59 protein-coding genes, 2 tRNA genes and 1 pseudogene (1 of these 62 only partly in view) are annotated in these 55073 nt (G+C 63.7%); 27 read left to right on the forward strand and 35 right to left on the reverse strand.

Going from position 1 to position 55073, the window contains the following annotated elements; all coding sequences use genetic code 11:
- Window positions 1-77 precede the first annotated feature (77 nt).
- Entirely contained in the window at window positions 78-440 is a 363-nt protein-coding gene (locus ACX3O0_RS12505; RefSeq protein ID WP_459089340.1) for a hypothetical protein, read from the forward strand.
- A gap of 109 nt (window positions 441-549) precedes the next feature.
- Here ACX3O0_RS12505 and ACX3O0_RS12510 read toward each other — a convergent pair whose 3' ends face one another.
- The 4 genes from ACX3O0_RS12510 to rpmB all read right to left on the reverse strand — a co-directional run bounded on the left by ACX3O0_RS12510 (window position 550) and on the right by rpmB (window position 1659).
- Window positions 550-822 (reverse strand): HU family DNA-binding protein, encoded by a 273-nt coding sequence (locus ACX3O0_RS12510; protein ID WP_459089342.1) that lies wholly within the window; start codon window positions 820-822, stop codon window positions 550-552.
- A gap of 125 nt (window positions 823-947) precedes the next feature.
- On the reverse strand, window positions 948-1253 hold the full coding sequence (gene rpsN, locus ACX3O0_RS12515; RefSeq protein ID WP_459089344.1) for a 30S ribosomal protein S14: 306 nt from the start codon (window positions 1251-1253) through the stop codon (window positions 948-950).
- 2 nt (window positions 1254-1255) lie between these two features.
- Window positions 1256-1423, reverse strand: coding sequence for a 50S ribosomal protein L33 (rpmG, locus tag ACX3O0_RS12520; RefSeq protein WP_108518565.1), 168 nt, complete (start codon window positions 1421-1423; stop codon window positions 1256-1258).
- Window positions 1423-1659, reverse strand: a complete 237-nt coding sequence (gene rpmB, locus ACX3O0_RS12525; protein ID WP_459089347.1) for a 50S ribosomal protein L28 — start codon at window positions 1657-1659, stop codon at window positions 1423-1425. The genes rpmG and rpmB overlap by 1 nt, the downstream gene beginning before the upstream one ends.
- A gap of 210 nt (window positions 1660-1869) precedes the next feature.
- On the opposite strand from rpmB, the gene ACX3O0_RS12530 reads away from it, so the two are divergent.
- A complete protein-coding gene (locus ACX3O0_RS12530; protein WP_459107937.1) occupies window positions 1870-2967 on the forward strand; it encodes an LLM class F420-dependent oxidoreductase in 1098 nt (365 codons plus the stop codon).
- Window positions 2968-2973: 6 nt separating this feature from the next.
- On the opposite strand, the gene ACX3O0_RS12535 is transcribed toward ACX3O0_RS12530, so the two are convergent.
- The 8 genes from ACX3O0_RS12535 to ACX3O0_RS12570 form a co-directional block, all read right to left on the reverse strand.
- A complete protein-coding gene (locus tag ACX3O0_RS12535; protein ID WP_459107938.1) occupies window positions 2974-3354 on the reverse strand; it encodes a Fur family transcriptional regulator in 381 nt (126 codons plus the stop codon).
- Window positions 3351-4232 (reverse strand): metal ABC transporter permease, encoded by an 882-nt coding sequence (locus ACX3O0_RS12540; protein WP_459089353.1) that lies wholly within the window; start codon window positions 4230-4232, stop codon window positions 3351-3353. Before ACX3O0_RS12540 ends, ACX3O0_RS12535 begins: the two co-directional genes overlap by 4 nt.
- Window positions 4229-5056, reverse strand: a complete 828-nt coding sequence (locus ACX3O0_RS12545; protein WP_459108478.1) for a metal ABC transporter ATP-binding protein — start codon at window positions 5054-5056, stop codon at window positions 4229-4231. The genes ACX3O0_RS12540 and ACX3O0_RS12545 overlap by 4 nt, the downstream gene beginning before the upstream one ends.
- Before the next feature lie 19 nt (window positions 5057-5075).
- Window positions 5076-6035: a metal ABC transporter solute-binding protein, Zn/Mn family gene (locus ACX3O0_RS12550; RefSeq protein WP_459107939.1), complete on the reverse strand. Its 960-nt coding sequence runs from the start codon at window positions 6033-6035 to the stop codon at window positions 5076-5078.
- 76 nt (window positions 6036-6111) lie between these two features.
- Window positions 6112-7422, reverse strand: a complete 1311-nt coding sequence (locus ACX3O0_RS12555) for a dihydrolipoamide acetyltransferase family protein (protein ID WP_459107940.1) — start codon at window positions 7420-7422, stop codon at window positions 6112-6114.
- A gap of 12 nt (window positions 7423-7434) precedes the next feature.
- Entirely contained in the window at window positions 7435-8397 is a 963-nt protein-coding gene (locus tag ACX3O0_RS12560; protein WP_459108479.1) for an alpha-ketoacid dehydrogenase subunit beta, read from the reverse strand.
- 23 nt (window positions 8398-8420) lie between these two features.
- Entirely contained in the window at window positions 8421-9560 is a 1140-nt protein-coding gene (locus ACX3O0_RS12565) for a thiamine pyrophosphate-dependent dehydrogenase E1 component subunit alpha (protein WP_459107941.1), read from the reverse strand.
- Window positions 9561-9660: 100 nt separating this feature from the next.
- The gene (locus ACX3O0_RS12570; protein ID WP_459108480.1) at window positions 9661-10728 is read right to left on the reverse strand and encodes a histidinol-phosphate transaminase; all 1068 of its coding nucleotides are present in this window, start codon (window positions 10726-10728) and stop codon (window positions 9661-9663) included.
- Between the two features lie 92 nt (window positions 10729-10820).
- Between ACX3O0_RS12570 and ACX3O0_RS12575 the strand changes: the two genes are divergently transcribed.
- Complete coding sequence (locus tag ACX3O0_RS12575; protein ID WP_459089367.1) at window positions 10821-11225, forward strand: phage holin family protein; 405 nt, start codon at window positions 10821-10823, stop codon at window positions 11223-11225.
- Between the two features lie 14 nt (window positions 11226-11239).
- Here ACX3O0_RS12575 and ACX3O0_RS12580 read toward each other — a convergent pair whose 3' ends face one another.
- Together ACX3O0_RS12580 and ACX3O0_RS12585 are read right to left on the reverse strand one after the other, a co-directional pair.
- Window positions 11240-12649, reverse strand: coding sequence for a hypothetical protein (locus ACX3O0_RS12580; protein WP_459107942.1), 1410 nt, complete (start codon window positions 12647-12649; stop codon window positions 11240-11242).
- Window positions 12642-12893, reverse strand: a complete 252-nt coding sequence (locus ACX3O0_RS12585) for a hypothetical protein (protein ID WP_459107943.1) — start codon at window positions 12891-12893, stop codon at window positions 12642-12644. The genes ACX3O0_RS12580 and ACX3O0_RS12585 overlap by 8 nt, the downstream gene beginning before the upstream one ends.
- Before the next feature lie 141 nt (window positions 12894-13034).
- Here ACX3O0_RS12585 and ACX3O0_RS12590 point away from each other — a divergent pair, with 141 nt between their 5' ends.
- The gene (locus ACX3O0_RS12590; protein ID WP_459089373.1) at window positions 13035-13556 is read left to right on the forward strand and encodes a low molecular weight protein-tyrosine-phosphatase; all 522 of its coding nucleotides are present in this window, start codon (window positions 13035-13037) and stop codon (window positions 13554-13556) included.
- Window positions 13553-14935: an adenylosuccinate lyase gene (purB, locus tag ACX3O0_RS12595; RefSeq protein WP_459107944.1), complete on the forward strand. Its 1383-nt coding sequence runs from the start codon at window positions 13553-13555 to the stop codon at window positions 14933-14935. Before ACX3O0_RS12590 ends, purB begins: the two co-directional genes overlap by 4 nt.
- Before the next feature lie 12 nt (window positions 14936-14947).
- Here purB and ACX3O0_RS12600 read toward each other — a convergent pair whose 3' ends face one another.
- The 3 genes from ACX3O0_RS12600 to ACX3O0_RS12610 form a co-directional block, all read right to left on the reverse strand.
- Complete coding sequence (locus ACX3O0_RS12600; RefSeq protein WP_459089377.1) at window positions 14948-15217, reverse strand: hypothetical protein; 270 nt, start codon at window positions 15215-15217, stop codon at window positions 14948-14950.
- The gene (locus ACX3O0_RS12605) at window positions 15214-15867 is read right to left on the reverse strand and encodes a DUF308 domain-containing protein (RefSeq protein WP_459089379.1); all 654 of its coding nucleotides are present in this window, start codon (window positions 15865-15867) and stop codon (window positions 15214-15216) included. Before ACX3O0_RS12605 ends, ACX3O0_RS12600 begins: the two co-directional genes overlap by 4 nt.
- Window positions 15868-16016: 149 nt before the next feature.
- Window positions 16017-16646, reverse strand: coding sequence for a uracil-DNA glycosylase (locus ACX3O0_RS12610; protein WP_459089381.1), 630 nt, complete (start codon window positions 16644-16646; stop codon window positions 16017-16019).
- A 226-nt stretch (window positions 16647-16872) separates the two neighbouring features.
- Between ACX3O0_RS12610 and ACX3O0_RS12615 the strand changes: the two genes are divergently transcribed.
- On the forward strand, window positions 16873-17439 hold the full coding sequence (locus ACX3O0_RS12615) for a hypothetical protein (protein ID WP_459107945.1): 567 nt from the start codon (window positions 16873-16875) through the stop codon (window positions 17437-17439).
- A gap of 115 nt (window positions 17440-17554) precedes the next feature.
- Here the strand turns inward: ACX3O0_RS12615 and ACX3O0_RS12620 are convergent, their stop codons facing one another.
- From ACX3O0_RS12620 to rpsF, 6 genes and pseudogenes are all read right to left on the reverse strand, one after another.
- On the reverse strand, window positions 17555-18217 hold the full coding sequence (locus tag ACX3O0_RS12620; RefSeq protein WP_459107946.1) for a hypothetical protein: 663 nt from the start codon (window positions 18215-18217) through the stop codon (window positions 17555-17557).
- Window positions 18218-18522: 305 nt separating this feature from the next.
- Window positions 18523-19896: a replicative DNA helicase gene (dnaB, locus tag ACX3O0_RS12625; protein ID WP_459089387.1), complete on the reverse strand. Its 1374-nt coding sequence runs from the start codon at window positions 19894-19896 to the stop codon at window positions 18523-18525.
- Between the two features lie 529 nt (window positions 19897-20425).
- Window positions 20426-20878, reverse strand: a complete 453-nt coding sequence (gene rplI, locus ACX3O0_RS12630) for a 50S ribosomal protein L9 (RefSeq protein ID WP_459089389.1) — start codon at window positions 20876-20878, stop codon at window positions 20426-20428.
- Window positions 20879-20889: 11 nt separating this feature from the next.
- The gene (gene rpsR, locus ACX3O0_RS12635) at window positions 20890-21153 is read right to left on the reverse strand and encodes a 30S ribosomal protein S18 (RefSeq protein WP_141881228.1); all 264 of its coding nucleotides are present in this window, start codon (window positions 21151-21153) and stop codon (window positions 20890-20892) included.
- A gap of 29 nt (window positions 21154-21182) precedes the next feature.
- Window positions 21183-21677 (reverse strand): single-stranded DNA-binding protein, encoded by a 495-nt coding sequence (locus ACX3O0_RS12640; RefSeq protein ID WP_459089391.1) that lies wholly within the window; start codon window positions 21675-21677, stop codon window positions 21183-21185.
- Between the two features lie 87 nt (window positions 21678-21764).
- Window positions 21765-22127, reverse strand: a pseudogene (gene rpsF, locus ACX3O0_RS12645) (30S ribosomal protein S6); the annotation flags it as partial.
- A gap of 177 nt (window positions 22128-22304) precedes the next feature.
- Here rpsF and ACX3O0_RS12650 point away from each other — a divergent pair.
- Window positions 22305-23375 (forward strand): inositol-3-phosphate synthase, encoded by a 1071-nt coding sequence (locus tag ACX3O0_RS12650; RefSeq protein WP_459089393.1) that lies wholly within the window; start codon window positions 22305-22307, stop codon window positions 23373-23375.
- Here the strand turns inward: ACX3O0_RS12650 and ACX3O0_RS12655 are convergent.
- The gene (locus tag ACX3O0_RS12655) at window positions 23368-24798 is read right to left on the reverse strand and encodes a CCA tRNA nucleotidyltransferase (protein ID WP_459089395.1); all 1431 of its coding nucleotides are present in this window, start codon (window positions 24796-24798) and stop codon (window positions 23368-23370) included. The two genes, ACX3O0_RS12650 and ACX3O0_RS12655, sit on opposite strands and share 8 nt — an antisense overlap.
- A gap of 106 nt (window positions 24799-24904) precedes the next feature.
- On the opposite strand from ACX3O0_RS12655, the gene ACX3O0_RS12660 reads away from it, so the two are divergent.
- From ACX3O0_RS12660 to ACX3O0_RS12685, 6 genes are all read left to right on the forward strand, one after another.
- Entirely contained in the window at window positions 24905-26575 is a 1671-nt protein-coding gene (locus ACX3O0_RS12660; RefSeq protein ID WP_459089397.1) for a DUF6049 family protein, read from the forward strand.
- Window positions 26568-28217, forward strand: coding sequence for a murein biosynthesis integral membrane protein MurJ (murJ, locus tag ACX3O0_RS12665; protein WP_459089399.1), 1650 nt, complete (start codon window positions 26568-26570; stop codon window positions 28215-28217). Before ACX3O0_RS12660 ends, murJ begins: the two co-directional genes overlap by 8 nt.
- Before the next feature lie 84 nt (window positions 28218-28301).
- The gene (trxB, locus tag ACX3O0_RS12670; protein WP_459089401.1) at window positions 28302-29249 is read left to right on the forward strand and encodes a thioredoxin-disulfide reductase; all 948 of its coding nucleotides are present in this window, start codon (window positions 28302-28304) and stop codon (window positions 29247-29249) included.
- A 32-nt stretch (window positions 29250-29281) separates the two neighbouring features.
- The gene (trxA, locus tag ACX3O0_RS12675) at window positions 29282-29608 is read left to right on the forward strand and encodes a thioredoxin (RefSeq protein WP_459089403.1); all 327 of its coding nucleotides are present in this window, start codon (window positions 29282-29284) and stop codon (window positions 29606-29608) included.
- Window positions 29609-29708: 100 nt separating this feature from the next.
- The gene (locus ACX3O0_RS12680) at window positions 29709-31019 is read left to right on the forward strand and encodes an aminotransferase-like domain-containing protein (protein ID WP_459107947.1); all 1311 of its coding nucleotides are present in this window, start codon (window positions 29709-29711) and stop codon (window positions 31017-31019) included.
- Window positions 31020-31069: 50 nt separating this feature from the next.
- Window positions 31070-32026, forward strand: coding sequence for a D-alanine--D-alanine ligase family protein (locus tag ACX3O0_RS12685; RefSeq protein WP_459107948.1), 957 nt, complete (start codon window positions 31070-31072; stop codon window positions 32024-32026).
- A 46-nt stretch (window positions 32027-32072) separates the two neighbouring features.
- Here ACX3O0_RS12685 and ACX3O0_RS12690 read toward each other — a convergent pair whose 3' ends face one another.
- The 8 genes from ACX3O0_RS12690 to rpmH all read right to left on the reverse strand — a co-directional run bounded on the left by ACX3O0_RS12690 (window position 32073) and on the right by rpmH (window position 37524).
- Window positions 32073-33032 (reverse strand): ParB/RepB/Spo0J family partition protein, encoded by a 960-nt coding sequence (locus ACX3O0_RS12690; RefSeq protein WP_459089409.1) that lies wholly within the window; start codon window positions 33030-33032, stop codon window positions 32073-32075.
- A complete protein-coding gene (locus ACX3O0_RS12695) occupies window positions 33032-34015 on the reverse strand; it encodes a ParA family protein (protein ID WP_459107949.1) in 984 nt (327 codons plus the stop codon). The genes ACX3O0_RS12690 and ACX3O0_RS12695 overlap by 1 nt, the downstream gene beginning before the upstream one ends.
- Window positions 34016-34116: 101 nt before the next feature.
- A complete protein-coding gene (gene rsmG / locus ACX3O0_RS12700; RefSeq protein WP_459107950.1) occupies window positions 34117-34749 on the reverse strand; it encodes a 16S rRNA (guanine(527)-N(7))-methyltransferase RsmG in 633 nt (210 codons plus the stop codon).
- A 368-nt stretch (window positions 34750-35117) separates the two neighbouring features.
- Entirely contained in the window at window positions 35118-35684 is a 567-nt protein-coding gene (locus ACX3O0_RS12705; protein ID WP_459089415.1) for a Jag family protein, read from the reverse strand.
- 7 nt (window positions 35685-35691) lie between these two features.
- Window positions 35692-36648, reverse strand: a complete 957-nt coding sequence (yidC, locus tag ACX3O0_RS12710) for a membrane protein insertase YidC (protein WP_459107951.1) — start codon at window positions 36646-36648, stop codon at window positions 35692-35694.
- 9 nt (window positions 36649-36657) lie between these two features.
- A complete protein-coding gene (gene yidD / locus ACX3O0_RS12715) occupies window positions 36658-37035 on the reverse strand; it encodes a membrane protein insertion efficiency factor YidD (protein ID WP_459107952.1) in 378 nt (125 codons plus the stop codon).
- On the reverse strand, window positions 37032-37448 hold the full coding sequence (gene rnpA / locus ACX3O0_RS12720; RefSeq protein WP_459107953.1) for a ribonuclease P protein component: 417 nt from the start codon (window positions 37446-37448) through the stop codon (window positions 37032-37034). The genes yidD and rnpA overlap by 4 nt, the downstream gene beginning before the upstream one ends.
- Window positions 37387-37524 carry a 50S ribosomal protein L34 gene (gene rpmH, locus ACX3O0_RS12725; protein WP_459089423.1) on the reverse strand — a complete coding sequence of 46 codons (138 nt, stop codon included), beginning with the start codon at window positions 37522-37524 and terminating at the stop codon, window positions 37387-37389. The genes rnpA and rpmH overlap by 62 nt, the downstream gene beginning before the upstream one ends.
- Window positions 37525-37814: 290 nt before the next feature.
- Here rpmH and dnaA point away from each other — a divergent pair, with 290 nt between their 5' ends.
- The 10 genes from dnaA to ACX3O0_RS12775 all read left to right on the forward strand — a co-directional run bounded on the left by dnaA (window position 37815) and on the right by ACX3O0_RS12775 (window position 48971).
- Window positions 37815-39224 carry a chromosomal replication initiator protein DnaA gene (gene dnaA / locus ACX3O0_RS12730; RefSeq protein ID WP_459089425.1) on the forward strand — a complete coding sequence of 470 codons (1410 nt, stop codon included), beginning with the start codon at window positions 37815-37817 and terminating at the stop codon, window positions 39222-39224.
- A 362-nt stretch (window positions 39225-39586) separates the two neighbouring features.
- A complete protein-coding gene (dnaN, locus tag ACX3O0_RS12735; protein ID WP_459107954.1) occupies window positions 39587-40735 on the forward strand; it encodes a DNA polymerase III subunit beta in 1149 nt (382 codons plus the stop codon).
- Between the two features lie 85 nt (window positions 40736-40820).
- Window positions 40821-41711, forward strand: coding sequence for a phosphogluconate dehydrogenase (NAD(+)-dependent, decarboxylating) (gene gnd, locus ACX3O0_RS12740; protein ID WP_459107955.1), 891 nt, complete (start codon window positions 40821-40823; stop codon window positions 41709-41711).
- Window positions 41712-41717: 6 nt separating this feature from the next.
- A complete protein-coding gene (recF, locus tag ACX3O0_RS12745) occupies window positions 41718-42884 on the forward strand; it encodes a DNA replication/repair protein RecF (protein WP_459089431.1) in 1167 nt (388 codons plus the stop codon).
- Complete coding sequence (locus ACX3O0_RS12750; protein ID WP_459089433.1) at window positions 42881-43387, forward strand: DUF721 domain-containing protein; 507 nt, start codon at window positions 42881-42883, stop codon at window positions 43385-43387. The genes recF and ACX3O0_RS12750 overlap by 4 nt, the downstream gene beginning before the upstream one ends.
- A 167-nt stretch (window positions 43388-43554) precedes the next feature.
- Window positions 43555-45573 carry a DNA topoisomerase (ATP-hydrolyzing) subunit B gene (gene gyrB / locus ACX3O0_RS12755; RefSeq protein ID WP_459089435.1) on the forward strand — a complete coding sequence of 673 codons (2019 nt, stop codon included), beginning with the start codon at window positions 43555-43557 and terminating at the stop codon, window positions 45571-45573.
- 120 nt (window positions 45574-45693) lie between these two features.
- Window positions 45694-48279: a DNA gyrase subunit A gene (gene gyrA, locus ACX3O0_RS12760; RefSeq protein ID WP_459107956.1), complete on the forward strand. Its 2586-nt coding sequence runs from the start codon at window positions 45694-45696 to the stop codon at window positions 48277-48279.
- On the forward strand, window positions 48272-48679 hold the full coding sequence (locus ACX3O0_RS12765; RefSeq protein WP_459089439.1) for a DUF3566 domain-containing protein: 408 nt from the start codon (window positions 48272-48274) through the stop codon (window positions 48677-48679). The genes gyrA and ACX3O0_RS12765 overlap by 8 nt, the downstream gene beginning before the upstream one ends.
- A 131-nt stretch (window positions 48680-48810) precedes the next feature.
- Window positions 48811-48884 (forward strand) — tRNA-Ile (locus ACX3O0_RS12770).
- 14 nt (window positions 48885-48898) lie between these two features.
- A tRNA-Ala gene (locus tag ACX3O0_RS12775) sits at window positions 48899-48971 on the forward strand.
- 53 nt (window positions 48972-49024) lie between these two features.
- On the opposite strand, the gene ACX3O0_RS12780 is transcribed toward ACX3O0_RS12775, so the two are convergent.
- Window positions 49025-50293, reverse strand: coding sequence for an MFS transporter (locus ACX3O0_RS12780; protein ID WP_459107957.1), 1269 nt, complete (start codon window positions 50291-50293; stop codon window positions 49025-49027).
- A gap of 294 nt (window positions 50294-50587) precedes the next feature.
- Between ACX3O0_RS12780 and nhaA the strand changes: the two genes are divergently transcribed.
- Window positions 50588-51910, forward strand: a complete 1323-nt coding sequence (nhaA, locus tag ACX3O0_RS12785) for a Na+/H+ antiporter NhaA (RefSeq protein WP_459107958.1) — start codon at window positions 50588-50590, stop codon at window positions 51908-51910.
- A 4-nt stretch (window positions 51911-51914) separates the two neighbouring features.
- On the opposite strand, the gene ACX3O0_RS12790 is transcribed toward nhaA, so the two are convergent.
- Window positions 51915-52499 (reverse strand): hypothetical protein, encoded by a 585-nt coding sequence (locus tag ACX3O0_RS12790; RefSeq protein ID WP_459089445.1) that lies wholly within the window; start codon window positions 52497-52499, stop codon window positions 51915-51917.
- 117 nt (window positions 52500-52616) lie between these two features.
- Here ACX3O0_RS12790 and ACX3O0_RS12795 point away from each other — a divergent pair, with 117 nt between their 5' ends.
- Both ACX3O0_RS12795 and ACX3O0_RS12800 read left to right on the forward strand, forming a co-directional pair.
- The gene (locus tag ACX3O0_RS12795) at window positions 52617-53156 is read left to right on the forward strand and encodes a peptidylprolyl isomerase (RefSeq protein WP_459089447.1); all 540 of its coding nucleotides are present in this window, start codon (window positions 52617-52619) and stop codon (window positions 53154-53156) included.
- A gap of 15 nt (window positions 53157-53171) precedes the next feature.
- Entirely contained in the window at window positions 53172-54044 is an 873-nt protein-coding gene (locus ACX3O0_RS12800) for a rhomboid family intramembrane serine protease (protein ID WP_459089449.1), read from the forward strand.
- Between the two features lie 90 nt (window positions 54045-54134).
- Here the strand turns inward: ACX3O0_RS12800 and ACX3O0_RS12805 are convergent, their stop codons facing one another.
- Entirely contained in the window at window positions 54135-54380 is a 246-nt protein-coding gene (locus ACX3O0_RS12805) for a cell division protein CrgA (protein ID WP_459089451.1), read from the reverse strand.
- Between the two features lie 79 nt (window positions 54381-54459).
- Here ACX3O0_RS12805 and ACX3O0_RS12810 point away from each other — a divergent pair, with 79 nt between their 5' ends.
- Window positions 54460-55073 carry the 5' portion of a class E sortase gene (locus ACX3O0_RS12810; RefSeq protein WP_459107959.1) on the forward strand. The gene runs 154 nt beyond the window's last position, so the window shows 614 of its 768 coding nt (coding positions 1-614); it begins with the start codon at window positions 54460-54462; the stop codon falls past the right edge of the window.

Genomic DNA, 55073 nt, shown 5'->3' on the forward strand with positions numbered 1-55073 from the left:
CAACAGGAGTAGGCGTTCCATTTCCCTCAGCATCCGCACCCCCACATTGGGTTTCTTGATGGTCAAGGAGAGTCATCATGGTCGACGCAATTTCTTGTGGCGTGTTGTCGAACGAGGCGCCGCCGTCGGGTTCGGGAACGAGCGCGGAGGACATCCTCATCGAACCGCTCACCTCTGATCGGTGGCGGATCTGCGACAGGCGAGTGTCCGAGCACGACGCACGCGGTCTTCTCGGCTACATCGAGAAGAAGAATGATCAATTTGAAGTCATGCAGCTCGATCATGGGTTCGCCTGGTTCTACTTCGATTCACTCATCGCGGCGACGGACCACTTCACGCGCGCACGTCCCGAGGCGGTCGCGCTCGAGGACCACGTCTTGTCGTGGATGAGTGCGGAACCGCCGACCAGGGTCAGGTCTCGGTCAGCGGCTCGGTCTTGAGGCCGATCACCTTGTGCGTTTCGTCGCAGAACGGCTTGATCCTCAACCTGCGGTTAAGCACCAGAAGGGGTGCAGACCGATGTGGTCCGCACCCCTCCCGAGAACGTACTTACTTGGCTGCAGCCTTCAGCTTGCTGCCAGCGCTGACCTTGACACCGTAGCCGGCAGCGATCTGGATTGCCTCGCCGGTGGCGGGGTTGCGACCTGCGCGCGCGGCGCGGTGGGTGCGCTCAACCGAGAGCCATCCGGGGATGGTGACCTTCGTGCCCTTGCCCACCTCGGTGGCCAGGGTGCTGAAGAGAGAATCAAGCACTCCGTTAACAGCGGCCTGGCTCTGGCCAGACGATGCGGCGACAGCCGCGACAAGCTCGGTACGGTTCATTCGAAGTCCTCCTCGGACATTTGACACATTCACACCTGCTGGTTGTTCCAGCATGAGCGTTTGGTTCAGTTCAGCATTGAATTTTTCTAGGGAACCTTATCGGAAACCCCGTCATTGCAACGAATTTACCAGCTTGACTTGGTAATTCCGGGCAATTCTCCCCGGTGAGCCATATCGCGGAAGCGAACACGCGAAACACCGAACTGCTTGAGGAAGCCTCGTGGGCGACCGTCGATGGCGTCGCGGCCGCGAACGCGCACCGGTGAAGCGTTGCGCGGCAGCTTCTGCAGGCCGAGACGGGCCTCTTCGCGCTGCTCGTCGGTCGACGCCGGGTCGACCAGGGCCTTCTTCAGCTCAAGGCGCTTCGCCGCGTAGCGGGCGACGATCACCTTGCGCTGCTCGTTCTTGGCAATCATGCTCTTCTTCGCCATGGTTAGCGCTCCTCGCGGAATTCGACGTGCTGGCGGATGACGGGGTCATACTTCTTCAACACGAGACGGTCTGGGTTGTTGCGGCGGTTCTTGCGGGTCACGTAGGTGTACCCGGTGCCGGCGGTCGAGCGGAGCTTGATGATCGGACGGACGTCCTGCTGCTTGGCCATTAGATCTTCTCCCCACGGGCGAGCAGGTCTTTGACAACCGACTCGATGCCACGAGCGTCAATCGTCTTGATTCCCTTGACGCTGAGCGTCAGGGTCACGTTGCGACGGAGCGACGGCACGTAGTACGTCTTCTTCTGGACATTCGGGTCGAAACGGCGCTTGGTGCGACGGTGCGAGTGCGAAATGTTGTGCCCGAAGCCTGGAACGGCCCCGGTCACCTGGCAGGTTGCTGCCATGTGATTCTCTCTTTCATGAATACCGTAGGACGATCTGCCCTACCCAAGATCTCTTGTCGGCACACACAACTCCCGTGCATTTCTGGTGGGAGTTTGCATACAGGCGCACGGAGATACCGCACGCAACGTTCCACTTTATGCGATCCGCAAGGCTACGGCAACCGCGGCTACGCTGACACCGGCACTGCTCGGGCGATAGGGAGGCAGCGGATGCGCATCGGTTACGCGACCGGCTACTGGAAGCAGGGCCCACCAGCGGGTGCATTGAAGGCAATCCGCACCGCGGAGCGTCTCGGTTACGAGTCCGTGTGGACTGCGGAAGCCTACGGTTCGGACGCCTTCACGCCGCTGGCCTGGTGGGGTTCCCGCACGCGGAGGATCAAGCTCGGCACCGGAATCGCGCAGCTCTCCGCCCGAACGCCCGCCGCAACCGCCATGGCTGCCATCAGTCTCGACCACCTCTCTGGCGGACGCGCAATCCTCGGGCTCGGAGCATCCGGGCCCCAGGTCGTCGAGGGCTGGTACGGCCAGCCGTACCCGAAGCCGCTCGCCCGAACCCGCGAGTACGTGGCGATCGTTCGCGACATCCTGGCCCGCGAGTCGGCGGTGACGGCGCCCGGACCGCACTATCCGTTGCCATACCAGGGGGCGGATGCCACGGGGCTGGGCAAGCCGCTGCGGTCGACCGTGCATCCGCTTCGCACGAACCTCCCCATCTACCTCGCCGCGGAAGGCCCGAAGAATGTCGCCCTCGCTGCGGAGATTGCGGACGGGTGGCTGCCGTTCCTGTTCTCACCTCGTGCCAATGCCGAATTTGCCGGATACCTGGCCGACGGCTTCTCCCGACGCGATGCGGCACTGTCGCCGACATCCGCTTTCGAAATCGCCGTGCAGCTCGCGGTCATCCCGCACCCCGACGTGGAGGCGGCCGCCGACCTGGTGCGGCCGGTCATCGCCCTGTACGTGGGCGGCATGGGGGCGAAGGGTGCCAACTTCCACCGCAACGTGATCGACCGGCTCGGCTACTCCGATGCCTGCGACCGCATCCAGGAGCTCTACCTGGCCGGCAGGAAGAAGGAGGCGATCGCCGCGGTGCCCACTCGCTTGGTGGAGGAAGTCGCGTTGATCGGACCACCCGAGAAGATCCGCGACGAGTTGCAGGCGTGGGAGGAGTCCGTGGTGACCACCTTGCTGGTGCAGGGTCCGGCGTACGCGCTGCGCACCATCCACGACGTGGTGACCGGCGGCTCACTCACCCGGGCGAAACTCGGCGCGCTGGCATTCGCCTACGCGTCCCGCCGCCGCTGACGCAGCTCAGCGTGCAGAGCAATCTGCGCACAGGCCGAACACGTCGACCACGTGCTCCGGCTCAGTGAACCCGTTCTCGGCGGCGACGGCGCGCGCCCACTGCTCGACGGCATCCGCCTTGATCTCCACGGCTTTGCCGCAGTTGCGGCAGATCAGGTGGTGATGGTGCCCCGACGTACAGGCCCGGTACAGGCTCTCGCCCTCCTGCTGCAAGGAGTCGGCCAGGCCCTTCGCGGCGAGATCGGCAAGCGCGCGGTACACGGTGGCCAGCCCGATCGGCGAACCGTTCTCCCGCAGTGTCAGGTGCAGTGACTGGGCGCTCACGAAACCGTCCTCGTGCTCGAGGGCTTCGCGGACGGCTTCCCGCTGCCAGGTGTTCCTTTTCATGGGACCACCACCGGAGCCGGCCGCGCGATACGAACCTGGCTTCCCCTGCGGTTCCACTCGATGAGACGGCAGACCAGGTAGATGAGGAACGAGATGGTGGTCACGAACGGGCTGATCGGCAGGCCGCCTCCCAGCGAGAGCAGGATGCCGCCGACCACCGAGACGACGGCGAACGTCACACTCAACAGCGGCGTCAACAGCGGCGACGACGTCACCCTCATGGCGGCTGCCGCGGGCGTCACCAGCAGTGCGAGCACCAGGAGAGCGCCGATGATCTGGATCGAGATCGCCGTGGCCAGGCCGAGCAGCACCATGAAAGCCAGCGAGATGGCGGTGACCGGAAGCCCCTTGGCCTGGGCGACATCCGGGTCGATGCTGGAGAACGTCAGCGGGCGCCACATGACCAACAACCCGACGATAACGATCACCGACACGATGACGAGCAGGGTGAGTTGTGGGTTGTCGACCGACACGATCTGCCCGGTCAGCAGCCCGAACTTGTTGGCACTACGACCCTTGTAGAGGGCGAGGAACAGGATGCCGAGGCCCAGCCCGAATGGCATCAGCACGCCGATGATCGAGTTGCGGTCCCTCGCCCTGGCGCCGAGAATCCCGATCAGCAGGGCGGCCAGCAGCGAGCCGACGATCGACCCTGCCACCACATTGACCCCGAAGAGGAGGGCGGCGGCGGCACCGGCGAACGACAGCTCGCTCACCCCGTGAACCGCGAACGGGAGGTCGCGGCTCATCACGAATGGCCCGATCAGGCCGCCGACGACACCGAGGATGGCTCCGGCGATGATCGAGTTGCGCACCAGGTAGAGCAACTCGCCGTAGTTGTCGAAGTTGAAGAGGGTCGACCAGAAATCAGGGCTCACAGCTGCGGCCTCCTCTCGTCGAGGTGGTGCTCGAGGTGGTCGTGTACGCCGTAGCCTTCCGGCGCACCGAGCACTGCGATCCGGCCACGGCTGCGGATCACCTCGACCGGGGTGTCGTACATGTATGACAGCACCTCGGAGCGCAGCACCTCATCCGGTGTCCCCACCTGGAATCGGCCGCCGGCCAGGTACAACACGCGGTCCACCATCCCGAGGATCGGGTTGACGTCGTGGGTGACGAAGATCACCGCGGAGCCACGCGCCTTGGCCTGTTCGTCGATCAACTCGCTGATCACCCGCTGGTGGTGCAGGTCGAGGGAGGACAGGGGCTCGTCGCACAGCATCAGGGCGGGATTACCGATAATCGACTGCGCTACACGGATTCGCTGTTGCTCGCCGCCGGAGAGGGTGCCGACCGGAACATCCGCGTAGCTGCTCGCACCGACGGCGTCCAGGACCTCGTCCACCTGTCGCCGTGCCGCGCGCGACCAGCGGGGCAGTCCCCACCGGTGCCCGTCGAGCCCGAACGCCACCAGGTCGCGCGCACGAACCGGTGTGTCGTCGTCGAGAACCTTCTGCTGGGGGATGTAGCCGAGACGCCGGTGGCCGTTCGAGACCGGCTCGTCGAAGAGGCTGATCGTGCCTGAGGTGAGCCGCTGCTGCCCGAGGACGGTCTTCACCAGGCTCGTCTTGCCTGACCCGTTCGGTCCGAGCACGGCGATGAACTCGCCCGGCCGGATCTCGAGGTTGAGGTTGCTCCAGAGCTCCCGCTCACCGAAGCGAAGGGTGGCGGCGCGGAGCCTGAGTACGGCCTCGCTCACTATGCCCTCCTCCATCCGCTCATTACGACGTGCCCAGCGCGGACTCCAGCGAGTCGAGGTTGCCGTTCATCCACCCGATGTAGTCGGTGCCTTCCGGCAGCAGCTCGGTCACCGGGATGACGGGCACGCCGGCTCCTTCTGCTTGTGCGAGCAGCGCCTCCGTCTCCGGGCTCGTGGTCTGGTCGTTGTAGACCAGCAGGAGCGCCTCGCCGGTCGAGAACAACTTGAGGGTTTCGTTCAGGGTCGCCGCCGACACTTCGGAACCCCCCTCGATCGCCTCACTGAAGTCGGCCGGGGTGACGTTGTGGAGCCCCGCGGCCTCCAGCAGGTAGAGCGGGACTGGCTCGGTGATGGCAACGCCGGTACCGTCATGCGCTGAATGAATGGCGGCTGCCCGCTCACCGAGCGCATCCAGCTCGTCGACCAGCAGGGCTGCGTTCGACTCGTAACGGTCGGCATTGGCGGGGTCAATCGAAGCCAGGGCGTCCTGAACTGCGATGGCGACTGCTCGAACGGTGGCGAAGTGGTACCAGACGTGCTCGTTGAAGGCGCCATGGCCGTGCCCCTCGTGACCTTCTTCCTCTTCCTCGGCGTGCTCATCGCCGCCCTCGAGTTCGAGGGGGCTGAGCTCTACCGCGCTGAGTACCACCTGGTCCGAGTGGGGGAGGCTGGACAGCAACTGGTCGACGAAGCCGTCGTATCCGCCACCATTCTCAATGACAATGTCGGCCTTTGAGAGAGTGAGTTGCGTCCGGGCATCCGCTTCGAAGGAATGCGGGTCCTGGGACGGATCGTCGATGATCGAGGTGACCTCGATCAGGTCACCGCCGATGAGCTCGGCGATGTTTCCGTACACGTTGGTGGAGGCGACGACGGAGATGACGCCGTCGTCTGCCGGGGCGGGCTGAGCCGTGCACGCCGCGAGGCTGGCGGCGGTGAGGAGAGCGGTGAGGGCGATGCCCGTCTTCGTGCGAGAGCGCATGGAGTGGGTATTTCTAAGTGAAGGAGTCCTGCTAATGAGACTCGTTATCAATAAGTAAACCATACGCCCGGGGAGCTCAGTCGAGGAGGAGGGCCGGTTCCTCGACGATGCTCGCAACATCCGCCAGGAAACGGCTCGCGACGTCCCCATCGACCACCCGATGGTCGAAACTCGCGCCGAGTGTCGTCACAAAACGCGCCCGCACCTCACCATCGACCACCCACGGCTTCTGCTTGATGGTGCCCAGCGCGACGATCGCCACCTCGCCGGGGTTCAGGATCGGCGTTCCGGTGTCCATGCCGAAGACGCCGATGTTGGTGATGGTGATGGTGCCGTTCGCCATCTCGGCCGGCTGGGTTTTGCCGTCCCGCGCGGTCGTAGTCAGCTGCTCGATCGCCTGGGCGAGTTCCAGCAGGGAGAGGTCGTGCGCATCCTTGATGTTGGGCACGATCAGCCCCCGCGGTGTTGCCGCGGCGATCCCCAGGTTCACGAAATGCTTGACGATGATCTCGTCATCGGTCCACTGCGCGTTCACGGTGGGATTGCGTCGCACTGCCCAGCTGATCGCCTTGGCGATGATGAGCAATGGCGAGACCTTCACACCCGCGAAGTCGGTCGAAGCCTTCAGCCGTTTCACGAACTCCATCGTGCGCGTCGCGTCGACATCAACGAAGACACCGACGTGCGGCGCCGAGAACGCGCTGGACACCATCGCGCTGGCGATGGCCTTGCGCACACCCTTGACCGGAATCCGCTCCTCCCGCTCCGACGCCCACTCCGGCGTCTGCAGGTTGCGGAAGACGCTCACCTGGGAGGCCTGGCGCAGCACGTCGTCCCGGGTGACTTCGCCGATCGGACCGGTGGCGGTGACGGATGCGAGGTCGACTTCGAGGTCTTTGGCCAGTTTGCGAACGGGCGGCTTGGCCAGGACGGTGCCGGATGCCGGTGGCACTGCCGGCCGGACCTCCGGCACTGCCCTGCGCCCCGTTCGGCGGGAGGAGACGGAACCTTTGAGTCCATAGCCGACCAGTACCGCACCCGGCTGGTCCTCGGATGAGACGCTCGCTGCAGCGTCGGCCACGGTGTCGGCCCCTTCATCCTGCGCGTCCTCGCTGCGCTCGGGCGCTCCTCGACCAGCAGGGCTCGCGCCGGTCGCCACCGCGATGATCGGAGTACCCACCGCGACCGTGACGCCCTCCTCCACAAGGATCGCCTCGACCACACCGTCGAACGGCGACGGCAACTCGACCAGCGACTTGGCCGTTTCGATCTCGACGATGACCTGGTTCACCGCCACGGTGTCGCCCACGGCGACCTTCCATGAAACGATCTCAGCCTCGGTGAGGCCTTCACCGGCATCCGGCAGCAGGAATTCTGACGTGGTCATAGTGGTCCTCACTCAGTAGGCCATGGCGCGGTCGACAGCCTCGAGCACCCGGTCGGCGTCGGGCAGGTAGGTGGTCTCCAGCTTGGCTGGCGGGAACGGTGCGTCGAACCCGGTGACGCGGAGCACCGGAGCCTCCAGCGAGTAGAAGGCCCGCTCGGCGACGGTCGCTGCGATCTCGGATGAGACGCTGACGAAGCCCGGCGCCTCGGAGGCGATGACCACGCGCCCGGTCTTCTCCACCGAGGAGAGGATCGGCGCATAGTCGATGGGGGAGAGGGAGCGCAGGTCGACGACCTCGACGCTGGTGCCCTCAGCCTGGGCGATCTCGGCCGCCTGAAGCAGCACGGTCACCATTGCCCCGTGGCCGATCAGCGTGACATCCGTCCCGGGACGAACCACCTTGCTGGAGTGCAGCGGGGCGGTGTTCTGGGACAGGTCGACCGGGCCCTTGTGCCAATAGCGGCTCTTCGGTTCGAAGAACATCACCGGATCGTTCGAGGCAATAGCCTCCTGGATCATCCAATACGCATCGTGCGGCGTGCTGGGGCTGACCAGGCGCAGCCCAGGTGTGTGCGCGAAATACGCCTCTGGGCTCTCCTGGTGGTGCTCGACCGCCCCGATGTGGCCACCGTATGGCACGCGGATGACGACCGGCATCTGCACCTGGCCTTCATGGCGGTTCGTCATCTTGGCGAGTTGGGTGGTGATCTGGTCGAAGCCAGGGAAGATGAACCCGTCGAACTGGATCTCGCATACCGGCCGGTAGCCACGCATGGCCAGCCCGATGGCGGTGCCGATGATGCCCGACTCGGCCAGGGGAGTGTCGATGACCCGCTTGCCGAACTCCGCCTGCAGGTTCTCGGTCACCCGGAACACGCCGCCGAGCGGTCCAATGTCCTCACCCATCAGCAGGACCTTCGGGTCGTCGGCGAGCGCCTTGCGCAGCCCGGCGTTGAGCGCCTTGGCGAGTGGCATCTCGACGGTGTCCGTTGACGTGCTCACACTGCACCCCCGAACGACGACTCGTAGCCGGCCAGCCACGCCTTCTGTTCGGTCGTGACCGGATGCGGCTCGGAGTACACGTGGTCGAAGATCTTGTCGGTGCTCGGGCTTTCCAGCGCGTGGGTACGGTGGCGGATGTCTGCAGCCAGGTCTTCAGCCTCGGCCTCAACCTCGGCGAAGAACTGGTCGCCCTCTCCCTTCGACCGCAACCACGCCTCGTACCGCGTGATCGGGTCGCGGGCGACCCAGGACTGGAGTTCGGCATCCGTTCGGTACTTGGTCGGGTCGTCCGATGAGGTGTGGGCACCGATGCGGTAGGTGAGCGCTTCGATGAAGCGGGGCCCCAACCCGCTGCGGGCGTCGTCGAGGTTCTTCGCGGTGACGGCGTAGCTGGCCAGTACGTCGTTGCCGTCGATCTGCACTCCGGGGATCCCGAAGCCGGCCGGGCGCTGCACCAGCGGGGTGCGCGACTGCACGCTCACCGGCACGGAGATCGCCCACTGGTTGTTCTGCAGGAAGAACACCTGCGGGGTCTGGTAGCTGGCGGCGAAGACGAGCGCTTCGCTCACATCGCCCTGCGAGGTGGACCCGTCACCGAAGTAGACCATGACGGCTTCGTCAACCTCAGGGTCGCCGGTCGCGCACTTGCCGTCGAAGGCGATACCCATGGCATACCCGGTCGCGTGGAGGGTGTGCGAGCCGATCACGAGCGTGTAGAGGTGGAAGTTTCCGGTCTCGGCCGGGTTCCAGCCCCCGTGCGTGTTGCCCCTCAGCAGTTCGACGACGCGCAGCGGGTCGAGCCCGCGAACCATGCCGACGGCGTGCTCCCGGTAGGCCGGGAACAGGTGGTCCTGCGAGCGCGCAGCGTGGGCCGATCCCACCTGGGCGGCCTCCTGGCCGACGCTCGGCACCCACAGTCCCATCTCGCCCTGCTTCTGCAGGTTGGCCGCCTCGACGTCGAACCGGCGGGTGATCACCATGTCGCGGTGGAACCGCTTCAGCTGGGCATCCGTCAACTGCTCGATGTAACGCAGGTATTCCGCGGCGACGCCGTCAGTGGTGAGAACGCCCTGGGCATCCAGCAACCGCACCGTATCGGCAGCGCCCTGGTCGCCGGTGTTCAGGCTGTCTTCCACACGTGCCTCGCCGTCCTGTCGAATCGTCGGTACGGGAACCGGCGACTATCGGCGGAGCGCTGCCCGCCGCGAAACCAAGTTTCTAATCTAATGCGGGCGGCTAGGCGCCCGATGGGAGCTTCTCGACAACCTCAACCGCAGCCTCTAGGAGCTTGTCCACAGACTCGGGTTCACCGATGGAGATGCGGATGCCGTCGCCGAGGGCCCGCCCGACGATGCCATGATCGACGAAAATGTCGGATGCCTCGGTCGTGAATTCGCCGGTGGGGAACCAGACGAAGTTGCCCTGCGGGCGGGGGATCTCCCAGCCCTGCTCGACGAGTGCGGCCCAGGTACTGTCGCGCTGTTCGACGATCGCCGCCACCTGGTCCAGCAGTTCCTGCTCGTGGTCGAGCGCGGCCATCGCCGCCCGCTGGGCAGGCTCGGTGACCGAGAGAGGGATCGCCGTGTTGCGCGCCGCGTCCAGGATGTATGGTGCACCGAGGGCGAACCCGATGCGCAGGCCGGCCAGACCGTATGCCTTCGAGAAGGTCCGCAACACGACGAGATTCGGATGCTCGGCCAGCTCGTCCCTCCCGCGCACGGCATTGCCGTCGGTGACGAATTCGGCGTAGGCCTCATCGAGGATCACCAATACGGTGCGCGGCACTTCGGCCATGAAGCGGGCGAACTCGTCCCTGGTGACGATGGTGCTGGTCGGGTTGTTGGGGGTGCAGACGATGACGGCGCGGGTCTTGTCGGTGACGGCTGCGGCCATCGCCGGCAGGTCGTGGCGGTGGTCCGGCAGGTTCGGCACCTGCACGCTGGTGGCGCCGGCGACCGTCACCAGGCCGGGGTAGGCCTCGAACGAGCGCCAGGCGTAGACGATCTCGTCACCAGGACCGGCGACCGCCTGCACCAATTGGGCGAGGATCGACACCGAGCCGGCCCCGGTGTGCACCGACTCGACGGGCAGTTGGTAGCGCTCAGCCAGCCGCGCGCGCAGGACTGCCGCCGAAGCATCCGGGTACCTATTGGTCGCCGACTGGGCGATGGCGTCCGTCACTGCCTTGATCGGAGGGAACGGGTTCTCGTTCGATGACAATTTGAACGAGTCGGCCGGAGCCGGCTTGCCCTGGCGGTAGGCGGCCGTCGCGACGATCTCGGGTCGCAAACGCACGCCGGTCATCACTTCGGAGGAGGGGTCGGGAGTGGTCACCACTTCACCTTAAGCGATGGTGGCGATTGCCCGTCATCCCGGGTGACTGCAATAGTTGGGGAATGACACGTTTCCTGGTGCGCCTCCTGATCAATGCGCTGGCCCTCTGGATCACCACCATGCTGGTCGCCGGGGTGAGCGTCGTGGCCTACGAGCCGGACGACACCACCGCGAAGGTGCTGACCTTCCTGCTGGTCGCCGGCATCTTCGGGATCGTCAATGGGGTGATCGGCAACTTCATCCGTATCGTCGCGTTCCCCATCTACATCCTGACCCTGGGCCTCATCGCGCTGGTGGTGAACTCGCTCCTCCTGCTGCTGGTGGCGTGGATCTCCGACCTGATCGGATTCGGCCTTCAAGTTGACGGCTTCTGGTGGGGCGTGCTCGGAGCGGTGGTGCTCGCGCTGTTGAGCTGGCTGATCAGCATCGTGCTGCGCCCGGTGCTCGGCAAGAACGCCCGCCGCTAACCTCCCGACATCCGCTATCCGGTCACGCGCCGAGCCAGGTATCGCGTGGTTGTCACCGTTTCGGCGCCAGCACCAAGGTTGTTGAGGCGCTCCAGGATCGGCCCGGACCGCCCATCATCACTCCCGTCGAGCATCGCCGCCGTCTGCCGGTAGCGGGTCAGCTCGTGCGCAGGAAGCACGGTCTCGCTCGGCACCGCTTCGTCGGCGAAAGCCTGCCGTCGTACCAGCACGGCGTCTGGAGCCGACCGGTTTCCCCCGAGGGCCGGCACCAGGTCGTCGGTGTGCTCGATCGCCAGCCACGGAACACCCTCCGGCACCAGCCGTTGGCTGACCACACCGCCGACCGTGAACAAGCCCTGGGCGTTGTAGTCGCCGGATGAGGCCAGGGCGGATGCGACCAGCCCGCCCTGTGAGTGGCCGGCGAACTGGACCGGCGAATCCGCTTCGATACCGGCCAGCCGCATGGCCTCCTCCACCGCCCGATAGGAACCGGCGTCTCCCATCGACAAGGCGTTCACATTGCTGGTCATGTCCCACGGCTCTTTGCCGGCGACCAGACTGAGGTCTTTGGTCCCGCCGATGTAGACCTCGAAGCGATCGGGTTGTCCATCGGTGTGGAAACGGTCGATACGGACCTGTGAATCGCCCTGCGGGATGCGCCTGGCCCGTTCCTCGAAGGTGGTGGCTGGCGTGTCGACGGCACGCGTCGACACGCGGTTCACCCGCACCGGCGTCTCGGCGAGCGCTCCGTATGGCCTCACAGCGGCGGCGAGAAGCCCGGCCGAGGTGGTGAGCCCGAGGAGTCCCAGCCCCTCGTCTCCAAGGAGCGCAAGAAGCTGCGGACTCACTCGCGCGACGCCGCCACCGAAGTCATCGGCGCTCATCACCCCGAGTCGAACCAGGGTGACCAGCCCGGGGGTGGTGACGATCTCGTTCTGGTCGGCAAGCCAGCGATGCAGCGACTCCCGCTTCTCTCCGGGCATCATGGCATAGGCCAATGCGCCCGACGCCGCGCTCGAGGCGAGCGTCGGCCCGAACAGGAACGCCAGCCAGGGGAAGGCGAAGCCGAGCACGTACGCGAACTTCGCGGCGAGCGCCTGACTGAGACCCTGCAATGTGCGTTCCACCAGGCCATACGCCTCAGCGGATGCCCCGAGCGCCTGGACCACGGACCGCGCCGTGGCGTTCGCCACCCTCAGTGCGGTCACGGCGTCGTCGATGCGGGCCTCTGCGGCGAAGGCCCGGTATTTCGCATTCCAGGCGCGAAGCTCCGCGCCGCTGATGCCGCGGTCGATCGATTCGAGTCGTGCCAGGCAGTCATCGAGCTCGATGATCACGGTATGCAGTTCCCGGGCCTGTTCGAAGAGCCCTGCCGTCGCCACCGCTGTCGAGCCGCCGCCCGAGATGGTGAGTCCATCATCCACAGGAATCCTCGGTGGTGATCGCGCTCACGGTGTCGCGGAGTGCGCCGTTCAGGTGCACCTCTGCGACCCAGAGCTCAATGTGAAGCGCGCCGATTGCCGCGTCGTACGCTGCGCTGGCAGGTCCAACCCATCCGACAGTGTCGCCCAGCGTTGCCGCCCGCCTGGATGCGCGCGCGAATACCGCGATCACTCCTCTCAACCGGTGCTCCTGCTCTCGCAGGTTTCGATTCAGCTCCTCGTCCAATGCCCTCCTTCCACCACCGCCATGGTGGTCGGCACTCAGCCCACAGGCCGGAGCGCAACGGAAACCCGTAATGGACGACCTCACATGGCCGCGGGGGAGGAGGAGACTGCGCATCACCGCCATCTGCGAGACAATGACGACATGAGCTTCGACCGCATCTTCGACGTGTCGGCGCTCTTCCGCATCTGTTTCGTCTGCACCGGCAACATCTGCCGCTCACCGATGGCCGAAGCCGTGTTCACTGAAGAGGTCCGGAACGCCGGTTACGCGGGCACGGTTGCCGTCACCTCCGCCGGCACCGGTGACTGGCACGTGGGCGAGCAGTCCGACTACCGAACCCTCGCGACCCTGGCGGAGCACGGTTACGATGGTTCACGGCATCGGGCGAAGCAGTTCGAGTCCAGCTGGTTCGAGAGCCTCGACCTGGTGGTGGTCTTCGACCGCAGCCAGGAACGCATCCTGAAGTCCTGGGCCGGTAGTGACGCCGACCGGGGCAAGGTGCAATTGCTGCTCGGCTTCGACTCAGAGCAGTCCCCAATCGACATCCCGGATCCCTACTATTCGGATGCTGCACTGTTCGACACGGTGCTGCGTTCGATCAAGCAAGCCAGTGCGGCGCTGTTCCGCCAGATAGAGCCGGGTATCCGGCGAGGAGTCTCATGAGCCACCTGCCCATCCAACCTCTCAGCCCCCTCGACGGACGCTACCGGGCCACTGTCTCCGAACTGGGGGAGCACCTCTCCGAGGCCGGTCTGAACCGCGCGCGGGTACACGTCGAGGTGGAGTGGCTCATCTACCTCACCGACAATGAACTGTTCGGGTCCACGCCGCTGACGGATGCCAACAAGGCCGCCCTGCGCTCAATGGTCACCGAATTCGGTCAGGCGGAGATCGACCAGCTCGCGTCGCTGGAGGCCACCACCCGCCACGACGTGAAGGCGGTGGAGTACCTGGTTCGCGGCAAGCTCGCCGAGCTCGGCCTCGAGTCGATCGCCGAACTCACCCACTTCGCCTGCACCAGTGAAGACGTGAACAACCTGTCGTACGCGATCACCATCGGCGACGCCATGAGGCAGGTCTGGTTGCCGAAGGTGCGCGGCGTGGTTGCTGCCCTGCGTGAGCGGGCCACTGCGCACCGCGACGAACCGATGCTTGCCCACACCCACGGCCAGCCGGCCACGCCAACCACCGTGGGTAAAGAGTTCGCGGTCGTCGTCTACCGCCTGGAGCGAATCATCAAGCAGGTCGAGGCCACAGAGTACCTCGGCAAGTTCAGCGGGGCGACCGGCACGTTCTCGGCCCATGTCGCAGCCGATCCGAGCCAGGACTGGCCGGTCATCTCGAAGGAGTTCGTCACCTCGCTCGGCCTGGTCTGGAATCCGCTCACCACCCAGATCGAGTCCCACGACTGGCAGGCCGAGCTCTACCAGCGGGTGGGCCACGTGAACCGCATCCTGCACAACCTGTGCACGGATGTCTGGACCTACATCTCGATCGGCTACTTCACCCAGATTCCTCAGGCCGGAGCCACCGGCTCATCCACCATGCCGCACAAGATCAACCCGATCCGGTTCGAGAATGCCGAGGCGAACCTCGAGTTGTCCTGCGCGTTGCTCGATTCCCTCGCCCAGACCCTGGTCACCAGTCGCCTCCAGCGGGACCTCACCGACTCCACCACCCAGCGCAACGTTGGCGTCGCGCTCGGGCACTCCCTTCTGGCTCTCGACAACATCCATCGCGGGCTCGGCGAGATCGCCGTCGACCCGGCCAGGCTTGGCGCAGACCTCGATGCGAACTGGGAGATCCTCGGCGAGGCGATCCAGACGGTGATTCGCGCCGAGGTGGCCGCCGGTCGCAGCACGATCGCCGACCCATACGCCCTGCTCAAGGAGCTCACCCGCGGCAAGAAGGTCGGCGCGGCAGAGCTGCTCGAGTTCGTCGAAGGCCTCGACGTCTCACCTGAGGCGAAGGCGCGACTGTCCGCTCTCACCCCTCGGGGTTATGTCGGTCTGGCCAGTGACTTGGTGGACTACCTGGGGTAGGGAACCCGAGCGTCAGGCGTCTTTGCGACCACGTGGTTGCCGGAGGACTCCGCGGTTCTGTTCTTCGAGGTCTTGCTCCTCGGCCTGGTCGGGCTTGATCGCCATGACCAGCAGGGCGATGGTCATCAGGGTCAGGATGAAGATGATCCCGAAGAAGATCAGCGCCAATACCAGGTCGCGGGTGGACATGAGCGTGACCAGCCCGCCGAACAGGGCGATGATCGCGGAGAGTCCGATCAGTTCTGCCGGACGGAACCTGTCCCGTCTGGTCGGTTCGGTCATGGTGACACCTTTCGTTCGACTGGGCCAGGTCCTTCGACTGGGCCGGGCTCGCCTTGCTTGTCGGCGGCCCACTTCAACGAGAGCCCGCCGATCAGCAGGAACACCCCGAGGATGATCACGTAGGCACCGATGAGGCCGGTGGCCAGAATGGAGTCCGGCGGAATGAGCACGAAGACGATGGCGGCGACAGCGGTGTACGCCCCGACCGAGACCCAATCCCGGGCGGCTGCGGCGCCGCGAGCACGAAGACCGGCGTACAGCTCGAGAGCTCCGGTCAGCGCCGCATAGACGGTGACGACGAACAGGAGCACGCCGATTCCGCTGTCCCACAGTGCCACCGCTGCCGCTCCGGAAATCAGCGCGATGGACGCCTGGGCGATGAACACCCCGCGCGCGACTGGATCGGTGATGGTTTTCAGGCTGCCGGCGAGGAGCACGACACCGCTGATGAATGCGAAAACGCCGAATCCGATGAGACCGATGCGCGGCGAGTGGTCTTCCGTAAAGGTGATGATCAACCCGACGAGCACTGCGGGGATGGCGCGAAGCACCGGTACCAGCCAGTAGGCGCTGGTGGTGGCGACTCCCGCATCCGGCGTCGTCAGTCCGCCGTAGGGGCGCTGCTGTGCTGAGCGCTGGGGTGTCGACACGGTGCCTCTTTCTGACCTGATCCCTGCCAGTTTAGCTGCGCGCTGGTGTCTGTCGGTCTGCCAACTAGATTGTCCGCCTGAGGCACATCCGGCGCTTTCCGCCAGCAGTTTGTCCCGCAACTCCGCCAAATAGATTGTCCGTCCGCGCGCTACAGGTTCCAGAGTGCGCCTACAGTCGCGAGGCCGGATCTGAACTCTGGGGCACCTCCATTGGCAGGGTGTCGAATGGCAACTGCGGGACCGGTGGCGGATGCGTCGCCTGCTCCGGGCAGCTTGAACCCGAGGAGTTTCTCGACGCTCCTTCGTGCAGGGTTGCCAACACAGATAATTCGTCGACCGGCCACTGCCAGCCGAAGTGGGGCCAGCCCCGAGTCCAACTCCTCGTCGGTCGGCGTCCTGTTGGTCCGGGGCGCACCCGCATCGTGCGGGTGGAGGGGAAACGCATTCCACAGAAGCGTGCGGTCCGCGATCCCGAGGCTCGAGAGCATGCCGTGCACGATAGTGGCGCTTCCCTCGGTGGATACTCCCTCGAGTCCGACCGTCTTGGCGGACGTGAAAGGCACTCCCGACTGGCGCGCACCCTTCCACCCCGGGGCTTCGCCGACGATGACGATGTCTCCGCCGCTCACGCGACCAAGGTGCGAGAGAAGGCGATCGCACCGCTCGGCGGCACTCGTGCGGAAGCCGCCTTCCTTGTCGCTGTCGGCAAGGTAGAAGTTCATCGCCAGCGCGGTCGACGGAATTGCCAACACCGAATCAAGCAAACCGCCTGCCGTCACTCCGACCCTCCTCGAAGAACCCACCATCGCCGACTCAGCGTATCGAACACCACCGACGACGCCGCGAGCCAGCCAGTGATGGAATCTATCCCTGGACACCAGCTGCCCGGCTGTTTCAGCCTGTGGCGCGGTCATCGTCGTCGAGGCAGCTCCACGGCAAACCACGGGAGTCAGGCGAGAAGTCAGCCCTGTACGGAGGTGGGTGTCTATATGGGATGGTTGCCTGATGCGATTCGATGAGGTGTTGCCGCTAGAGGAGGCTCCGTCGGTTCTACAGGAAGTTCTCGAACTCGTTTCTATCCAACGCTTCCACGCTCGTGGCTTCATTCAAGGTTCTGATCGAGGACAGCAGTTCCATCTCGAGGTCGACAAGCCGGCACAGAAGTGGTTCATAGCCTTCGAGAACGGTGAAACGCAGGAGTTCTCAGATGGGACCACGATGCTCGGTGGCGGCCCGCTGATCCACAACACCACATTCAGCGAACCTGTGCCGATGCCTGCCGCGCTGGCATTTCCCGAAAAGCTGATGCTCTGGGGGCAAGGGGCAAATAGTGCTCGGCCCATGCTCGCGCAGAACATCGGTGCGCGCTCGATCCTCATCACGTTCGAGCACCAGGCTGACGCCTCCTTGCGCAGCACTCTTGTCATCAACCGTGACCTCGGGCTGATCGAACGGGTCATCCAGTTCGGCTTGCCTCAGGTGGTCTTGGTCGACGTGATTCCCGGCGAACCGTTCGAACGGCACATTCCTTCCGTCTGGCCAAAACCCGAGGTCATCTACCCGGAGTACTAGGCACGCCTATGCAATACGTGGGTATTCTCCGTAGTCAGGTGATGTTGCGTTTCAACATTTGGGATTCGAGACACAGAGGTTACGAGACAGTGCCGATCTAACCGATGCTGTCCCGTCAAAACTCTTCGTTGGTGACCGCATCTGAGGGGCTGATGGGGTACGCATCAAGATTGGGGTCCTCGAGGATCGTTTGCGCCGTGCTCTGGGTGCATCCGACGAAGAGGCTTCGCGCGTAGATGTCCTGACCGACGAACCAGCGCAGATCCGAAGGCCACCAGTACATCGGCACACGCCCAGTCGCCGTGGTCGGCAAGCGTAGAGCGCGATGCTCATCGACCAAACTGCCGGAGTAGAGCACCATCTCGCGTTGGTACGGGGAGAACATCACGGCCGGTCCCTGTATTTCCCCGGCATACCCGGCCCAGGACGCGAAGTAGTGGGTGCTCTGATCCGGTTTGAGTGCTTCGATGAGTCGCTTTGCGAGGCTGACGGGTGGATTGCCCATATCGGGTTCCCGCCAGCCGTCGGGAAGCACAACACCGTCAACGGCCGCGAACTCAGGCCACTGCATCCATGCCCGAGGCTCGATTCCGTTCCTGGCCACGACCTCCGTCCAGGAGGCGGTGGAGCCGTCTGAAAGCTCGATCGGATTGAGAATACGCACATACGATTCGTAGCCGGGTGGAATCACCGACGTCACTCTGTCTCCCGCCGCGTCGAGCAGCTTGGCGACGCCCTCGGCCGGACGCAAGTCATCTTCATGACGCAATGGGCGCATGGACGAAGACTACTGAGGCCCGATGGTCGAATCTAGAGGCGCCTCATCCCCCGCGATATGGCCCTACGAGGATCAGTACTGCACGTCATAGGTGAGCAGTTTGGCCATGAACACATACGGGCAGGACCTCGTGTCCACTCACCCGCAGCTCGATGTCTTCGACCATGCGTCCCACATTCCTCGGGAACGAGATGTCTCACGTTGGCAAAGCCACAAGATCTTCCGCCACTCGATCTGTCTCAAGAGCGAGAAAAGACAGAAATCGTGGCGGGGAGACAAATATAGATGGCGGTCGACAGTGTCCCTTAGCCGGGTGCCATATCGGTGAAGCGGGAGAAATGCCCCTGGAAGGCGACCGTCACGGTTCGGGTCGGCCCGTTGCGGTGCTTGGCGACGATGAGGTCGGCCTCGCCCGCCCGCGGGTTGTCTTTCTCGTAGGCGCTCTCGCGGTGCAGGAGCACCACCATGTCGGCGTCCTGCTCAAGTGACCCGGATTCACGCAGGTCGGAGAGGGCAGGCATCTTGTCCTGGCGTTGCTCGGGTCCACGGTTCAGCTGGGAGAGCGCGATGACCGGAACCTGAAGCTCCTTGGCAAGCAGCTTCAGCGCACGGGAGAACTCGCTGACCTCCTGCTGGCGGGACTCCACACGCTTGCCGGAGGTCATCAACTGCAGGTAGTCGATGATGACCATTTTCAGGCCGACCTTCTGCTTGAGCCTGCGGCACTTCGCCCTGATCTCAACCAGGGTCATGTTGGGGCTGTCGTCGATGTAGAGGGGGGCGTCGTTGATGCGGCCGCGGGTGGAGGCGATGGTGGTCCAGTCGCGAGTATCGACCGTTCCCTTCCGCATGCTTTGGAGCGGAACGGATGCCTCCGCCGACAGCAGTCGCATCGCGATCTCGGAGCGGCCCATCTCCAGCGAGAAGAAGATCGACGGCATGTCGTGCTTGATCGATGCAGCGCGAGCGAAGTCGAGCGCCAGGGTCGACTTTCCGAGCGCCGGCCGGGCGGCGATGATGATGAGCTGGCCGGGGTGCAGTCCGTTGGTGAGCTCGTCGAGTTCGGCAAAGCCGGTCGGCACTCCGGTCATCGAACCGTCGCGGCCCTTGGCAGCCTCGATTTCGTCGATCGCGGTGGTGACGGCAACGGTGAGCGGGATGAAGTCTTCGGCTTCGACGCCGCCGGTGACCCCGTAGATCTCAGCCTGGGCATTGTTGACCAGGTCGACGACCTCGCCCTCACTGGCGTAGCCCATCTGCACGATGCGGGTCCCGGCCTCGACCAGTCTCCGCAGCACCGCCTTCTCGGCGACAATGCTCGCGTAGTAACCGGCATTCGCCGCCGTGGGTACCAGCCCAGTGAGGGTGTGGAGGTATTCCGCCCCGCCGGCCCTGGTGAGCTCGCCGGTCTTGGTGAGCTCGTCGGTGACGGCGATGACGTCCGTCGGCTCGCCGTGGGAGTACAGCGAGAGGATGGCATCGAAGATGATCTCGTGCTTCGGGATGTAGAAGTCGATGGCGCGCACCGACTCGATCACGTCTGCCGTGGCGTCCTTGCTGAGCATCATTCCGCCGATGGCGCTCTGCTCGGCGAGAAGGTCATGCGGTGGCGTGCGGTCAGACGGATGGCCCGAACCACGCGAGTCCTGCCCGGCGATTCCAAGGTGCGCTATCGACACTGACGCGCCTCCTGTTCTGTCTCCAGCGTTCCGGATGTCGGATGGCTGCATGACCTGTTAACTACTTGTAACGCGTGCCTCGGACATTTCGCGCAGGCATACCGGTGGTGGTGGAATCGGCCTGTGCGACCGAGGTTCGGGTACCCGCGACTGCGCCTGTTTCAGACTCACGAATCACGTGCTGCTACACCTTAGGAAGTGTGGAGAGCGGTCCTCAACTCACCCTGTGGATAAGACTGTGGATTGTTTGCGCGAAACGCCGACGCCGGTGTGGGGAAGCTGTGGACAAGCCTGTGGGCAACCTTGGTCTTTTCGCAAGTATTGCGCTCCTGACCAGCATTTTCGTCATTCACACCTTGTGTGTAGAAACATGTTTAGAGTTCGGGTTGAGGGTTGGTACCTGAAAATTCCCTCTGTGCACAAATGAGCCATGAAGCCGGCCGGGAATCCTTGACAAGCGGGGTTAAATACCGATAGCGGCGAGTAAAAAACTCGCCGCTATCGTGGGTGCGCTGAGCGCATCCGGATGCTACTTGGCCGCGACCACCTGAACGGTGATGGTGGCGATGAGGTCGTCGCGCAGGCGGACGGTTGCCTCGTGGTCACCGACGACCTTGATCGGGGAAGAGATCTCGATCTTGCGCTTGTCGAGCGAGCCGAGGCCGGCAGCAGACACCGCGTCAGCGATGTCTGCGGTCTTGACGGAGCCGAAGAGGCGACCCTCCTTGCCCGCCTTGATGGCGAGCTTGACCTTGGTCGCTTCGAGCTTCGCCTTCAGGTCCTTGGCTTCCTCGATCGTCGCGTGCTCACGGGCGGCGCGGGCAGCCTTGATCTGATCGATCTGCTTCTCGCCGCCGCGGCTCCATGAAACCGCGAAGCCCTTCGGGATGAGGTAGTTGCGGGCGAACCCGTTCTTGACCTCGACGACATCACCTGGTGCGCCGAGGCCGGTGACCTCGTGCGTCAGAATCAACTTGGACATGTGCGTGGCTCCTAACGGCCTGAGCCGGCGTAGGGAAGCAATGCCATCTCGCGAGCGTTCTTGACTGCACGCGCAATGAGACGCTGCTCCTGAACGGAGACACCGGTGATACGGCGGGCGCGGATCTTTCCACGCTCGGAAATGAACTTGCGGAGGGTGGCGACATCCTTGTAGTCGATGACGCCGACGCGAATGGACTTCGCTGGGGCGGCGTTCTTGCCGCCCTTCATGTTGCGGAGTGGCTTGCGGCGGTCGCCGCTGCTCTTTCCAGCCATTGTTTGTTCCTTAGTTGTGTGAAGTCGGTTTAGAAGGGGGTCTCATCGCTGTGGCTGCCCGGAGTGTTCCAGACGTCGCCACCACCGGATGAGGCAGCGGGAGCGGATGCCGCCCACGGCTCGTCCGCGGACTGGCTGCGGTTTCCGCCGCCACCGTCGCGCGAGGTGCGGGTGATCTGAGCCGTCGCGTAACGCAGCGACGGGCCGACCTCGTCTACCTCGAGCTCGATGCTGGTGCGCTTCTCGCCCTCTTTGGTCTCGTACGAGCGCTGCTTGAGCCGCCCGGTCGCGATGACCCGCGAGCCCTTCGTGAGTGAGCCGGCCACCTGCTCTGCGAACTCGCGCCAGACGCTGGCCCGGAGGAACAGCGTGTCGCCGTCCTTCCAGTCGTTGCTCGCCTTGTCGAAGTTGCGGGGGGTGGACGCGATGGTGAAGTTGGCAACAGCGAGACCGTTCTGCGTGTACCGCAGTTCCGGGTCAGCGGTGAGGTTGCCCACCACGGTGATTACCGTTTCGCCGGCCATGGCTTACTCCGCGCTCACGGCTGCGTCGTCGGCCGGTGCCTTTTCGGCTGCAGCCGGCGAAGCGGCGTCGGCTGGTGCCTTCGCTGCGGCCTTCGGGGTGGCTGCGGCCTTGCGGGCCGCCTTCTCCGCCGACAGCTTCGCAGCTTCGGCAACCTGGGCGATGGCATCCTCGGCGCGCAGCACCTTGGTGCGCATGACGGCTTCACTGAGCTTCAGCTGGCGGTCGAGCTCGACCGTTGCCTCGGCGTTCGCCGTCATGTCGACGACGGCGTAAATGCCCTCGGTCTTCTTGTTGATCTCGTAGGCCAGGCGGCGCTTGCCCCAGATGTCGACCTTGTCGATGGTTCCACCATCGTTTCGGATCACATTCAGGAACTTGTCCAGGCTGGGAGCTACGGTGCGCTCATCGATCTCTGGATCGAGAATTACCATTAGTTCGTACTGATGCATAACTAACCCACCTCCTTTGGACTAAAACGGCCACAGACGGTCTGTGACAGGAGGGTTTTGGCATCCGTTGCCTGGAGGTGCATCAGATCAACGCACGCAGACAACCTGCCTAGTGTAGTCAGCGACTGTGGTGTTAATCAACAGTCAGGCCAGTTCTAATCAAGGAGCACTATCCCCATGACCCTTCGGGTTGCCATTGCCGGTGTCGGAAATTGCGCCAACGCGCTCATTCAGGGGGTCACTTTTTATCGTGACGCCGCAGACGACGAGTCCATTCCGGGGTTGATGCACACCCGTTTCGGCCCGTACGCCGTGCGTGACATCGAGTTCGTCGCCGCGTTCGATGTTGATGCCGCCAAGGTCGGGTCCGAGTTGGCGGATGCGATGTGGGCCAGTGAGAACAAGACGTTCCGGTTCGCGGAGGTCTCCTCGACCGGCGTTCGAGTGCAGCGGGGTCCGACCCTTGACGGACTGGGGGAGTACTACCGCGAAATCGTCGAGGAGTCGGATGTGCCGGTGGTCGATGTCGCGCAGGCGCTCCGCGACTCCGGCGTCGACGTTCTCGTCTGCTACCTGCCTGTCGGCTCAGAGGAGGCGACCAAGCACTACGCCCAGGCGGCGCTGGATGCCGGTGTCGCCTTCGTGAATGCGCTTCCGGTTTTCATCGCCAGCGATCCGGTCTGGGCCCAGAAGTTCGTCGATGCCGGTGTGCCGATCGTCGGCGACGACATCAAGAGCCAACTCGGGGCGACCATCACCCACCGCGTCCTGGCCCGCCTGTTCGAGGAGCGGGGGCTCGTGCTCGACCGCACCTACCAGCTGAACGTCGGCGGCAATATGGACTTCAAGAACATGCTCGAGCGCAAGCGCCTCGAGTCGAAGAAGATCTCGAAGACCCAGGCGGTGACGAGCAACATCAGCACGAAACTCGACCCGCGGAATGTGCACGTCGGTCCGAGCGACCATGTGCCGTGGTTGGATGACCGCAAACTCGCGTTCGTGCGCCTGGAGGGTCACGGGTTCGGCAATGCCCCCACCTCGCTCGAGTACAAGCTCGAGGTGTGGGACTCGCCCAACTCCGCCGGCGTGGTGATCGACGCCATCCGTGCGGCCAAGATGGCCCTCGACGCCGGTATCGGCGGACCCCTGGAGGCGGCATCCGCCTACTTCATGAAGTCGCCGGCGATTCAGCACCCCGACCCGGTGGCCCGCGAACTGCTGGAGCACTTCATCCGCGACCTCAGCTAACGCGCGCTTCCCACCACTGACGCAGGCGGCGGGTGGCCTCCTCCTCACCGAGCGGGCCCTCATCGAGCCGCAGGTCCAGCAGGAACCTGTAGGCCTCACCCACCTCCCGGCTCGGCTTCAGATCGAGCAGTTGCATGATCTGCTCCCCATCGAGGTCTGGTCGCACCGCCGCGATGCCCTCAGCCTCGGCCAGCTCGGCGATGCGCTGCTCCAGGTCGTCGTACGCGAAACCCAGCCGGTCGGCCTTGCGCCGGTTGCGGGTGGTGACATCCGCCCGCGTGAGAATGTGCAGCCGGCTGAGCAGGTGGTCGGCGTCACGCACATAGCGGCGCACGGCTGAATCCGTCCAGGCACCCTCGGTGTACCCGAAAAAGCGCAGATGCAGCTCGATCAGGCGGGAGACATCGGTGATCGTCTCCTTGTCGAAGCGCAGCGCCCGCAGTCGCTTCCTGGCCAGCTTCGCCCCGACGACATCGTGGTGATGGAAGGTGACGACGCCCGGCCCCTCCGTGCGCTTGGTCGACGGCTTGCCGATGTCGTGCAGCAGGGCGGCCAGGCGCAGGATGAGGTCGGGTTCCTGATCGGGGAACCTTTCCTTCTCCAGGCTGATCGCCTGCCCCAGCACGGTGAGGCTGTGCTGGTAGACGTCCTTGTGATGGTGGTGCTCGTCGATCTCCAGGCGCAGGGCAGGGACCTCAGGCAGCACCAGGTCGGCGATGCCGGTCTCGACCAGCAACTCGATCCCAGCACGGGGGGAATCGGTTTTCAGGAGCTTGGAGAGTTCGTCGCTGACCCGCTCGACGGAGATGATCGCCATCCGGTCGGCGAGCGCCACCATGGCGCCCTGAACAGCGCCGTCGACGGTGAAGCCGAGTTGCGACGTGAAGCGGGCCGCCCGCATCATCCGCAGCGGGTCGTCGCCGAATGACACCTCGGGTGCTGCCGGAGTGGCCAGTCGCCCGGCGATCAGGTCTTCGACACCGCCGGAAGGGTCGACCAGTGTGCGCTCCGGAAGCCGGAGTGCCATGGCGTTGACGGTGAAGTCGCGTCGCACCAGGTCGCCCTCGAGCGTGTCCCCGAACTCCACTACCGGCTTGCGGGACTCACCGTCGTAGGCATCCGTTCGGTAGGTGGTGATCTCCATGGTGTGGCCGTCGATGCGGGCGCCGATGGTGCCGAAAGCGCGGCCGACATCCCACTGCACGGACGAGATGGGAACGACGAGCTCGAGAATCTGGTCGGGGGTGGCGTTGGTGGTGAAATCGAGGTCGTTGACCGGGCGGTTCAGGAAGGCGTCGCGAACCGGACCACCGACCAGAGCGAGCTCGAATCCCGCCGCGTCGAAGGCTGCTGCCAGGCGGGCGACATGCGGGGACTCGGCGAGGGTGGCCAGTCGCTCAAGGGCGGATGCGACGTTGTCCATGGCATCAAGACTAGGCGCCGTGCTCGTCCCGTCGGGTTCTCCCAGCGCCAGCCGAATAGACTCGGTTCATGCTGGCTGACCGGACTGCTTCGGCTGGTGGACGCCCATGAGACTCGTTTCAGCCTTTGTCGCCCTGGCCCTTGCGCTCGGAGGCATCCCTGCTGCTGCGGGAGTCGCCTCCGCCGCCGATGTGCTGCCGACCCGTCTCGCGCTGGCCATGCCGCTGACCGTTCCGCCGGAATCCACTGGGCTGATCTCCGCCGAAGACCTCGAGAGCTACACGTCACCGGTTGGCATCCTCACCCGGAAACTCAATGCCGTGGAGGGTCAGCAGGTCGCGATCGGTATCGACCCGATGATCATCGCGTCCATCCGCATCCTCGGCAACACCGCCCCAGAGTCGGCCATCGACTGGCTGGATCGGTTGGAGGAGATCGGCAACGAGACCTTCGCGCTCAGCTACGCCGACTCCGATCTCGCAGCACTCAGCCAGGCGGGCAGTGGTGGCGTACTCGCACCCACCTCGTACGTCATCGACCCAACGCGGTATCCGGTTGAACCCGCCGAGCCACAGGAGACGTCACCACCCGGCCCGACCACTGCGCCGGTGGCCCCCGCAGTCCCCACCCTGGAAACGATCACCGACTGGCCGTACACGATCGAGAACCTGTTGTGGCCGAGGCGAAACACCGTCACCGCGGCAGACCTGGCTACTTTCAACGCCGCTGCCCCAGTCACCACCATCCTCGGATCAGGCAATGTCACCGCGGCGCCGAGTGCATCCGCTGCCGTCGGTGAGGCTGCGGTGCTGGTCTCGGACGAGATCATCTCCGGCCTGCTGAACGAGGCAGTGAATGCGCTCACTCCGGTCGACTGGCAGGCGGCCATCGACCGGCTTGCTGCCGAACTGGCGAGCAAGCCCGGCAACACCACCATCCTCGCCACCTTCGACCGCACTTCCCGTGACAGTGTCGGTCGCCTGGCCGAAACGGTTGCTGCCGCGACGCAGTTGGCCGGCATTCAGCCGGTCGGGCTCGCCGCGGCAGCAGCTGAGACTCCCGTAGGAGTGCGGGTGGCGGATGCGCCGGTCGACCCCGACCGGATCAGCAGGGTGCGCCTGATGCTCGCTGCCGAGGCGCGGATCGTGCCGTTCTCCACAGTGATGGCCGACCCGACATTGCTCACCGGGGAGCGACGCCTCTCCCTGCTCGCCCTGTCGTCGAACTCCTGGGTCGACCCGACGACCGTGTGGATCAGGACCGTCGACGAGTGGCTGGAACAATCCACCGCCATCCTGAACTCGGTACAGATCGCGGAGAGCAGCACGCTGAACTTCATCCAGGACAAGGGAAACCTCCCCATCGCGGTAAGCAACCAGCTCGAATATCCGGTCACGGTTTACGTTTCCGTACGGTCGGCAACCGGAATCCTGGTCGTCGTGAACAGCCGGGTTCCGGTCGAGATCGAGGCCGGCTCGCAGGCTCGGGCTGCCATTCCGGTGCAGTCGATCGCGAATGGGCAGGCTTCGCTGCAGGTGTCCCTCTCGAGCGCGGCAAGCGTGCCGATCGGCACCCCGAAGACCATCACGGCGAATGTTGCGGCCGGCTGGGAGACCACCGTCACCTGGGTGATGGCCGTACTGCTGGTCCTCTTGTTCATTGCCGGCATCGTGCGCACCGTGCTCAAGCGACGTAAGGCGCAGAGCGGCGAAGCGGATGCGGGCCAGGAGCAAGGCCCGGATCGGGAGCACGGACCGGCGCAGGAGCACGGTGAGTAGCGCCGAGGCCGCGCCAGGCGGCATCGGACGCGCCAGCGCGTGGCTGGCCTCCGGAACCCTGGTCTCCCGTCTGCTCGGGTTCGTCAAGGCGGCCGTGTTGGCACACACCATCGGCTTCCTCGCCGCCGGCGACGCCTTCACCATCGGCAATCAGCTGCCCAACCTGATTTACGAATTGGTGGCGGGGGGCATCCTCAGCGCCGTGCTGATTCCCCAGATCGTGAGGGCCGGCCTTCACGATGATGGCGGTCAGCGCTTCATCAACAAGCTGGTCACGGTGGGCATCGTGGTCTTCGTCGTCATCACCGCGATCGCGACACTCGCCGCGCCCTGGCTCGTCGACCTTTTCACGCAGTCCACCGTCGACGGAAAGGGAGCGGGCTTCACCCCGGAGGGGCTCGCCCTCGCCACCGCTTTCGCGTATTGGTGCCTCCCGCAGATCCTCTTCTATGCGATCTACAGCCTGCTCGGTGAGGTGCTGAACGCGCGCAAGGTCTTCGGCCCGTTCACCTGGGCCCCGGTGCTCAACAACGTGGTGGCGATCGCCGGCCTGATCGTATTCATGGGGCTCTTCGGAGACGCATCCGCCAACTCATCGCCGGATGTCTGGACACCGGCAATGATCGCGTTGTTGGCGGGAAGCTCGACGCTCGGAATCGCAGCTCAAGCCGGTGTACTGGCCTTCTTCTGGCGCCGCACCAGCCTGCGATTCCGTCCGGACTTCCGCTGGGCGGGCGTGGGGCTGGGCAGCACCGCGAAGGCCGCCGGCTGGTTGTTCGCCATGGTCCTGGTCAGCCAGCTCGCCGGGATCGTGCAAATCAATGTCGTGAGCCTCGCCACAGGAACCGGAACGTCGAACTTCGCGATCGCCACCGCTTGGCTGATCTTCATGGTTCCGTTCTCGGTCATCGCCGTGTCGATCATGACCGTGTACTTCACCCGGATGAGTGGACACGCGACCACCGGGAACTACGACGGCGTGCGTTCGGACCTGTCATCATCGATTCGCGCCATCGGAGTCATCCTGGTCTTCGCCATGGTGGCGATGATCGTGGCCGCCTACCCACTCAGCCGCATCTTCACCTCCAACCCCGACGTGATTATCGGCATGGGGAACCTGGTGATCGCGTTCGCCCTCGGCACGGTGCCGTTCAGCATGGTGTTCGTCCTTCAACGGACGTTCTATGCGCTCGAAGACACGCGAACAGTGTTCTTCATCGTCTTCGCCAAGTCCACGGTGTTCGTCGGTGGTCTCCTGTTGGTCGCGCTGCTGCCCGTGGAACAGATCGGCGTCGGCGTTGCCCTGCTGACCTCGGCGATCGCCTTCATCTATTTCGGGCTGGCCTTCATCGTGCTGCGCAGGCGGCTGGGAAACCTCGACGGGCGCCTGCTCCTCTGGCGGCACACTCAATACCTGGCGGCCGGCGTTGTGGCCGGTGCGGTCGGTTTCGGCATCCTGTTCCTGCTCGGCGGATACCATCCGGCCGGGTTCGCGCTGTCGAACTGGGTGACCGCCTTGGTCGCGATCGTCATTGTCGGTGCGGTCATGGCCCCGGTATACGTCGCGGTGCTGCTCACCATGCGAAACCCGGAACTGCGCACCCTCTCCATGACCATCCGCTCGCGTTTCGGTAGGGGCTGATAGGAATAGACGGCGAATAGTATTGGTTGTACCCGGCAACAGCAGCCTTCGACGCTGCCCCCGGCCATCCAGAGGAGAGACGCTTTGCGCCAAGTCATCATCATCGGCTCCGGGCCCGCCGGCTACACGGCAGCTATCTACGCCGCTCGCGGCGGCCTTGAACCCCTGTTGATCGCCAGTTCCGTCGAGGCCGGCGGTGAGCTGATGAAGACGACGGACGTCGAGAACTACCCCGGCTTCCCCGAGGGCATCCAGGGGCCAGACCTGATGGAGAACTTCCGCAAGCAGGCGGAGCGGTTCGGCACCGAGATCGTGATGGATGACGTCACAGACCTTGAGCTGACCGGTGAGATCAAGAAGGTGACACTGGGAAACGGTGACGTGCACGAAGCGCTCACCGTCATTTACGCGACCGGCTCCGCCTACCGCAAGCTCGGCCTCGAGGACGAGGAGCGCCTGAGCGGCTACGGGGTCTCGTGGTGTGCCACCTGCGATGGTTTCTTCTTCCGCCAGAAGACGATTGCCGTTGTCGGCGGCGGCGACTCAGCGATGGAAGAGGCCACCTTCCTCACCAAGTTCGCCGACAAGGTCTACGTGATCCACCGCAGCGACGAACTGCGCGCATCCAAGGCCATGCAGGATCGCGCCTTCGCCAACCCGAAGATCGAGTTCCTGTTCCACAAGACCGTCCGGCACATCTACGGTGAGGGCCAGGTCACCGGCGTCGGCCTCATCGACACGCTTGACGGCAGCGAGACGACAGTGGATGTCAGCGGCCTGTTCATCGCGATCGGCGCCGACCCCAGAACCCACCTGATTCACGGCCAGCTGGAGCTCGCTCCGGAAGGCACCATCGCGGTCCAGGGTCGCAGTTCCCGCACCTCGGTCCCCGGTGTCTTCGCCGCCGGCGATGTCGTGGACCCGACCTACCGCCAGGCTGTCACGGCAGCCGGATCCGGCACCGTTGCCGCGCTCGATGCCGAGCATTACCTCGCAGAAATCCCCAAGCCAGTAGTGACCGTTCCCGCCTGACGGGGACCGACCAAGGAAAGAGATACAGCATTATGTCAACAGCGCTCGATGTAACCGACGCCACGTTCGAGGACGAGGTACTGAAGTCCGATAAGACGATCCTGGTCGACTTCTGGGCAGAGTGGTGCGGCCCGTGTCGCGCCGTTTCGCCGATCCTCGACCAGATCGCATCCGAGCACTCCGACAAGATCACGGTCGTCAAGCTCAACGTCGACGACAACCCGCAGACCGCTGCCAAGTACCAGATCACGTCGATTCCGGCGATGAAGGTGTACCGCGGGGGAGAGGTCGTCAAGACCGTCATCGGCGCCAAGCCGAAGCCCGCCCTTGAAGCCGACCTCGCCGCGTTCCTGGCCTGAGTCACGTCGTAACGAAGGCCCGCGCAATCCATTGCGCGGGCCTTCGTCGTCTATTCTTGGAACTTCATGACACCGGCTGGGCCGGCGAACGGAACTGAACATGACCACGCACGGTACGAGCACGACTTTCGATCCCTGGTATGACCACTATGCGGATCGGGCCTCCGGCCTGAGCGCATCCGAAGTCCGTGCCCTGTTCGCGGTGGCTTCGCGGCCTGAGGTCGTGTCGTTGGCCGGTGGAATGCCGTTCGTCTCCGCCCTGCCGACCGACCTTGTCACCTCGGCCATGCAACGCGTGATGCGAGACCACGGCGCCCAGGCCCTCCAATACGGTTCGGGCCAGGGGACACCCGCCCTTCGGGAGCACATTCTCGAGGTGATGGCGCTCGAGGGCATCCGCGGCCGCGTGGACGACGTTGTGGTGACGACCGGGTCCCAGCAGGCGCTCGACCTGGTCACCAAGCTCTTCATCAATCCGGGCGACGTCGTGCTGGCCGAAGCCCCGAGCTACGTGGGCGCGATTGGGGTGTTCCGCTCCTACCAGGCCGAGATTTCGCACGTGGCCATGGATGCTGACGGTCTGATACCTCAGGCACTCCGTGAAGCCATCGCCACCATCAAGGCGGCCGGCAAGACCATCAAGTTCCTGTACACGATCCCCAGCTTCCACAATCCTGCCGGCGTCACGCTCAGTTGGGACCGAAGGGTGGAGATTCTCGAAATATGCCGGTCAAACGGCATATTGGTGCTCGAGGACAACCCCTACGGGCTACTCTATTTCGACCAGCCAGGCCCCCAGGCCATGCGGTCGATCGACACCGACGGCGTCATCTACCTCGGCACGTTCTCGAAAACCCTCGCTCCTGGGTTCCGGATGGGCTGGGCGCTCGCGCCGCACGCCATCCGCGAGAAGCTGATCCTCGCCAACGAGTCGGCGATCCTTTCACCCAGCGCCTTCAGCCAATATGCGATCACCGAGTACCTGCGCGGTGCCGACTGGAAGGGCCAGATCAACACTTTCCGCAGTGTGTACCGGGAACGCCGCGATGCCATGCTGACGGCACTGCAGGAGAACCTGCCCGAATGCACGTGGACGGTTCCTCACGGTGGATTCTATGTTTGGCTGACCCTGCAGCCCGGGCTGGATTCCAAGGACATGCTGCCGCGTGCGGTGAAGGAACTGGTTGCGTACACCCCGGGAACCGCGTTCTTCGCGGACGGCGGCGGACACGAGCAGCTCCGATTGTCGTTCTGCTATCCGACGCCGGATGCGATCAGGCTGGGTATCCGCCGGCTTGCCTCGGTGGTGCGTGAAGAGCTGGAGCTGCTCGACACCTTCGCCGAGACCGGCCCTGTGCGCATCCTGCACGACGACACCCACATCGCCGGTCCGCCGCCCAACACGAACTGATTGGCGCCGATCCGGGCATCCGGCCCGCCACGGAGGGAATGGTCCAGCCGATGAACCAGAATTCGCTGAACAAAGTCGTCGTTCTCGCCGGCGGCATCTCGCACGAACGCGATATTTCGCTTCGCTCCGGGCGGCTCATAGCCGACAGCCTGACCAGCCAGGGCGTCGACGTCGAGTTGCGTGACCCCGATGCTGCGCTCTTCAGCTATCTCGAGGAGGAAAGGCCGGATGTCGTCTGGCCCGCCCTGCATGGCGCCAGCGGCGAGGACGGATCCCTTCGGGGACTCCTTGACGTCATGGGGGTCCACTACATTGGCGCCCGAGGTGCCTCCGCCAGGCTCGCCTGGGACAAGCCGACAGCCAAGTCGCTGGTCGCCCGGGCCGGTCTGTCGACGCCGGAGTCGCTATCCCTGTCCCGTGACACCTTCCGTGATCTCGGGGCCGCGAACGTTCTCAGGCAGATCAGCAGCAACTTGGTAGGCCCGCTGGTGGTCAAACCTGCCCAGGGTGGTTCGGCTCAGGGCGTGAGCCTGATCGGGAACGCGGGGGAGGAGCTCTCCGCCGCCATGGTGAACGCCTACCGCTATTGGGATGTCGCCCTGGTCGAGCGCAGGATCGTCGGCACGGAGATCTCGGTCTGCATCATTGACAACGGCGATGGGCCGGTTGCTTTGCCGCCGGTCGAGATCGAGCCCCGATCAGGGGTTTATTCGTTCGAGGCGCGGTACAACGCAGGGGAAACCCGCTTTTACACTCCGGCCAGGATTTCGGAGGCCTCGGCCGCCGCCGCTGCGGATGCCGCGGTCACCGCGCACCAGACCCTGGGCCTCCGCCACCTGTCCCGCATCGATTTCGTTCTCGACGCGGCCGGGGTTCCCTGGTTCCTGGAGGCCAGCGTGATGCCCGGGCTGACGGAGACATCGCTCTTTCCGCAGGCGCTGGAGGTGGCCGGTCACGATGTCGGCTGGGTCTACCTTGCCCTGTGCCAGACCGCCTTCAACGACTAGAAACAGCCCCTGATCAGGGCTTTTCGCAGTCTCTGCAGTTTTACTACTAAGAGAATCCCGGCTCGTTGAGTTCCGCGAGGATGCGGTTCAGGTCAGCGACACTGGCGAAGTCGATCGTGATGGTGCCCTTGCTGGCACCCAGGTTGACCTTGACCCGGGTGTTCAGCCGGTCACCCAGCCGCTCCGCAATCTCATTCAGCTGGCCCTGGCGCTTACCCGCGCTGGGCTTCGCCGGTTTCGCTGGCTTCGTGCTCACGAGCCCGGCCGCCGCCTCGGCAGCGCGCACGGAAAGGTCTTCGTTGACGATCTTGTCTGCCAGTCGTTCCATCGTCGCCGCGTCACCCGCGGAGAGGATGGCTCGCGCGTGCCCTGCGCTGAGCACACCGGCAGCCACGCGGCGTTGCACTCCCTCCGGAAGGCGGAGTAGGCGCAGAGTATTGGTGATTTGCGGCCGAGACCGACCGATGCGTGTGGCGAGCACATCCTGCGTGATGCCGAAGTCCGCCAGTAGTTGCTGGTACGCCGAGGCCTCTTCGAGCGGGTTCAGGTTCGCTCGGTGGAGGTTCTCCAGCAGCGCGTCGCGCAGCATCGACTCATCTGCGGTGTTCTTCACCACCGCCGGGATACTGTCGAGGCCGAGGTGCTTTGTGGCACGCAGCCGCCGCTCGCCCATCACCAATTCGTAGTGGGCTTCGCCGTCGACAGCGCCTTCGATGGGGCGTACAACGATGGGTTGCAGCACTCCGACCTCGCGAATGGAGTGGATCAGCTCGTCGAGGTCCTCCTGCACGAAGACAGCCCGGGGTTGCACGGCGTTCGGGGCGATGTCATTCGGGTCGAGATTGGCCAGCCTGGCCCCGGGGACGGCAGTCAGCCCGGTGGGTTCTTCGACCGTGGCCGTCCTGGTGTGTGGGAAGAACACATCGACTGGGCGCTCCGGGGAGCCGATATCTGTGGGGATGAGTGCGCCAATGCCACGCCCGAGTCCGGTCCGCTTTGCTGCCATCAGTTCTTTCCTGTTGTCGAGGGGGCTCCCCGTCGTGCAATTTCCGCAGCCGCCTCAAGATATGAGAGCGAGCCCGATGAGTTTGAATCGTAGCTGATCACACTCTGTCCGAAACTCGGAGCTTCGGAGATCCTGACCGAACGAGGGATCGGTGTGGCGAGCACTTGTTCGGGGAAGTGGTCCCGAACGTCCTGGGCGACCTGATTCGCGAGGTTCGTGCGGGAATCGTACATCGTCAACAGAATCGTGGAGACGGCCAGCTCGGGATTCAGGTGCCTCTCGATGAGCTTGATGTTGTTGAGGAGTTGACTGAGGCCTTCCAGCGCGTAGTACTCGCATTGGATCGGAATCAGCACCTCGCGTGCTGCCACAAAAGCGTTGATGGTGAGCAATCCGAGCGATGGCGGGCAGTCAATGAAGACGTAGTGGAACATGTCCTCGGTCTCAGCGAGGAAGCTGTCCAGCGCCGAGCGCAAGCGTTGTTCGCGGGCCACCAGCGAAACCAGTTCGATCTCCGCCCCAGCCAGGTGGATGGTCGCCGGTACGCAGTACAGCTGGTCGAATTCGGGGCTCTTTTGAACCACCCCGCTGATCGGCTCATCATTCACGATCACGTCATACACACTGATCGTGTCGGAACGGTGATCGATGCCGAGGGCTGTCGATGCGTTGCCCTGGGGGTCGAGGTCGATCACCAGAACGCGAGCACCGCTGCGGGCGAGTGCGGCAGCCAGGTTGACCGTGGTGGTCGTCTTTCCCACCCCGCCCTTCTGATTCGCCACCGTGAAGATGCGGGTACGGTCCGGAAGCGGGAGCACGGCTGCCGACAGCGCCTGCCTCCGTCGTGTGAGCTCGGAGATCTCGCGGGCCAGGGGAGTGTCTTGATAGGACCCACTCGCCGGGATTGCGGCGTCAGCCTTCTCGTCGGGATGTTTCACGTGAAACCTCTCGGTAGTGGGGTCTGGATTCATGGGCCCGTTCATACGGTTAGTTCTCTCCCTGAAGGGAGACAGATTCTGGGTGGACAGGGCGCCGAAAGGAAGTTGTGCCGCGCAGGTTGCCTAATCGGGGGAGTGCGGGCCATCTAGTCAACTGTAGCCCGAAACACCCGGGTGACCTCGGGCACTACCCCTTCTCCGAGGGTCAGCACCTCGACCTTTGTGAGGCGTGCCCTGCGGATCGCCTTTCCGGCCGCCGATACCTCAGCATCAACATTCGCACCCTTGAGCAGCAGGAGCTCTCCCTCCGAGCGCACCAACCGAGCCGTCAGGGGAATGAGCTTCGAAAGCGCACTCACCGCGCGGGCTGTTACCTGATCCAGCCAGGGGCTGAGCGTGACATCTTCCGCGCGTGCACGGACGACCTCGACGTTGTTCAGGCCGAGGCGCTGCGACTCGCTGAGAAGCCAGTCAACTCTCCGCTCCATGGGTTCGATCAGCACGAACTGAGCATCCGGTCGGGCGATCGCAAGGACGACCCCGGGGAGTCCGGCCCCACTTCCGACGTCGCCAACCCTCCCAGGCTTGATCAACGGCGCGAGAAGTGCCGAGTTGAGGATGTGCCGTGTCCATAAGCGGGGGAGCTCCAGTGGTCCAATGAGTCCCAGCTCCTCCCCCCGTGACGCGAGCTCGTCAGCATAGGAACGCGCGAGCTCGATCCGGTCACCGAAGAGCAATTGGGCAGCCGCCGGCTCTGGCTCTAGATCGTCATGTTTCACGTGAAACCTTCCTGAGTAATGCGGCCGGATACCCAACCGGACAAGTCTAGGGAGTCTGGAGATGACTCCCCTCCAGGCCGAGCTCCTTGCGACAAGCTCAGGGAGATGCTCGGGCGAGAACCCCGACTTCGGGGCGAACGTCCGCTGGTTGAGCCTGGCCCCACGCCGCCGGTTCCGAACGAGGCGCCAGCATCGGTCGGCGGTGCGCTGGGGAGCGAAACCGCACCTCGGGCGGGCCAACCCCTTCGACAAGCTCAGACAGCGGGCCTTGATGGCTGCCCTAGGTGTGTGTGGCGTCAGCTGGGTTTCGACAAGCTCAACCGGCGATGTTCTGGCTCAGCGAGTGGGTAAGGGTTTCACGTGAAACATTATGCGCGGGTGATCACCGTGTGGCGGTCGCGGGCTTCGCCCTCTGACTCCGACACGAAGCCATGTGCCGCGACGATGTCGTGGACCAGCTTGCGCTCATACGAAGACATCGGGGGGAGTGCTGCCGAGGTGGCACCGCCTTCGAGCTTCTCGATGGCACGCTCAACAAGCAGCGTCAGTTCTGCCTGACGGGCCTCTCGCGAGCCGCCGACGTCGAGTATCAGGCGAGAGAAGTTGCCCGTCTTTGCTTGAACAGCGATTCGGGTCAGCTCCTGGAGAGCGTTGACCGTGTCCGGCTTGGAGAGCAACCGCAGGTTACTGTCCTCGCTTGAGTTCACGGAGATGTAGGCGCGCCCGTCCCGGGCATCGATGTCAATGTCGCCATCGAGGTCGGTGATATCGAGAAGTTCCTCGATGTAGTCCGCCGCGATGTCGCCCTCTTCTTCGAGTTGGCTCCCGTCGTGCTCGCGCTGGGTGGCCTCGCTTGCCGACTCCTGGGCCGTCTCATCCGGCGCCTGTGACTCAGGGGAATCCGTCATGGCGTTGCCTTCGGTTTCGATGCTCATCGGGTACCTACTTCTTCTTCTTCTTGCGGTTCTTCGGGTTCACCGGCTGTTGCCGCTGAGTGGTTTTGGGCAGCTCCGGCTCGGGCTGGCCTTCTTCAACAATCGTGATTCCCAGGCGCTGGCGCTTCTTGGCGAGGCGAGCCTCCCGAGCGAGCGCAGCCTCAGAGCCGGGTGTCGGCATGTTCCGGATCACCAGGAACTGCTGAACCATCGTCCAGAGGTTGGAAACCAGCCAGTAGAACATCACGCCGAGCGGGAAGGTGAAGCCGGAGAACAGGAACACGAGGGGGAGTAGGTACAAGAGCATCCGCTGCTGCTTGTACATCGGGCTGTTCTGCATCTCAGGCGTCTGGTTCTTCGACATGATCTGCAACTGCGTGATGAACTGCGAGCCTGTCATCAGCAACACCATGATGGATGCCATGACGATCACCGTCACGTTGCCGTCGGCGGTGCTGATCGCGAGGTGCAGCGGAGCACCCCACAGGTCAGAGCTGCCGAACGACGCCGACAGCTCCGCGTTGAGCAGGCCGACACCTGACGGATCCGCTGCCGCCTGGTTCTGCGCGTGTTGCAGCACCGAGAACAGCCCGAAGAAGATCGGCATCTGAAGCAACAGGGGGAGGCAGGAACTGAGCGGGTTGGTCCCGGTCTTCTTGTACAGCTCCATCGTCTCGCGGGACATCGCCTCGCGGGAGAACTGATCCTTCTTGCCCTTGTACTTGTCCTGGATCTTCTTCAGCTGGGGGGCGACCTCCAACATCCGGCGCTGGCTCTTGATCTGCTTCACGAAGATGGGGATCAGAGCAGCGCGCACCACCAGCACGAGTCCCACGATGGAGAGCACCCAGGTCAGGCCATCATGGGGGTCCATTCCGATAGCCGTGAAGACGGTGTGAAATGCGACCAGGATCGCTTCAATGGCCCACTTGATGGGCCAGAGGATTATTCCGATGAAATCCATGCGTCTGGGTCAGCCCTTTCGTTCTTGCTGGACGAGCTCCCGCGTTGCGGTGTGCTGATGGGTGTGGTTGTGGAGGATCCCGCCGGATGTAGCGGGGGAGTAGACGAAACCGAATGGCGAAACGTTATAACGGCGAGCGGAGGCTTCAGGAACGTCATCGACTCCACCAGCGGCCCATGGGTGGCAACGGGCGATCCTGCGGCTTCCCAGCCACACCCCCTTGACCACGCCGTGCTGCTGGATGGCCCCGAGCGCGTACGCCGAGCAGGACGGATAGTACCGGCAGACGTCACCGTATAGCGGGGAGATCACGGCACGGTACACGCGGAGGATCACTACGCAGGCGTTTCGAGGCAGCAGCCAGATGAAGAGTGCGACTCGGTTCATCGGCCCATACCCTTCCGAACGGCGGTTGTCACTTCGTTCTCAAGCTCGGTCCACGCTATGTGGCGAGCGCTGGGGAGAGCCCGCACAACCACATCAACGTCAGCATCCAGTCGCACCAGCGACCGGCACGCAGACTTGAGTCTTCTTCGAATAAGGTTGCGTGTCACAGCGTTGCCCACCGCTTTGGAAACGATGAAACCGAATCGAGGCCCTCCGGCGCTACCGCGCTGGACAAGGTAAACGACGGTATTCCCCGTTCCTGAACGCCGGCCGCGCCGAACAGTGTTGCGGTAGTCATCGGCTGTGACGAGCCGATTGGCCCTGGCCAACACCGTTGACGGTCTCGGAAGACTACGCGGAGAGCTTGGTGCGTCCCTTGGAGCGGCGGTGCGCCAGGATGGCGCGGCCGGCACGGGTGCGCATGCGCAGACGGAAGCCGTGAACCTTCGCACGACGACGGTTGTTGGGCTGGAAGGTTCTCTTGCTCATGGTTCTATCTCCGCGACAGTCAATGTGCCGCTCGCGATTCGAGCAGCACGGGTGGGAATGTACCCTCGGTCAAGCACGACCGAGAAAGTAGAAAGTGGCCAATACGGCCGAAGTCAACTGATTAAAAGTACGGGGTTAAACCCCGGCGGTCAAACTCCACGGGCCAAACCTCACATTATCCACACGCAATCGTGCTTGATTGCCACCGACCCGCCGTCACAAACTAAGGTGGTGTCACTGCACACCCGGTGGATAACCCTGTGTATAACCCAACCGACTTCGAGGGAAATATGACCGACCTTGCAGATCCCACCCAGGAGATCTGGACATCCATTCTGAGCACTTTGCACCAGGATGACCGGATCACGCCACAACTGCAGGGATTCCTCAGCCTGGTCGAGCCGCGCGGTGTCATGGCGGGAACGCTGTACCTCGAAGTGCCGAACGACCTCACTCGCGGGATGCTCGAACAGCGCATCCGCCTCCCCCTCCTGAACGCCATCGGTGCCCTGGGTGACGACAACGATGTCGCCAACTTCGCCATCGTCGTCAATCCCGAGATTCAGCACGTGTCGCTGGACCAGCCCGCGGAGCCGGCGGAGCAGCCGTACATCGAGCAGGTACCGCCACCTGCAACAGACTCGAGCGGCCGCAGCGATTCTCGCCTCAACCCGAAATACAACTTCGACAACTTCGTCATCGGCGGATCCAACCGTTTCGCCCATGCCGCGGCGGTCGCCGTCGCGGAAGCACCGGCCAAGGCCTACAACCCCTTGTTCATCTACGGCGACTCCGGGCTCGGCAAAACCCACCTCCTCCACGCCATCGGTCATTATGCGGTCAGCCTCTATCCCGGAATCCGAGTCCGCTATGTCAGCTCGGAAGAATTCACCAACGACTTCATCAACTCGATCGCGAATAACCGGGCTTCGGTCTTCCAGTCCCGTTACCGTGACATCGACATCCTTCTGATCGACGACATCCAGTTCCTCCAGGGCAAGGACAGCACGCAGGAAGCGTTCTTTCACACCTTCAATACGCTCCACGATCACAACAAGCAGGTGGTCATCACCAGCGACCTGCCCCCAAAACACCTCACTGGATTCGAAGACCGGATGCGTTCCCGCTTCGAGTGGGGGCTGATCACGGATGTTCAGGCACCAGATCTCGAGACGCGCATCGCCATCCTGCGCAAGAAGGCGCAGAGCGAAAAGCTCCAGGTTCCCGACGACATCCTCGAGTTCATGGCGTCCAAGGTCTCCTCCAACATTCGCGAGCTGGAGGGAACCCTGATTCGGGTCACCGCGTTCGCCAGCCTCAATCGCACTCCAGTCGACCTCGGGCTGGTCCAGACCGTGTTGAAGGACCTGATCACCCTCGACGAAGACAATGTGATCGCGCCGGTCGACATCATCAACCACACAGCCGCCTACTTCAAGCTCACTGTCGAGGATCTCTACGGCTCGTCGCGGTCACAGGCGGTCGCTACCGCCAGGCAGATCGCCATGTACCTGTGCCGTGAATTGACCAATCTGTCACTGCCGAAGATCGGGCAGTTGTTTGGCAACCGCGATCACACCACCGTCATGTATGCGAACAAGAAGATCACCGAGCTCATGAAAGAGCGCCGGTCGATCTACAACCAGGTCACTGAGCTGACCAGCCGCATCAAGCAGAACCACCGCTACAACAACGCGTGACAAGTTGTATTACCACTGAGTGGTTTCACTCCACAAGGTGTGCATAGCCTGTGGATAACTGGTGGGAACACGCCGGAACGAATGTGCACTATTCAGCCGCCGTTGTGGAATCCGGTTCCGCGCAGCCTCGAACTAAACCAGAGATTGCGTAACTCGCCCACAACACACTCACATCTCACACGGTTGTAGTTCCCTTCGAGTCATTGAGCTCCACCGGGTTATCCACATTCCACACAGCGGTTAATGCTTTTAGAAGTTAATTAACTATTGAAATCGATCAGATAACCCTTAGGCGACGGGCGACGGAGGGCTATGCCAGTATTAACATCCCGGACCACGTTCGGCTTTCGAAGGGATACTCCATGAAGTTTCAGGTGAATCGCGACGTTTTCAGCGAGGCCGTCTCCTTTGCCGTGAAACTTCTGCCCCAGCGAACAACCTTGCCCATCCTCAGTGGTGTGTTGATCGAAACTACCGAGACCGGATTGACGTTGTCGTCATTCGACTACGAGGTTTCGGCGCAAACCGAGATCGATGCCAACGTCGAGGAGCCCGGTCGCATCCTGGTTTCTGGACGATTGTTGGCCGATATCGCCAGCAGGCTTCCGGCCGCCCCAGTGCAGTTCTCGGTTCAGGACAACAAGATTTCGGTCATCTGCGGTTCGGCAAACTTCACCCTGCTGAGCATGCCGGTCGAGGAGTACCCGACCCTGCCGCAGATTCCGGAGCAGTCTGGGCTGCTGCCGGCCGAGTCGTTCGCCAATGCGGTCTCGCAAGTAGCCGTCGCAGCATCCAGGGACGATGTGACCCCGGTCATCACCGGCGTTCAGCTCGAGGTCGCCGAGAACACACTCACGATGGTGGCGACGGATCGGTATCGGGTCGCGGTTCGCGAGATCGAATGGGATTCGGGTGACACCGCAACACAGGAAGCGGTAACCGCGCTGGTTCCAGCCCGCACCCTCCAGGAAGTGGGAAAGACCTTCGGCCACAGCGGAACAATCTCCGTTGCAATCACGAACACGGATGATCGCGAGATCATCGCCTTTCGCGCAGACCGCAAGATGGTCACCTCGCTGCTCATCAAGGGGAACTTCCCTCCGGTGCGCCGGCTGTTCCCCGAGAACGTCGACAATTACGCCGTGATCAACACCGCAGAGTTGATTGAGTCGGTTCGTCGAGTCTCCCTGGTACTCGAGCGCGAAGCGGCACTCCGGTTCACCTTCACGGTTGATGGCGTGACGCTGGAGGCCATCGGGTCGGAGCAGGCACAGGCATCCGAAAGCATCGATGCCCACCTGAACGGTGCGGACACTGTCGTGTCGCTTAAGCCGCAGTTCCTGCTGGATGGACTGGGAGCCGTGCATTCGGAGTTCGTGCGTATCTCGTTCACCAAGACGGAAAACCCCAACAAGCCGGGCCCGGTCTTGATCACCAGCCAATCGTCGAAGGATCAGCCGGGCGCGGACAATTACAAGTACCTCCTGCAGCCCAACCTGCTCCTGCGCTGACCATCAGCACCGCGGCAGGTTGATTGCAGCTGCCGGCTGACCAAGCCGAATGCTGCGGGTGATGCAGGGAGACAAGGAGATTGCCATGCACATCGGACTCGTCGGGCTCGGAAAAATGGGCGGCAACATGCGCGATCGGCTTCGCGGCCATGGCATTGAGGTCACCGGTTTCGACCGCAACCCTGAGGTGACGGATGCCGGCAGCCTGGCCGAAATGGTGCAGGTCATCACCGCACCGCGCATTGTCTGGGTGATGGTTCCGGCCGGCGAAGTCACCACCGCGGTGATCACCGAGTTGGGTGCCTTGCTGGAAGAAGGCGACCTCATCATCGACGGAGGAAACTCCCGGTTCACCGAGGACGCCAAACATGCTGCCGCCCTGGAACCGAAGGGGATCGAGTACATCGACGCCGGTGTCTCCGGCGGAGTCTGGGGCGCCAAGAACGGCTACGGCTTGATGGTCGGCGGAAAGCCAGACCAGGTTGAGCGGGCGATGCCGATCTTCGACGCCCTGCGTCCGGAAGGTCCGCGGGCCGAGGGGTTCGTGCACGCCGGCGAAATCGGCGCCGGACACTACGCGAAAATGGTGCACAACGGCATCGAGTACGCCTTGATGCAGGCGTATGCCGAAGGCTACGAGTTGCTCGACAAGCGCGAGGACATCATCAAGGACGTCACCGGCACGTTCAAGGCCTGGCAACGCGGAACGGTGGTCCGGTCATGGCTGCTCGAGTTGCTGGTGCGGGCGCTGGAGGATGACCCGGACCTGGATGACATCGCCGGCTACGTGGAGGATTCCGGGGAGGGCCGCTGGACGATCGAAGAGGCGATCGCCAATGCCGTGCCGGTGCCCACGATCAGCGCATCCATCTTCGCCCGCTTCGTTTCCCGCCAGGAAGACGGTTCACCCGCCATGAAGGCTGTTGCTGCGTTGCGCCAGCAGTTCGGCGGGCACTCGGTGAAGAAAGCCGATTAGCCGAAGTTGATTGTCACCCAGCTGAACCTCACCGACTTCCGAAACTATTCGACGGCGGATGTCACGCTCGTGCCGGGCGCGAATCTTTTCGTGGGGAGCAACGGTCAGGGGAAGACGAACCTGGTCGAGGCGCTCGGGTACCTGAGCACCCTCGGCTCTCATCGGGTGTCGACGGAGCACGCGATGATCCGCCAGGGACAGGATGCCGCAATCGTGCGGGCACGGCTGGAAAACGGTGACCGGCAGTTGCTGGTCGAGGTGCAGCTGAATCGAACCGGAGCGAACCGGGCGCAGGTGAACCGATCCGTCATCAAGACGAGGGAGCTGCCCCGCTACTTCTCGAGTGTTCTGTTTGCGCCCGAAGACCTTGCCCTGGTTCGAGGTGAGCCATCCGGCCGCCGCCGATTCCTCGACGAGCTGCTCATCCTGCGCATTCCCCGCTTCTCCGGCGTGATGGCTGACTACGACCGGGTACTCAGGCAACGCAATACGCTCCTCAAGTCGGCACGTGCTGCTGGCATCAAGCAGGGCCAACTGACAACGCTGGAGATTTGGGATGACCGCCTGGTCGCGCTCGGCTCCGAACTCATCGAGGCGAGAACTCGGCTGGTTGCCGAGCTCCTGCCCGAGGTGACAGTCGCGTATGAGCGGATTGCGGGTGAGGATCACCACGCGATTCTCACCAACCAGCTGAGTATCCTGTCCGATCATCCGGAGCTTGATGCCGAGGTGGCGGATGGCGACCGTGCCGGCATTGTCACTGCTGATGAGGCCGCTGTCGCATTCCGAAATTCACTCGAGCGGCTTCGCCGCAATGAGCTGGACCGAGGGATCAGCCTGGTCGGGCCGCACCGGGATGACCTGGTGCTGCACTTGAACGGGATGCCGGCGCGCGGGTACGCGAGCCACGGAGAGTCCTGGTCGTTCGCGCTCGCGCTGAAGCTGGCGTCAGCCGAGGTTCTGCGCCGCGAATCGGCGTCCGGTGATCCGGTGCTGATCCTGGACGATGTGTTCGCCGAACTCGACCAGTCCAGGAGGGGGCGCCTGGCCGACGCCATCTCCGGATTCGAACAGGTGCTGATCACGGCCGCCGTCTATGACGACGTACCGGAGGCCCTCCGCACCCATACCGTGCACATCGCGCAGGGCGCGATCGTGGAGGCCGCGTCGTGAACCGCGACGGCGAGGAGGCAGGCGCATCCGAAGCCCGAAACGTCTACCTGCGGTTCAAGCGCGTCTTCGGGGGCGGCATATCGCGGTCGGCGGATGCGCGAAAGCGGGCGATCAAGGACCCCAGTTCAACCACCCCGTTCGGTGGAGGACGAGACCCGCGCGGTATCGGCGAAGTGATGGATGCACTGACTTCGAAGCTCGGGTGGGACTCCTCCCTGGCCAAGTCGGAGTTGCTCGCATCGTGGGAGAGCATCGTCGGCGAGGAGACAGCGGAGCACTCGCATCCGGTCGGCATAGACGACGGGGTGCTCGCCGTTCGCTGTGATTCCACCGCCTGGGCGACGCAGCTGCGCCTCATGCGGGTGCAGATCCTGAACCTGATCGTTTCACGGTACCCAGATGCCGGCATTGACTCACTGCGCTTCGAAGGACCGGGTGCCCCCTCCTGGAAACGCGGCCCCAGATCGGTTCCAGGCCGCGGTCCGCGCGATACCTACGGCTGACAAGGCAAATTAGGTGGGCTGCTGCGAACAAAGTCCCCAGACGGGCGTATATCACCGAATCGCCTCGGGTTCTTGGTAGAATGAATTCGTCGTCATGGCAGCTTCCCGGGATGGAAGTCGGGCCGCGAACGACACAATCGATCTACCTGGCAGGAGCCTAATTTCAGATGTCATCGCCCACGCCCGAAAACCTGCCGGAAGCTCCCTCCACCTCAACTGCCACCACCAAGAAGCCTCGCAACGACAGCGAATACGGCGCGGATCAGATCCAGGTTCTCGAGGGTCTTGACGCGGTTCGCAAGCGGCCGGGAATGTACATCGGCTCGACCGGGCCCCGCGGACTCCACCACCTTGTCTACGAGGTGGTCGACAACTCCGTCGATGAGGCACTGGCCGGGTACTGTGACGCGATCACCATCACCATGCGACGCGATGGCGGCATCCAGGTGGTCGACAACGGGCGAGGTATCCCTGTCGGCCTGAACAAGCAGGAGAACAAGTCGACCGTCGAGGTGGTCCTGACCATCCTGCACGCCGGTGGCAAGTTCGGCGGCGGCGGGTACTCGGTGTCCGGTGGGCTCCACGGCGTTGGTGTGTCCGTGGTCAACGCACTATCGAAGGAACTCGACGTCGAGGTTCGCCGCAATGGATCCGTCTGGCGGCAGACCTACAAGCATGGTGTGCCTCAAGCACCGCTCGAGCAGGGGGAGACCTCCAACGAGACGGGAACCGTCATCACGTTCTGGCCCAGCCCGGACACCTTCGAAACGGTGGAATTCGACTACGAGACCCTGCGCGCCAGGTTCCAGCAGATGGCGTTCCTGAACAAGGGCCTCAGCATCTCCCTGGTCGACGAACGACGCGTCGATGGCGCCGAGGAAGACGTGGCCGTCACCTACCTCTATGAGAAGGGGCTCGTCGACTACGTCGAATACCTGAACTCGGCCAAGAAGCTCGAGGTCGTGCACCCGGAGATCATCTCCTTCGACCTGGAAGATACCGACCGCAAGATTTCGGTGGAAGTGGCCATGCAGTGGACCAGCTCGTACCAGGAGAGCGTGCACACCTACGCCAATACGATCAACACCCACGAGGGTGGAACTCACGAAGAGGGGTTCCGCGCAGCCCTCACCAGCCTGGTCAACCGGTATGCCCGGGAAAAGGGGATCATCAAGGAGAAGGAGGAGAACCTCACCGGTGACGATATCCGTGAAGGCCTGACCGCTGTCATCTCGGTGAAGCTGGCCGAACCTCAATTCGAGGGCCAGACGAAGACCAAGCTCGGCAACACCGAGGCAAAGTCGTTCGTGCAGCGCATAACCGGCGAGCAGCTCGGCGACTGGTTCGATCGCAACCCCACGCAGGCGCGAGACGTCATTCGCAAGGCGATTCAGGCATCCGCCGCCCGGCTCGCGGCGCGGAAGGCGCGGGAGCAGACCAGGCGGAAGGGCCTGCTCGAGTCCGGTGGAATGCCCGGGAAGCTGCGGGACTGCTCGAGCAGTGACCCCAGCCGCTCTGAGATCTTCATCGTCGAGGGTGACTCGGCCGGCGGTTCAGCGGTTCAGGGCCGGAACCCGGAGACCCAGGCCATCCTGCCGCTGCGCGGCAAGATCCTGAACGTGGAGAAGGCCAGGCTCGACCGGGCCCTCGGCAACAACGAGGTGCAGGCGATGATCACCGCGTTCGGCGCCGGAATCGGCGAAGACTTCAACCCGGACAAGGTCAGGTACCACAAGATCATCCTGATGGCAGATGCCGACGTTGACGGGCAGCACATCACCACACTGCTGCTGACCCTGGTGTTCCGGTACATGCGTCCGCTCATCGACCTGGGCTACGTGTACCTGGCGCAGCCGCCGCTGTACAAGATCAAGTGGAGCAACTCCCCGCACGAGTACGTCTACACCGATCGGGAGCGGGATGCGATGCTCGAGCACGGTGCAGCGTCCGGCAAGCGGATTCCCAAGGAGAACGCGATCCAGCGCTACAAGGGTCTCGGCGAGATGGACTACAAGGAACTGTGGGAGACCACTATGGATCCGGAGACCCGCACCCTGCAGCAGGTGACGCTCGACGATGCCGCGGCAGCCGACGAGATCTTCGCCACGCTGATGGGCGAAGACGTGGAGTCCCGCCGCAACTTCATCCAGAGAAACGCCAAAGACGTCCGCTTCCTGGATATCTGATAGCGAAAATCGCGGCAGCGATTTTCGCCATCAGGGTCGAGTGACCGGCCCTTCCAGCCGGTCGTATCGAGACCTCAGGCTTCCAGAACTCAAGACGACGAACAAGTAGAGAACGAGCACATGGCTGACGAAACCCCCACGGACAACACCCCGGTCGAAGACGACCACATCCCGGGCAAGGAGATCGACCTCACGCACGACAAGGTGACGCAGGTCGACCTGCAGCTGGAGATGCAGCGGTCGTACCTCGACTACGCGATGAGCGTCATCGTCGGCCGTGCGCTGCCCGATGTGCGTGACGGGTTGAAGCCGGTGCACCGCCGGGTGATCTACGCCATGTTCGACGGCGGGTATCGTCCGGACAAGGCGTTCTCGAAGAGCTCGCGCGTGGTCGGCGACGTGATGGGCCAATTCCACCCGCATGGGGACACCTCCATCTACGACGCCCTGGTGCGCCTGGTGCAACCGTGGAGCCTGCGTTACCCGCTGGCCGCCGGGCAGGGCAACTTCGGCTCACCCGGCAACGACGGTGCTGCAGCCCCCCGTTACACCGAAACCCGCATGGCGCCGCTCGCGCTGGAGATGGTGCGGGACATCGAGGAGGAGACCGTCGACTTCCAGGACAACTACGACGGTCGCACTCAGGAGCCGTCGGTCGTGCCGTCGCGGTTCCCCAACCTGCTGGTGAACGGTTCTGTCGGTATCGCGGTCGGCATGGCCACGAACATCCCGCCGCACAACCTGCGCGAGGTTGGGGCCGGTGCTCTCTGGCACCTGGCCAACCCGGATGCCACCCAGGAGGAGCTGGTCGAGGCGTTGCTCCAGCGGATCAAGGGGCCAGACTTCCCAACCGGCGCACAGATCCTGGGTATCAAGGGCATTCAGGATGCTTACCGCACCGGCCGCGGGTCCATCACCATGCGGGCGGTCATCAACGTCGAGGAACTCCAGGGCCGTACCTGCCTGGTGGTCACCGAGCTGCCCTACCAGGTGAACCCCGACAATCTTGCTCTGAAAATCGCCGAACTGGTGAAGGAAGGCAAGATCTCCGGCATCGCGGACATCCGCGACGAGACTTCAGGACGAACCGGCCAGCGCCTGGTGATCGTGCTCAAGCGCGACGCGGTCGCGAAGGTCGTGCTGAACAACCTCTACAAGCACACGCAGCTTCAGGAGAACTTCGGCGCCAACATGCTGGCGATCGTCGACGGCATCCCGCGCACCCTCCCCATCGACGGGTTCATCACCTACTGGGTCGCCCACCAGATCGACGTCATCGTGCGGCGCACCCAGTTCCGCCTCCGCAAGGCGGAGGAGCGCGCCCACATCCTGCGCGGCTACCTCGCAGCCCTGGACGCGCTCGATGAGGTGATCGCCCTCATCCGCCGCTCACCGACTGTTGAAGAGGCCCGCGAAGGCCTGATGAAGTTGCTGAGCGTCGACGAGCTGCAGGCTCGCGCGATTCTCGACCTGCAGCTTCGCCGCCTGGCAGCCTTGGAGCGCCAGAAGATCATCGACGAGAACGAGCAGATCGAACGCGAGATCGCCGACTACAACGACATCCTCGCCAAGCCGCAGCGGCAGCGCGACATCATTAGCGAAGAGCTCACCGAGATCATCGACAAGTTCGGTGACGACCGGCGCACCGAGATCATGTTCGGGTTCGACGGCGACATGAACATGGAAGACCTCATTCCGGTCGAAGAGATGGTGGTCACGGTCACCCGCGGCGGCTACATCAAGCGCACGCGCAGCGACAACTACCGGAGCCAGCACCGTGGCGGCAAGGGTGTTCGCGGTGCGCAGCTGCGCGCCGACGACGTCGTCGAGCACCTGTTCGTGACGACCACACACCATTGGCTGTTGTTCTTCACGAACAAGGGCCGCGTCTACCGCGCGAAGACTTACGAGATCCAGGAGGCCGGCCGCGACGCGAAGGGCCAGCACGTGGCCAACCTGCTGGCGCTCCAGCCGGAGGAGGAGATCGCCCAGATCCTCGACATGAGGGACTACCAGGCTGCGCAGTACCTCGCCTTGGCGACGAGGGGCGGCCTCATCAAGAAGACGGCTCTCAGCGAGTACGACACCAATCGCTCAGGCGGCATCATCGCCATCAACCTGCGCGATGGCGACGAACTGGTTTCCGCCATGCTGGTCGAGGAGGATTCCGACCTGCTGCTGGTGTCGCGCAAGGGCATGTCCCTGCGGTTCACGGCGACGGATGATGCACTCCGCCCAATGGGACGCGCCACCTCCGGGGTGATCGGCATGCACTTCAGGGCGGAGGACCAGCTGCTCGCAGCATCCGTCGTTTCTGATGAAGGGTTCGTCTTCGTGGTCACCGAGGGTGGCTTCGCCAAGCGCACCTCCGTCGACCAGTACCGCGTCCAGAACCGTGGTGGTCTCGGCATCAAGGTGGCCAAGCTGCAGGAGGCCAGGGGCGACCTTGCCGGCGCGTTGATCGTCGGCGACGAGGACGAGGTCCTTGTGGTTCTTGCCAGCGGCAAGGTGGTACGCTCTTCTGTCGCTGAGGTCCCGGCCAAGGGACGTGACACCATGGGTGTTGTCTTCGCCAGATTTGCCGAGGACGACAAGATCATCGCGGTGGCGCGCAACAGTGAACGCAATCTCGAAGTTCAGGATGCCGTACCCGAGGCTGACCAGGACGCCGGCGAAACGACGAAAGACGAGGCAGTAGATGAGTAGCGTGGCAGAGAAGCTCCAGCGCAAGTCGCAGCGCTCGGTTGCGACCAAGCAGGTTCGCCTGAAGTTGGTCTACATCGACTTCTGGTCGGCCATCAAGCTGTCCTTCCTGGTGACGGTGACGCTCGGCATCATCCTCGTTGTCGTCACCTTCCTGGTGTGGACTGTTCTCAACTCGCTCGGCATCTTCGCCGACCTGGACAAGACGCTCGGCGACATTCTCGGCGAGGGCACCTTCCGGCTCATCGACACCTTCTCGCTCACCCAGGTGATGCTGTTCTCGCTGGTGGTGGCCCTCCTCAACATGGTTGCGGGAACCGTCCTCGGCGCGATCGGTGCGTTGCTGTACAACTTCAGTGTCAAGCTGACCGGCGGGCTCCTGGTCGGCTTCACCAACAACTGAGCCACGTCGCGAGCGAAGCTCGTGGCGCGGCTCAGATCGAGTGATCGCCCCTGCCGGGCGATCGTATCGAGATCTCAACCCTCAATTTAAGAAAACAGGTCAGCGTACGATACTCTCGTATCTGCCCTCACGGGGATATAGCTCAGGCGGTTAGAGCGCTTCGCTGATAACGAAGAGGTCCCAGGTTCAAGTCCTGGTATCCCCACGCACGATGTGTTCGGGGCCTTAGCTCAATTGGTAGAGCGCCTGCTTTGCAAGCAGGAGGTCAGGGGTTCGATTCCCCTAGGCTCCACAGTTCAGAACCACACGCACGGCGAGACCTGAAATCGGCGATAAGCCCGGATCTCAGCTGACGGGTGTGTCTTCATCGCCGCGCGCAGTCCGTAGCGGTGAAGCGATCGCGATCATGAATGCGGCCGCGAAGAGGCAAACGGCGATAATGAGCGTGGGTCGCTCGCCGAGCAGCGTCGCGGCAGCTCCACCTGTCAGTGCGCCGACGGCGCCCATCGTGCGGTTCGCAGCTCGCATGGTGCCATTCACTCGGCCGAGCAAGGCATCGGGGGTCAGCCCCTGGCGGAGGCTCATCTCATTTGCGTTCTCCAGTCCGCTCGCCACCCCTTGAAGCGCAAATGCGGAGAAGACAAGAGCGACGGCGACAGCGTCCGACTGCGGTCGGCCCCCGACAGGCGCGAGTGCGACCAGGGTCCACGCGACGGGATAGATGGCTCGGCCGACAATGATCGTGGCACCCGAACCATATAGGGCACCAAAACGTGAGGAGAGAGTGGCCCCGACCAGGGTTGCGATGCCCCCCACGGCGAACAATAGACCGTAGACGAACGCCGCGAAATCCAGAGTCCGCAAGGTGAAGACCGCCAGCACGGTAAGCGCAGCGGCGTTCGCGAAGAACCATAGATGCGTAGACCACGCGAGCGGACCCAGAACGCGATGACGATACGTCCAGTGCAGCCCTTCGATCACCTCGCGTCGAACGGAACGCTGACGTGACTCTCGCCGCACGGATTCCGTAACGCGTAGTCCGGCAATCAGAACGGCGTCGGCGGCGTAGGTCACGGCATCCACGGCTATGGCGAACGGCGCACCAATGGTGCCGACCAAAAGGCCGCCAAGGGTGGGACCGGCCGTCTGCGCGACCGCCTCTGCCTGATCGAGTCGCGCGTTCGCGCTTCGCAGCGCGCGCCGTTCGACGATCTGCGGCAACAGCGACTGCGTGGCGGCGAAGCCGAAAACGGAGAAGGCGCCGAACAGGAGGAGCAACAGCACGAGCATCCAGAGGTGCAACACCCCGACGATCCAACATGTGGGGATGAGCGCAAGGCTCACGGCGCGCCCCAAGCTTGCCCACACAAGTACTCGTTGTCGCCGCCAACGGTCGACGTACACGCCAGCGAGCAGGCCCAGCAGCGCATAAGGAACGAACTGCGCCGCGTTGACGATCCCAACCTCAAGCGCACTCGCCCCGAGCACATCGACGACCAGCACCGGCATCGCGACCGCCGTCAGTGCTGTGCCGAAAGCACCAATCGCCACCGCCGAGAAGTACCGAGAAAAAACGCGATTCCGGAACGAACCAGCCCGCGAATCAGTCGTCACTCGTCACACTCACTCATCCTAGGAGCGGAACGGCCACGTTCCGAGGTCGACCCGCTCGATCCAGAACTATCCTCGCATAGGCAATTCCGGCTGGCTGGCGCGACGGCGACTCCCGGATGGCTATTGGTCGCCTGTTCGGCAGCGAATTACACTCGTGTAGTTATCCCCAGCTCCCTCCACAGTGTGGAAACTTTCCTCGCGGCCGCGTTGGCCACGAACCGTGGCCGGTAGACTCACAATCGGTGAGCCGGGAAGTCTGGTCGGCAGATTGTTCGTCGACCCAGAAGGAACCCTGTGAGCAACTCCGATCGCCGACCCCGACTCTTCGGACTGGGCAGCTACTCCGAAGCGTTACGCGTCGGAGAAATCCTGCGCAAGGAGACTGTCGGGGGAGCGCTGCTGGTTGCGGCCGCCATCATCGCGCTGGTCTGGGCGAACTCGCCGGCATCCGAAAGCTACTTCGCCCTTCGCGACTTCCGCCTCGGCTACGAACCATGGCATCTGGAGCTGAGCCTCGGGCAGTGGGCATCCGACGGCCTGCTCGCCGTCTTCTTCTTCCTGGTCGGGCTGGAGCTGAAGAAAGAGTTCGTGGCGGGTGACCTGCGCCAGTTCAGCAAGGCGGTGGTGCCGATTGCGGCAGCCGTCGGCGGAGTGGCGATCCCGGCTCTCATCTTCGTCGCCTTCAACTGGAGCAACGCGGAAGCGGTTCGCGGCTGGGCCATCCCCACCGCAACCGATATTGCCTTCGCCGTTGCGGTGCTCGCCATCATCGGCTCGCACCTGCCCAGTGCCCTGCGAATCTTCCTGCTGACCCTGGCCGTGGTCGACGATCTCCTCGCCATCGGGATCATCGCCATCTTCTACACCGAGGATGTCAGCGCCATACCCTTGGCGCTCTTCCTCGTCCCCGTCGGCCTGTTCCTCTTCCTGGTGCAGCGGTGCCGGCCATTCTTCGGAGAGCACCCGGCGGCGGCCTGGTGGATCCTGCTGCCGATCGGGCTCGTCGCGTGGGCGCTGCTGCACGCATCCGGAATCCATGCCACGATCGCCGGGGTCATTCTCGGGTTCACGGTTCCTGTCATCCGGAGTGCAGCCAGGGGTGGACCGGACGCCGGTCCGGGGCTGGCGGAACACTTCGAGCACCGGTTCCGGCCGTTGTCGGCCGGCATCGCGGTTCCCATCTTCGCGTTCTTCTCCGCCGGGGTCGCCCTGGGGGGCCCGGAGGGCTTCACCTCAGCGCTCAGCGACCCGGTGACCCTGGGGATCATCGTCGCCCTGGTCGCCGGCAAGCCGATCGGAATTGTGGGAACAACCTGGGTGGTGACCCGGGTGACGCGCGCCACGCTCGATGACACCGTACGGTGGGTTGACCTGACCGGCGTTGCGCTCCTCGCCGGAATCGGCTTCACTGTTTCGCTTCTCATCGGGGAACTCAGTTTTGGACTGGGTACCACCCACGGAGACGACGCGAAGGTCGCCATCCTCACCGCATCGGTCTTGGCGGCCGGTCTGGCCAGCACCATCCTCGTCGCCCGAAACAGGCGCTACCGCGAAATCGATCGGCTGGCACGAATAGACGCCGACGCAGACGGCGTGCCGGACGTGTACGAGAAGTAGGGCGCTACAGGGCCTCGAGCTTGGCGGGGGAGTCCTCGAACTCGTCCGAGATCCAGAGGTTGTCGTCTTCACGCAGGGTCTGCCAGGCCGCATAGGCGACACTGGCCGCTGCCACGACGCCGAGGCCGAGGAGGATGTAACGGCCGGGACCCTTGTGCGGCTCCTTCTTCACGATCCCCACCTTCTTACCCACCTTGCGGCCAGCCTTCGAGGCCTTATCGCCCGCCCTGGCAAGCTGGCGGCTGGCTTCCTTGACCTTGGCGTCCTTTGCCACCTCGATGACGGCGAGGGCGGATGCGATCGCGGACGCCACCGAGGGGAAGACATCGTGGGCCACCTTGTCGCGGGCCGAACCGGCGACATGCCTGGTGGCGGCGACACCGGATGCCACGGTGGGCTTGATCCGGTGGTCGATCGTTCCCCGCACCTTCGGAACCACTTGCTCACGCCCGAGGTAGCCGACCTGTTTTCCCGCCTCACGCACGACATTGCTGGCGTGCTCGAGCACTTCCCGTTGGTCTTCCCACAGTTCCGAAGCCGAGTGGCGCAGCTTCTTCAATTCGCGTTCGCGTTTGCGTGACAGTCCCATGAGATTCCTCCAGTGCTGGTATACGGAAGAGCTTTCCCATCCTTGCATGCGGCCCCCTGTGAACATACTGGGGATTGGCTGTGCAGGGTCGCCCGCCAACAATGAAATACTGGTGCGATGCCCCTTCACACACATGTAGCAACCCTCCACACTTCGCTCGGCGACATCAAGGTCAACCTGTTGGCCAACCATGCGCCCAAGACCGTCGCCAACTTCATCGGCCTTGCGAGCGGACAGATCGAATGGACCCACCCGGCGACCGGCAAGGTCTCCAAAGACCCGCTGTACGACGGCGTGATCTTCCACCGCATCATCGACGACTTCATGATCCAGGGCGGCGACCCGCTCGGCCAGGGAACCGGTGGCCCCGGCTATCAGTTCGATGACGAGATCAACTCCGAACTGAACTTCAACGAGCCGTACGTGCTGGCCATGGCTAACGCAGGCATCCAGATGGGCCGCGGTACCAACGGGTCGCAATTCTTCATCACCACGGTGCCGACCACCTGGCTGCAAGGCAAGCACACCATTTTCGGCAAGGTCGAAGACGAGGAGTCGAAGGCTGTCGTCAAGAAGATCGAGAACGTCAAGAAGGATGGCCGTGACAAGCCGCTCGAAGACGTTGTCATCAACAGCATCACCATCGACGAAGTCTGACCTCGGAACCAGCAGGTGAGTGACCAGCGGGTGAATGAGCAGTTGGGCAGCTCCGACAACTACTGCTACCGACACCCGGACCGCGAGAGTTACATCCTCTGCCAGCGGTGCGGGCGTACGGTCTGCCCGGAATGCCAGACGCAGGCGGCCGTCGGTGTGCACTGCCCGGAATGTCGCCAGGAAGCGCGTAACAGCGCTCCCAAGAGGAAGCCTGCCATCGTCACGGCCATCAACCGGGCGCGCCATGGTGGCGCACCGGTCGTCACCTACACGATTCTCGCAATCTGCGTTGTCGTCTACCTCCTCCAGCAAATCTCAGGCGGGGCGGTAACGCAGGCGCTCGCCTACCACCCGGTGCTCACCACCTCTGAGCCGTGGCGGATGCTCACGTCCACCTTCGTGCACTCGCAGGGCTCGATCTTCCACATCCTGTTCAACGGTTACGCCCTGTGGTTGTTCGGGCGGATGCTGGAACCAGCGCTTGGCCGGTGGCGGTTCCTCACGCTGTACCTGTTGAGTGGGCTCGGTGGCTCGGCGGCTGTGCTGTGGCTGTCGCCGGACACCTGGGTGGTCGGTGCATCCGGAGCAGTCTTCGGACTGTTCGCTGCGATGTTCGTCATCCAGCGCGGCCTGGGAGGCAACGCCACACAGTTGCTGATCGTGATCGGCCTCAACCTGGTGATCGGGTTCATTCCGGGCTCGAACATCTCCTGGCAGGCGCACTTGGGAGGCCTGCTCGTTGGCGGTCTGGTTGCCTGGGTCCTGATGAAGACCAGGTCTCCGCGGCAGGCGGGGCGACAGCGATTGCTGCTCCTGGGAGTGCTGGCGCTGCTGGTCGTGATCATCATCCTGGGTGCGGCAACGCTGGTGCCGCGGCTGCTCGGCTAGAAGCTGGCGGCTAGTTATCCACAGGAGTTTCCACAGTGGGGATAGTTACATCCGTGTAACTGTCCCCCTTGCCGGGAAACGGGTTACACGCTAGCGCCAGCGGGTGGTCATCAGGAAGCCTACGAAGAGGATTCCGAAGCCGACCAGAATGTTGGCATCGCCCAGGTTGGCGATCGGAAGGGTGCTCTGGCTGACGTAGTAGACGATGATCCAGGCGAGGCCCAGAAGCATGAGACCGAACATGATCGGCTTGAACCAGACCGGGTTCGGACCCTTTTCACCTGGGCGGGTCGCCTGCGGACGCTCAACGGTCTTCTGCGTTTTCGTTCTGGCCATGCCCGAATTCTAGCCTGAAAGCCCTGCACCCGGCCTGACCGGCCCGGGAGAGCGTGCGCTGAGCCGTAGAATCGGGTGCATGAATGCCGGTGACCGCGCCAAACGCCGCAGCGGGCGGAGGGCGCTCGGGATCATCAGCGTTATCGGTGAACTCTTCATCACGGCCGGCGTCATCTGCTTTCTCTTCATCGGGTGGCAGCTCTGGCTCAACGACCTGGTGGTCGGCCAGGAGCAGCGGAGCAGCGCCCTCGAACTCGAGGACCAATGGCGAACTCCCGGGGCCCCGCCGGTGCCGCCCTCCCCGGACGCCGGCACCGTGGACTTCGGCGAGCCGGTGGTCACCCCAGCTCCGCGCGCCGGCACCGGCTTCGCCACCCTGTACGTCCCCCGCTTCGGTGCGGACTATGTTCGGGCGATCGGGGAAGGGGTGAGCCTCGCATCCGTTCTCAACAACCGGGACCTGGGCATCGGCCATTACCCGGAGACGCAATTACCGGGCGAGTTGGGCAATTTCGCGTTGGCAGCCCACCGCACGACCCATGGTGCTCCGTTCAAGCAGATCGCCGATCTGAGGGTCGGTGACAAGCTGTATGTGCAGACCCCGGACGGCTGGTACACCTACGCGTTCCGCACCATGGAGTACGTCTGGCCGACCGGGGTGGGTGTTCTCGAACCGGTTCCGCAGGCACCAGG

The sequence above is a fragment of the Homoserinimonas sp. A447 genome, from assembly GCF_054489325.1.

Excerpts from the sequence above, each read along its gene's own strand:
- ACX3O0_RS12530 (WP_459107937.1), top strand. The coding sequence starts at position 1,870 with ATGCGCATCGGTTACGCGACCGGCTACTGGAAGCAGGGCCCACCAGCG.
- ACX3O0_RS12600 (WP_459089377.1), bottom strand. The coding sequence starts at position 15,217 with ATGACCGAACCGACCAGACGGGACAGGTTCCGTCCGGCAGAACTGATC.
- ACX3O0_RS12685 (WP_459107948.1), top strand. The coding sequence starts at position 31,070 with ATGAACCAGAATTCGCTGAACAAAGTCGTCGTTCTCGCCGGCGGCATC.
- ACX3O0_RS12655 (WP_459089395.1), bottom strand. The coding sequence starts at position 24,798 with ATGGACAACGTCGCATCCGCCCTTGAGCGACTGGCCACCCTCGCCGAG.
- ACX3O0_RS12790 (WP_459089445.1), bottom strand. The coding sequence starts at position 52,499 with ATGGGACTGTCACGCAAACGCGAACGCGAATTGAAGAAGCTGCGCCAC.
- dnaN (WP_459107954.1), top strand. The coding sequence starts at position 39,587 with ATGAAGTTTCAGGTGAATCGCGACGTTTTCAGCGAGGCCGTCTCCTTT.
- ACX3O0_RS12535 (WP_459107938.1), bottom strand. The coding sequence starts at position 3,354 with ATGAAAAGGAACACCTGGCAGCGGGAAGCCGTCCGCGAAGCCCTCGAG.
- rpsR (WP_141881228.1), bottom strand. The coding sequence starts at position 21,153 with ATGGCTGGAAAGAGCAGCGGCGACCGCCGCAAGCCACTCCGCAACATG.
- ACX3O0_RS12680 (WP_459107947.1), top strand. The coding sequence starts at position 29,709 with ATGACCACGCACGGTACGAGCACGACTTTCGATCCCTGGTATGACCAC.
- rplI (WP_459089389.1), bottom strand. The coding sequence starts at position 20,878 with ATGTCCAAGTTGATTCTGACGCACGAGGTCACCGGCCTCGGCGCACCA.
- ACX3O0_RS12615 (WP_459107945.1), top strand. The coding sequence starts at position 16,873 with ATGCGATTCGATGAGGTGTTGCCGCTAGAGGAGGCTCCGTCGGTTCTA.
- yidD (WP_459107952.1), bottom strand. The coding sequence starts at position 37,035 with ATGAACCGAGTCGCACTCTTCATCTGGCTGCTGCCTCGAAACGCCTGC.
- ACX3O0_RS12765 (WP_459089439.1), top strand. The coding sequence starts at position 48,272 with ATGAGTAGCGTGGCAGAGAAGCTCCAGCGCAAGTCGCAGCGCTCGGTT.
- purB (WP_459107944.1), top strand. The coding sequence starts at position 13,553 with ATGAGCCACCTGCCCATCCAACCTCTCAGCCCCCTCGACGGACGCTAC.
- gyrA (WP_459107956.1), top strand. The coding sequence starts at position 45,694 with ATGGCTGACGAAACCCCCACGGACAACACCCCGGTCGAAGACGACCAC.
- ACX3O0_RS12575 (WP_459089367.1), top strand. The coding sequence starts at position 10,821 with ATGACACGTTTCCTGGTGCGCCTCCTGATCAATGCGCTGGCCCTCTGG.
- gyrB (WP_459089435.1), top strand. The coding sequence starts at position 43,555 with ATGTCATCGCCCACGCCCGAAAACCTGCCGGAAGCTCCCTCCACCTCA.
- ACX3O0_RS12620 (WP_459107946.1), bottom strand. The coding sequence starts at position 18,217 with ATGCGCCCATTGCGTCATGAAGATGACTTGCGTCCGGCCGAGGGCGTC.
- ACX3O0_RS12570 (WP_459108480.1), bottom strand. The coding sequence starts at position 10,728 with ATGACCGGCGTGCGTTTGCGACCCGAGATCGTCGCGACGGCCGCCTAC.
- ACX3O0_RS12550 (WP_459107939.1), bottom strand. The coding sequence starts at position 6,035 with ATGCGCTCTCGCACGAAGACGGGCATCGCCCTCACCGCTCTCCTCACC.
- ACX3O0_RS12660 (WP_459089397.1), top strand. The coding sequence starts at position 24,905 with ATGAGACTCGTTTCAGCCTTTGTCGCCCTGGCCCTTGCGCTCGGAGGC.
- gnd (WP_459107955.1), top strand. The coding sequence starts at position 40,821 with ATGCACATCGGACTCGTCGGGCTCGGAAAAATGGGCGGCAACATGCGC.
- ACX3O0_RS12505 (WP_459089340.1), top strand. The coding sequence starts at position 78 with ATGGTCGACGCAATTTCTTGTGGCGTGTTGTCGAACGAGGCGCCGCCG.
- ACX3O0_RS12805 (WP_459089451.1), bottom strand. The coding sequence starts at position 54,380 with ATGGCCAGAACGAAAACGCAGAAGACCGTTGAGCGTCCGCAGGCGACC.
- ACX3O0_RS12690 (WP_459089409.1), bottom strand. The coding sequence starts at position 33,032 with ATGGCAGCAAAGCGGACCGGACTCGGGCGTGGCATTGGCGCACTCATC.
- yidC (WP_459107951.1), bottom strand. The coding sequence starts at position 36,648 with ATGGATTTCATCGGAATAATCCTCTGGCCCATCAAGTGGGCCATTGAA.
- rpmG (WP_108518565.1), bottom strand. The coding sequence starts at position 1,423 with ATGGCCAAGCAGCAGGACGTCCGTCCGATCATCAAGCTCCGCTCGACC.
- ACX3O0_RS12510 (WP_459089342.1), bottom strand. The coding sequence starts at position 822 with ATGAACCGTACCGAGCTTGTCGCGGCTGTCGCCGCATCGTCTGGCCAG.
- rpmH (WP_459089423.1), bottom strand. The coding sequence starts at position 37,524 with ATGAGCAAGAGAACCTTCCAGCCCAACAACCGTCGTCGTGCGAAGGTT.
- ACX3O0_RS12560 (WP_459108479.1), bottom strand. The coding sequence starts at position 8,397 with ATGCCACTCGCCAAGGCGCTCAACGCCGGGCTGCGCAAGGCGCTCGCC.
- ACX3O0_RS12650 (WP_459089393.1), top strand. The coding sequence starts at position 22,305 with ATGACCCTTCGGGTTGCCATTGCCGGTGTCGGAAATTGCGCCAACGCG.
- rpmB (WP_459089347.1), bottom strand. The coding sequence starts at position 1,659 with ATGGCAGCAACCTGCCAGGTGACCGGGGCCGTTCCAGGCTTCGGGCAC.
- ACX3O0_RS12640 (WP_459089391.1), bottom strand. The coding sequence starts at position 21,677 with ATGGCCGGCGAAACGGTAATCACCGTGGTGGGCAACCTCACCGCTGAC.
- ACX3O0_RS12555 (WP_459107940.1), bottom strand. The coding sequence starts at position 7,422 with ATGACCACGTCAGAATTCCTGCTGCCGGATGCCGGTGAAGGCCTCACC.
- ACX3O0_RS12695 (WP_459107949.1), bottom strand. The coding sequence starts at position 34,015 with ATGAACGGGCCCATGAATCCAGACCCCACTACCGAGAGGTTTCACGTG.
- trxA (WP_459089403.1), top strand. The coding sequence starts at position 29,282 with ATGTCAACAGCGCTCGATGTAACCGACGCCACGTTCGAGGACGAGGTA.
- dnaA (WP_459089425.1), top strand. The coding sequence starts at position 37,815 with ATGACCGACCTTGCAGATCCCACCCAGGAGATCTGGACATCCATTCTG.
- ACX3O0_RS12795 (WP_459089447.1), top strand. The coding sequence starts at position 52,617 with ATGCCCCTTCACACACATGTAGCAACCCTCCACACTTCGCTCGGCGAC.
- ACX3O0_RS12590 (WP_459089373.1), top strand. The coding sequence starts at position 13,035 with ATGAGCTTCGACCGCATCTTCGACGTGTCGGCGCTCTTCCGCATCTGT.
- ACX3O0_RS12705 (WP_459089415.1), bottom strand. The coding sequence starts at position 35,684 with ATGAGCATCGAAACCGAAGGCAACGCCATGACGGATTCCCCTGAGTCA.
- rpsN (WP_459089344.1), bottom strand. The coding sequence starts at position 1,253 with ATGGCGAAGAAGAGCATGATTGCCAAGAACGAGCAGCGCAAGGTGATC.